The organism is Paenibacillus marinisediminis, from assembly GCF_054343325.1.
Map to the genome: position 1 here is coordinate 346,028 of NZ_JBTGUH010000002.1, position 57,671 is coordinate 403,698.

The 57,671-nt window shown below is 44.9% G+C and carries 46 protein-coding genes (2 of these 46 running past the window's edge); 9 read left to right on the forward strand and 37 right to left on the reverse strand.

Annotation, left to right across the window (positions count from 1 at the left end):
• The 8 genes from ACXX53_RS07340 to ACXX53_RS07375 all read right to left on the reverse strand — a co-directional run.
• Positions 1-90: the start of a Ger(x)C family spore germination protein gene (locus ACXX53_RS07340; protein WP_458567976.1), read on the reverse strand. The gene continues 1,026 nt to the left of window position 1, outside the view; only the first 90 of its 1,116 coding nucleotides appear in the window; the start codon lies at positions 88-90; its stop codon lies off the left edge, out of view.
• Positions 87-1,190 (reverse strand): GerAB/ArcD/ProY family transporter, encoded by a 1,104-nt coding sequence (locus tag ACXX53_RS07345; protein ID WP_458567977.1) that lies wholly within the window; start codon positions 1,188-1,190, stop codon positions 87-89. The genes ACXX53_RS07340 and ACXX53_RS07345 overlap by 4 nt, the downstream gene beginning before the upstream one ends.
• Entirely contained in the window at positions 1,183-2,715 is a 1,533-nt protein-coding gene (locus tag ACXX53_RS07350; RefSeq protein WP_458567978.1) for a spore germination protein, read from the reverse strand. The genes ACXX53_RS07345 and ACXX53_RS07350 overlap by 8 nt, the downstream gene beginning before the upstream one ends.
• Positions 2,716-2,842: 127 nt before the next feature.
• Complete coding sequence (locus tag ACXX53_RS07355) at positions 2,843-3,004, reverse strand: Spo0E family sporulation regulatory protein-aspartic acid phosphatase (RefSeq protein WP_458567979.1); 162 nt, start codon at positions 3,002-3,004, stop codon at positions 2,843-2,845.
• Positions 3,005-3,042: 38 nt separating this feature from the next.
• Entirely contained in the window at positions 3,043-4,743 is a 1,701-nt protein-coding gene (locus ACXX53_RS07360) for a methyl-accepting chemotaxis protein (protein WP_458567980.1), read from the reverse strand.
• Between the two features lie 183 nt (positions 4,744-4,926).
• Positions 4,927-5,628 carry a response regulator transcription factor gene (locus ACXX53_RS07365; RefSeq protein WP_458567981.1) on the reverse strand — a complete coding sequence of 234 codons (702 nt, stop codon included), beginning with the start codon at positions 5,626-5,628 and terminating at the stop codon, positions 4,927-4,929.
• A gap of 2 nt (positions 5,629-5,630) precedes the next feature.
• Entirely contained in the window at positions 5,631-8,837 is a 3,207-nt protein-coding gene (locus ACXX53_RS07370; RefSeq protein ID WP_458568365.1) for an ATP-binding protein, read from the reverse strand.
• Between the two features lie 345 nt (positions 8,838-9,182).
• Positions 9,183-10,850: a ribonuclease J gene (locus ACXX53_RS07375; RefSeq protein ID WP_458567982.1), complete on the reverse strand. Its 1,668-nt coding sequence runs from the start codon at positions 10,848-10,850 to the stop codon at positions 9,183-9,185.
• A 176-nt stretch (positions 10,851-11,026) separates the two neighbouring features.
• Between ACXX53_RS07375 and ACXX53_RS07380 the strand changes: the two genes are divergently transcribed.
• Positions 11,027-11,362: a hypothetical protein gene (locus ACXX53_RS07380; RefSeq protein ID WP_458567983.1), complete on the forward strand. Its 336-nt coding sequence runs from the start codon at positions 11,027-11,029 to the stop codon at positions 11,360-11,362.
• 74 nt (positions 11,363-11,436) lie between these two features.
• On the opposite strand, the gene ACXX53_RS07385 is transcribed toward ACXX53_RS07380, so the two are convergent.
• The 3 genes from ACXX53_RS07385 to ric all read right to left on the reverse strand — a co-directional run bounded on the left by ACXX53_RS07385 (position 11,437) and on the right by ric (position 14,744).
• Positions 11,437-12,834, reverse strand: a complete 1,398-nt coding sequence (locus tag ACXX53_RS07385) for a protoporphyrinogen oxidase (RefSeq protein ID WP_458567984.1) — start codon at positions 12,832-12,834, stop codon at positions 11,437-11,439.
• 121 nt (positions 12,835-12,955) lie between these two features.
• Positions 12,956-13,972: a GTP 3',8-cyclase MoaA gene (moaA, locus tag ACXX53_RS07390; protein ID WP_458567985.1), complete on the reverse strand. Its 1,017-nt coding sequence runs from the start codon at positions 13,970-13,972 to the stop codon at positions 12,956-12,958.
• Positions 13,973-14,039: 67 nt separating this feature from the next.
• Positions 14,040-14,744, reverse strand: coding sequence for an iron-sulfur cluster repair di-iron protein (ric, locus tag ACXX53_RS07395; protein WP_458567986.1), 705 nt, complete (start codon positions 14,742-14,744; stop codon positions 14,040-14,042).
• Positions 14,745-14,996: 252 nt separating this feature from the next.
• Between ric and modA the strand changes: the two genes are divergently transcribed.
• Complete coding sequence (modA, locus tag ACXX53_RS07400; protein WP_458567987.1) at positions 14,997-15,791, forward strand: molybdate ABC transporter substrate-binding protein; 795 nt, start codon at positions 14,997-14,999, stop codon at positions 15,789-15,791.
• The gene (gene modB / locus ACXX53_RS07405) at positions 15,788-16,462 is read left to right on the forward strand and encodes a molybdate ABC transporter permease subunit (RefSeq protein ID WP_458567988.1); all 675 of its coding nucleotides are present in this window, start codon (positions 15,788-15,790) and stop codon (positions 16,460-16,462) included. Before modA ends, modB begins: the two co-directional genes overlap by 4 nt.
• 124 nt (positions 16,463-16,586) lie before the next feature.
• On the opposite strand, the gene ACXX53_RS07410 is transcribed toward modB, so the two are convergent.
• The 7 genes from ACXX53_RS07410 to ACXX53_RS07440 all read right to left on the reverse strand — a co-directional run bounded on the left by ACXX53_RS07410 (position 16,587) and on the right by ACXX53_RS07440 (position 24,268).
• Entirely contained in the window at positions 16,587-17,768 is a 1,182-nt protein-coding gene (locus tag ACXX53_RS07410; RefSeq protein WP_458567989.1) for an alanyl-tRNA editing protein, read from the reverse strand.
• A 98-nt stretch (positions 17,769-17,866) separates the two neighbouring features.
• On the reverse strand, positions 17,867-18,424 hold the full coding sequence (locus tag ACXX53_RS07415; RefSeq protein WP_458567990.1) for a DUF1697 domain-containing protein: 558 nt from the start codon (positions 18,422-18,424) through the stop codon (positions 17,867-17,869).
• A 158-nt stretch (positions 18,425-18,582) separates the two neighbouring features.
• Positions 18,583-20,139, reverse strand: coding sequence for an ABC-F family ATP-binding cassette domain-containing protein (locus ACXX53_RS07420; RefSeq protein ID WP_458567991.1), 1,557 nt, complete (start codon positions 20,137-20,139; stop codon positions 18,583-18,585).
• Between the two features lie 308 nt (positions 20,140-20,447).
• Entirely contained in the window at positions 20,448-21,293 is an 846-nt protein-coding gene (locus ACXX53_RS07425; protein ID WP_458567992.1) for a hypothetical protein, read from the reverse strand.
• Between the two features lie 1,072 nt (positions 21,294-22,365).
• Positions 22,366-22,881 carry a cell division protein ZapB gene (locus tag ACXX53_RS07430; RefSeq protein ID WP_458567993.1) on the reverse strand — a complete coding sequence of 172 codons (516 nt, stop codon included), beginning with the start codon at positions 22,879-22,881 and terminating at the stop codon, positions 22,366-22,368.
• Positions 22,882-23,082: 201 nt separating this feature from the next.
• Positions 23,083-23,646 (reverse strand): hypothetical protein, encoded by a 564-nt coding sequence (locus ACXX53_RS07435; protein WP_458567994.1) that lies wholly within the window; start codon positions 23,644-23,646, stop codon positions 23,083-23,085.
• Positions 23,647-23,878: 232 nt separating this feature from the next.
• Positions 23,879-24,268: a hypothetical protein gene (locus tag ACXX53_RS07440; RefSeq protein WP_458567995.1), complete on the reverse strand. Its 390-nt coding sequence runs from the start codon at positions 24,266-24,268 to the stop codon at positions 23,879-23,881.
• 462 nt (positions 24,269-24,730) lie between these two features.
• On the opposite strand from ACXX53_RS07440, the gene ACXX53_RS07445 reads away from it, so the two are divergent.
• Positions 24,731-25,393 (forward strand): MOSC domain-containing protein, encoded by a 663-nt coding sequence (locus tag ACXX53_RS07445; RefSeq protein ID WP_458567996.1) that lies wholly within the window; start codon positions 24,731-24,733, stop codon positions 25,391-25,393.
• 123 nt (positions 25,394-25,516) lie between these two features.
• Here ACXX53_RS07445 and ACXX53_RS07450 read toward each other — a convergent pair whose 3' ends face one another.
• The 7 genes from ACXX53_RS07450 to ACXX53_RS07480 form a co-directional block, all read right to left on the reverse strand.
• Complete coding sequence (locus ACXX53_RS07450; RefSeq protein ID WP_458567997.1) at positions 25,517-27,064, reverse strand: cellulase family glycosylhydrolase; 1,548 nt, start codon at positions 27,062-27,064, stop codon at positions 25,517-25,519.
• Positions 27,065-27,088: 24 nt separating this feature from the next.
• Positions 27,089-28,309 carry a VWA domain-containing protein gene (locus tag ACXX53_RS07455; protein WP_458567998.1) on the reverse strand — a complete coding sequence of 407 codons (1,221 nt, stop codon included), beginning with the start codon at positions 28,307-28,309 and terminating at the stop codon, positions 27,089-27,091.
• The gene (locus ACXX53_RS07460) at positions 28,306-30,636 is read right to left on the reverse strand and encodes a DUF5682 family protein (RefSeq protein ID WP_458567999.1); all 2,331 of its coding nucleotides are present in this window, start codon (positions 30,634-30,636) and stop codon (positions 28,306-28,308) included. The genes ACXX53_RS07455 and ACXX53_RS07460 overlap by 4 nt, the downstream gene beginning before the upstream one ends.
• Positions 30,636-31,736: an AAA family ATPase gene (locus ACXX53_RS07465; RefSeq protein ID WP_458568000.1), complete on the reverse strand. Its 1,101-nt coding sequence runs from the start codon at positions 31,734-31,736 to the stop codon at positions 30,636-30,638. The genes ACXX53_RS07460 and ACXX53_RS07465 overlap by 1 nt, the downstream gene beginning before the upstream one ends.
• A 27-nt stretch (positions 31,737-31,763) precedes the next feature.
• Positions 31,764-33,617, reverse strand: a complete 1,854-nt coding sequence (locus tag ACXX53_RS07470) for a HEAT repeat domain-containing protein (RefSeq protein ID WP_458568001.1) — start codon at positions 33,615-33,617, stop codon at positions 31,764-31,766.
• Positions 33,618-33,657: 40 nt separating this feature from the next.
• Positions 33,658-35,097, reverse strand: a complete 1,440-nt coding sequence (locus ACXX53_RS07475; RefSeq protein WP_458568002.1) for an SWIM zinc finger family protein — start codon at positions 35,095-35,097, stop codon at positions 33,658-33,660.
• 387 nt (positions 35,098-35,484) lie between these two features.
• Positions 35,485-35,772 (reverse strand): hypothetical protein, encoded by a 288-nt coding sequence (locus ACXX53_RS07480; RefSeq protein WP_458568003.1) that lies wholly within the window; start codon positions 35,770-35,772, stop codon positions 35,485-35,487.
• A gap of 177 nt (positions 35,773-35,949) precedes the next feature.
• Between ACXX53_RS07480 and ACXX53_RS07485 the strand changes: the two genes are divergently transcribed.
• A complete protein-coding gene (locus tag ACXX53_RS07485; protein WP_458568004.1) occupies positions 35,950-36,108 on the forward strand; it encodes a hypothetical protein in 159 nt (52 codons plus the stop codon).
• 309 nt (positions 36,109-36,417) lie between these two features.
• Here ACXX53_RS07485 and ACXX53_RS07490 read toward each other — a convergent pair whose 3' ends face one another.
• The gene (locus ACXX53_RS07490; protein WP_458568005.1) at positions 36,418-37,563 is read right to left on the reverse strand and encodes a metallophosphoesterase; all 1,146 of its coding nucleotides are present in this window, start codon (positions 37,561-37,563) and stop codon (positions 36,418-36,420) included.
• Positions 37,564-37,827: 264 nt separating this feature from the next.
• Here ACXX53_RS07490 and ACXX53_RS07495 point away from each other — a divergent pair, with 264 nt between their 5' ends.
• A complete protein-coding gene (locus ACXX53_RS07495) occupies positions 37,828-38,436 on the forward strand; it encodes a hypothetical protein (RefSeq protein ID WP_458568006.1) in 609 nt (202 codons plus the stop codon).
• 51 nt (positions 38,437-38,487) lie between these two features.
• On the opposite strand, the gene ACXX53_RS07500 is transcribed toward ACXX53_RS07495, so the two are convergent.
• The 7 genes from ACXX53_RS07500 to ACXX53_RS07530 form a co-directional block, all read right to left on the reverse strand.
• Positions 38,488-40,164, reverse strand: a complete 1,677-nt coding sequence (locus tag ACXX53_RS07500; protein WP_458568007.1) for a DUF4855 domain-containing protein — start codon at positions 40,162-40,164, stop codon at positions 38,488-38,490.
• A 68-nt stretch (positions 40,165-40,232) separates the two neighbouring features.
• Complete coding sequence (locus ACXX53_RS07505) at positions 40,233-41,591, reverse strand: hypothetical protein (RefSeq protein ID WP_458568008.1); 1,359 nt, start codon at positions 41,589-41,591, stop codon at positions 40,233-40,235.
• Positions 41,592-41,688: 97 nt separating this feature from the next.
• Positions 41,689-42,702: a zinc-dependent alcohol dehydrogenase gene (locus tag ACXX53_RS07510; RefSeq protein WP_458568009.1), complete on the reverse strand. Its 1,014-nt coding sequence runs from the start codon at positions 42,700-42,702 to the stop codon at positions 41,689-41,691.
• Between the two features lie 15 nt (positions 42,703-42,717).
• Positions 42,718-43,803 carry a hypothetical protein gene (locus ACXX53_RS07515; protein ID WP_458568010.1) on the reverse strand — a complete coding sequence of 362 codons (1,086 nt, stop codon included), beginning with the start codon at positions 43,801-43,803 and terminating at the stop codon, positions 42,718-42,720.
• 32 nt (positions 43,804-43,835) lie between these two features.
• The gene (locus ACXX53_RS07520; protein WP_458568011.1) at positions 43,836-44,711 is read right to left on the reverse strand and encodes a carbohydrate ABC transporter permease; all 876 of its coding nucleotides are present in this window, start codon (positions 44,709-44,711) and stop codon (positions 43,836-43,838) included.
• The gene (locus ACXX53_RS07525; RefSeq protein ID WP_458568012.1) at positions 44,711-45,640 is read right to left on the reverse strand and encodes a carbohydrate ABC transporter permease; all 930 of its coding nucleotides are present in this window, start codon (positions 45,638-45,640) and stop codon (positions 44,711-44,713) included. Before ACXX53_RS07525 ends, ACXX53_RS07520 begins: the two co-directional genes overlap by 1 nt.
• A 71-nt stretch (positions 45,641-45,711) precedes the next feature.
• Entirely contained in the window at positions 45,712-47,091 is a 1,380-nt protein-coding gene (locus ACXX53_RS07530; protein WP_458568013.1) for an ABC transporter substrate-binding protein, read from the reverse strand.
• A 509-nt stretch (positions 47,092-47,600) separates the two neighbouring features.
• Here ACXX53_RS07530 and ACXX53_RS07535 point away from each other — a divergent pair.
• Entirely contained in the window at positions 47,601-48,362 is a 762-nt protein-coding gene (locus tag ACXX53_RS07535; protein ID WP_458568014.1) for an acetylglutamate kinase, read from the forward strand.
• An 89-nt stretch (positions 48,363-48,451) separates the two neighbouring features.
• Here ACXX53_RS07535 and ACXX53_RS07540 read toward each other — a convergent pair whose 3' ends face one another.
• The 3 genes from ACXX53_RS07540 to ACXX53_RS07550 all read right to left on the reverse strand — a co-directional run bounded on the left by ACXX53_RS07540 (position 48,452) and on the right by ACXX53_RS07550 (position 53,670).
• Positions 48,452-50,140, reverse strand: a complete 1,689-nt coding sequence (locus ACXX53_RS07540; protein WP_458568015.1) for an ABC transporter substrate-binding protein — start codon at positions 50,138-50,140, stop codon at positions 48,452-48,454.
• A gap of 85 nt (positions 50,141-50,225) precedes the next feature.
• Positions 50,226-51,854: a response regulator transcription factor gene (locus ACXX53_RS07545; protein ID WP_458568016.1), complete on the reverse strand. Its 1,629-nt coding sequence runs from the start codon at positions 51,852-51,854 to the stop codon at positions 50,226-50,228.
• Complete coding sequence (locus ACXX53_RS07550) at positions 51,835-53,670, reverse strand: sensor histidine kinase (protein WP_458568017.1); 1,836 nt, start codon at positions 53,668-53,670, stop codon at positions 51,835-51,837. Before ACXX53_RS07550 ends, ACXX53_RS07545 begins: the two co-directional genes overlap by 20 nt.
• 236 nt (positions 53,671-53,906) lie before the next feature.
• Here ACXX53_RS07550 and ACXX53_RS07555 point away from each other — a divergent pair, with 236 nt between their 5' ends.
• Together ACXX53_RS07555 and ACXX53_RS07560 are read left to right on the forward strand one after the other, a co-directional pair.
• Positions 53,907-54,764 (forward strand): ABC transporter permease, encoded by an 858-nt coding sequence (locus ACXX53_RS07555; RefSeq protein ID WP_458568366.1) that lies wholly within the window; start codon positions 53,907-53,909, stop codon positions 54,762-54,764.
• A 15-nt stretch (positions 54,765-54,779) separates the two neighbouring features.
• Complete coding sequence (locus ACXX53_RS07560; RefSeq protein WP_458568018.1) at positions 54,780-55,652, forward strand: carbohydrate ABC transporter permease; 873 nt, start codon at positions 54,780-54,782, stop codon at positions 55,650-55,652.
• Between the two features lie 758 nt (positions 55,653-56,410).
• Here the strand turns inward: ACXX53_RS07560 and ACXX53_RS07565 are convergent.
• Positions 56,411-57,671 carry the 3' portion of an MFS transporter gene (locus ACXX53_RS07565; RefSeq protein ID WP_458568019.1) on the reverse strand. The gene runs 44 nt beyond the window's last position, so 1,261 of the gene's 1,305 nt are visible here — the last part of the coding sequence; its start codon lies off the right edge, out of view; it ends in the stop codon at positions 56,411-56,413.

A 57,671-nucleotide genomic window follows, 5' to 3' on the forward strand; every position in this document is an offset into this window, starting at 1 on the left:
TCTGGCGTCTTTTAGCAGTTGCTGATCCCAGCAACCCGATACTAGCGCTGCAGCCAAGCAAACCGTAATGATAATCAAGCTCGTTCTCATCCCGCACTCCCCCTAGCTTCCTTTACATTGAATAGGATGGAAATCATGAATAGAACGAAGGGAATTCCAAATACAAACACATAATTAGCGATCGACAATATTTTTTTGATACCATCAATCAAGAGCGGATCCTGACAGAACAAGACAATGACAAACACAAGAGCCACCGTATATGGAACTGCTCTTCGATGAGTGCCCTGTGCCTTAAAAAGATTCGCAAGTCCTCTGGAAGCCATAAACATATAACCCATCATTGAAGTAGATGCAATGAACATCCATAAGGAGAGAAAATAGAGATCCGGACGCTCGAACACACTGAAAGTTAACGCCTTAACCATGTAAAGCAAGGGTTCAGGGAGCTGACCGATCTCCGAAGGACTAAATACGATAAGACTGGTAAAGACCGCAAAAGTATACAACAGTGCGGTGAAGGTATTCGCGAGGCTGGCTGCTTTTAATTTATCAGTTCTTGCCCCTTCAACAAAGGGATAACAGATCAGCAGAATCTCATACCCCGATACTGAGTTCATGGCTGTGTGCGCACCCTCCGCAATCTTCCATAAGCCAGCCTGTCCCACAGGCAATACGTATAGAAAGTTCACACGGGTGTACGCGTACGATATTATAAGGATCACCGGGATGTAGCAGAAGAAGGCAAGAACACAAAAACGGGCAATTGTACGCAGGCTCTCCCGAACCAGATATAGACTTACCCCTAACATCATGCCCATGACGATCCATCTGGGTGTATCTACTAGTACCCACTCATGTATGGTCATACTGAATTGCAATATGATATAGCTGGATACCAACATAAAGTAACCCACATAAATAAATTGAATGCATTTGCCTAAAAAAGTCCCCAACAGAGCAGGTAAATAATCATATAGCGTTAACGAAGGAAACCTTCTGCCTAACCCCCACATCACGACAATGAACAATTGAGCCAATATACCCGCCAGCAGCACAGATAACCACGCATCCCCCTTAGCTGCGTTATGCACATTGTTCGCAAGTCCTAACAGCCCGACACCAATTTGGGTCTGAATAATCAAAAACACGAGCTGTCCCGGCGTAATGTAATCCTTGGAATTATCCATCGTTCTGCTGCTCCTCGCCTGAAGATTGCTGCTGGTCTAGTTGTTGTGGAGCTGGGTCATTTGAACGCTGGTTCAACAGCCATTGAGGCATTCGGACGATCGTATCCTTCCAATCCTTTAATCGTAACGGAGCTACAGGGGCAAAATAAGGCGTTCCAAACGATTCTAATTTACATAAATGGATCAAGATGATCATTAAGCTGAACACAATTCCAAAAAAACCGAATAACGATGCAGCTAACATGACAGGAAAACGGAGGATTCGAACTGAAGCACTCATCTCATGAGAAGGTACCACGAAAGAAGCTATCGCCGTTAAGGCAACAACAATGATCATGGCGTTCGATACTAGACCTGCTTTAACAACCGCATCTCCTATGACAAGACCGCCGACGATTCCGATTGTTTGTCCAACTGGCCCGGGAAGGCGTATGCCCGCTTCTCGAAGCAATTCAATCGCCAGCTCCATAAACAGCGCTTCAAGGATCGGTGGGTACGGAATGAATTCAACACTGTTTTTAATGGGCAGCAGCAGATCCTGTGGGATGACCTCAAAATGAAAAGACACCACCGCAATATAATAAGCTGGAAGACCGATAGCGATGGCAAAGCTGAATAGCCGGATTAATCGGATAAACGACCCTTGCAGTGAACGAAAGTTATAATCGTCTAGCGATTGATAAAAGGCAAAAAAGGTCACTGGCATGATTAAAGCAGTAGGACTGCCTTCTGCTAACAGCGCAACTCTGCCCTCCAGCAAATTGCCGATGACTCGATCTGGTCTCTCCGTATGCAGCATCTGTGGAAAGGGAGAAAAGGAAGTGTCTTCAATATATTCTTCGATAAATTCGGTAGATGTGATATTATCTGCATCAATATTTTGTATTCTGCGGTCAACTTCCTTTATGAGCTTGGGATTGGCTAGATTCTGCAAATAGACAATTACCGCTTCAGATTTCGTTTCATGACCAAGCTTATAACGTTTTACAACCAAATTGCGATTCTCGATATGCTTGCGAATGAGTTGGAGATTAATGCTCATGTTTTCCACAAAACCTTCGTGAGAACCCACGACAATTTTCTCATTGCTCGGTTCTGAGATGTTTCGAACATGGCTCGATTTCACCTCAATAACAAAGCATTCTTCCATACCTTCAATACATAGCACGACATATCCTTTAACTATTTGATCAATTACTTTTTCAAGTTCGCTATACTTGTTCGCACGTATCGCAATCAGAATTTCATCTAAACCATCGTTTTTGCTTTCCATGATGGGATTCAATATTTCCTCACGGATCTTAGTCTGTCCGCACATGGAGTACATATAGAGAATCTCGCTTGTATGACCTGGAATCGACACAGCTAGATGAACTAGATCGTCTGTATGAAATAGCGCTTCTTGCAAATATTGAATATTCTCCTGCATGTTTGGAGATACCGGTTGAGGTTTCAATGTGGACTGTTTCGACTTGGATATGCTCTTTCGCTTGTTATTATTAAATGCATTATTAAATAACCCCATATCCATACCTCCGTTTCCTAATCCGATTGCTACATTGTAGATTTTCCCTAGAACAAGAAAAATATCCCTCAGTGTAGGCGGAGGTGAGATACACATATGACACAAAAAAAGGCTACCTATGGCAGCCTTACACTTCATTTTTTAAATGTTCATATGTATTCAGTAGCTCATCTAATTCTTGAGAAATAATTAATACCAGCTTGGATGATAAACCTAGAATGCTGCTCAGTAACAACAACTGACTTCTCTTTTGTTCAATCTCCTGTTTCAATTGAGCCAAACTTTCCACTGATATCCCCCCATATGATGAATAGGATGAACTTATTGTTAAATCTTAAATTGCTTGATTCTATCTTGCAATTCGTCCGCCATACGGGATAGCGAAGAAGAGGACGACGATATTTCTTCCATCGAGGCAAGCTGCTCTTCCGCTGCGACCGAAATACTCTGCGCACCGGTTGCTGAGTTCAGCGCGGCCTGATTAATATGTTCTACGGAAAGAAGCATCTGCTCCGTCCCTGAAGCTATATCTTGAACTTCGGACGTAACTTCTTGTATTTGACCAGCAACCATATTCACAGACTGTTGGATTAGTTCGAACGATTGTCCGGCTGTAGTGACCATTTTAATGCCATTAAATACTTCATTTGCAGTCCGTTCCATCGAGTGAACTGCTTTTCCCGTTTCTAATTGTATGGTAGAAATAAGTTCCGATACTTTCTTAGCTGAACCTGCTGATTGCTCAGCCAGCTTGCGAACCTCACTAGCAACTACGGCAAATCCCTTGCCATGTTCTGCAGCCCGCGAAGCTTCAATAGCCGCATTTAAAGCTAACAGATTAGTTTGCGATGCAATCCCTGTAATGGCTTCTATTATTGCACCTATCTCGTCGGATCGACGGTTCAATCCCTGAATGATCTGACCCAATTCGTCAATGGCTCCATGAATTGAATTCATCTGTTGTACGACCAATTCAATAGCTTGATTACCTTCTAGTGACTTATTCGATGTCTGAATGGCCGTTTCAGACACAATTTGCGCATTCTGGGCAATATGCTGTACACCTTTCCCCATATATTTCAACGTTGCCACCGTTTCTTCAACCGCTTGCACCTGCAATTCCGCTCCACTCGCCAATTTTTGAACGTTGGAAGCAATATGCTCACTAGCAGTGCTAGTCTGTTGAGCATTTGCTGATAGTTCAAGCGAGATCGCCGCTACTTGCTGTGATGTATCTGCAAACTGACCGAACAAACCTTTTAATATAGTCATCATACTATTCAACGAGTTAGTTAATTGCCCGAGTTCATCTCTGGAGTGATAGTTCACTTGACCTGTAAAATCTCCACGCTCCGCGTCTTTCATTACTTTCTGTACGGATTGGATCGGCTTTACGATCAGACGAGTGATCCATATCCCTACTCCGATACATATCACAATTAGCACGACAGAAATAATGATCGTGAGTAGAATGCTTTGTTGGGCATCTTCGGTATTGGCTTGGTTTAGTGCTTCTGCACTATCCATAAGCTGCTTCTCTAGCTGAACACTTAACGGTTGTATGACATTGTAAGCTTTCATCACTTCCGATTTGAAGTAAGCGGAAGCCTCTTCTTTATCCTGCTCTGCCAATACGATAGTGTGCTTCAAAGATTCAAGATACGCCGGATAGCCCGCCTTAATATCATTCACGAGCTTCATCTCTTCCTCCGACATCCCTGACATCTGAAACGAATCCAGATACTTCATATTCTCGACGGATAGTTCTTCAAATTTCTCCTTATACTTCTTTACATCTTGAGCCACGTTGACCTGCATGATTTGGAATACAATGGTCTCCATGGCTCGGTTGTTTGCACGATACTTCAAGAAGTTAGCTTGAGGTACCATTCGATCTTTGTATATAACATCCGCATCCTTGGCCATAGAGTTCATGGAGAAATATACAATGCTCGTTAACGTTACCATTCCAATAATAAAAATTCCAATTAACAGGAATAACTTAGTTGATACCTTTAAATTACGCACATGCACTAACCTCTTTTCTACTTTAAAGTCAAATAGCTATTTAAATAGTAGAACAGGGTTATTAAAACAAGTCTAAATTAAGTGTTTGTTATTTATGTTTTTTCGTTATATTTCATTCATTCTTTCAATTTCGATCCATAGACAGAAAAAAAACCTTCTCAGGGAAGGTTACGAATGATCAAACTAATTCAAGGTAAATTTATATCCTATTCCCCAGACTGTTTTAATATATTTCGGGTTTTTAGGATCTTCTTCAATTTTAGACCTTAACTTCATCACGTGTACATCGATTGAACGCTCATTGACCAACGTATTTATACCACGCAAATGAATAATCAATTCCTCACGGCTAAACACACGCTCTGGATGATTGTAGAACAATTTCATAATCTCAAATTCGGTACAGGTTGTTTCCACACGTCGATTATTAACATTTATCGTTCGATACTCTTGTTCAATGATGATGCTATTTCTTTCTAGTCTGGATCCAACATCGTCATTGTTCGATTCTCGTTGAATAGGCCCATGATAAGCCCTTCGTATATTAGCGATCATTCTCGCCGAGAGCTCCTTCATACTGAACGGTTTGCATAGATAATCATCCGCGCCATCTATCAACGCATCTACCCGATTCATCACTTCTGTATTCATCGATATCATAATGATAGGCACTAATGAATCTTTGCGTATTTCCCTGCATACTTCTGTACCATTAAGATCCGGCAGAATGTAATCAATAATGACGACATCCGGTTTAAATTCTCTTACGAGGCTAAGACCCAGAGTTCCAGTATCTGCTCTCCTTATGAAGTAGCCTTCTTCAGCCAAATACATTTTGATCATTTCACCAACGATTGCGTCATCTTCAATTAGTAGTACTCTCATTGCTAAACCCTCTCGCCATCATTTCCATAGATGTTGTTGCTATCGTATCCGTTATTCACATAGTGTTGCAGCGAAACAATTATGATTTGCAATTCTCTGTCCAATAGTTCCATGCCAGCATCCATATCTCCACCTTGCTCTAGTACCGTTTCGAGCTTGATTGCTGCATCCAGCAGTCCAACTGCAGAGATATTTGCAGCTGCACCTTTAAGGGTATGGAGCATTTTACGGAAGCATATGAGATCGTTGCGTGACAACGAATCCTTCATTCGGGATGCAAAATGACTGTAATCGCGCAAGAATACATGAAACATATGAATCATAATGTGATACTTTCCATTAATTCTTCGAAGAGTGGCTTGTACATCTATTCCGGTTATCGGACCCTTTACAGGTTCTCGATGTTCGCTCACAGTGAACAACCTGTGGTCATTAGCAGCATCCTGCCGATTAATCAACGATATCAGTTGATTGATATCCAACGGCTTCGTTAATACACCATCGATACCAATGCTATGATACATCTCATGATCTTCACATACCATATTGGCCGTTAAGGCGAAGATCTGCAATTGATCAAAACGATGATCTTCTCGAATGATCTTCGTTGTCTCTACTCCATCCAACTCTGGCATCTGAATGTCCATTAAGAGCAAATCCCATCTACCCTGATTCAGTAAATGAAGAACTTCAATGCCATGATTCGCAACGGTTACTTGAAAACCATAAGATCTCAACATTTCGGTTATTACAAGCTGACAAATCTCGTTATCTTCAGCAAGCAGTATATTCATGTGGCGATCACGCAGGGCATTGACTTGTGTTCTCTGAAGCATCGCAGGCTGTTTGACTTCATTCCACACCAAGGACCTCATCGTACGCATCAGACCGATCCGACTAATGGGCATCAGAATAACGGCATCCGGCTGTAAATCATCTGGAAGTTTTCTGATTTCTTCATGAACCTTAGCAGTCAGAATCGCAACATGATGAACTAAAGCAGAAGTCCGTCGCTTTAACAGCAGCCAATCATCGAGACTATACTTGTCATCCGTACTTATATCTGTCAATATCACTTCAACATTCATACTAGATAAATCGAGATACTTGTCATGTTCACATGCGGTCACTCGAAAATTCATAGATTCCAACATAGAACATATTCCGCTTCTCACTGCCTCATTACTCTCGATTACGAGTATGTTCATTTGTGAATAATCGATTCGATCCTCCCAACTCATCTGGTCATGAAGTGATACTTGATCGAATGGAAGTATAAATGAAAACTTGCTTCCATGCCCCGGCCGACTGCTTACATGAATAGTTCCTCCCATCATCTCAACGAAGTATTTACAGATCGATAAGCCTAATCCCGTTCCACTGTATTTATTCTTTGAATCATATCCCACTTGAGTGAATGGTTCGAACAGTTGACTCATTTGTTCGCTTGTAATTCCGATTCCCGTATCTTCCACTGAAAATTCAATATGAAACAGATCATCCTCAACACTTACCAATTCCACTTTGACATAGATATGTCCACAATCCGTAAATTTAATGGCATTATTAATTATATTGATGAGAATTTGACCGATTCGCATAGAATCGCCATAGAGTGTCTCCGGAATATCTGCGGATGTGTCGATGATAAATTTGAGCTGTTTATCTCCTACGAGCACGGTTAGGATATCAGATAATTCCTGCATCAGATGGTGTATGTTAAATTGAGCTTTCTGAAGTTCAATTTTGCCCGCTTCAATCTTTGAGATATCAAGAACATCATTTATGATCCCAAGCAATACATGGGAAGAGGAGAGAATCTTGTCCAAATAATCTTTCTGTACAGGTGACATCTCCTGCCTCATCAACAACGCCGTTAAACCAATAATTGCACTTAACGGTGTACGAATCTCATGACTCATGCGAGCGACGAACACACTCTTGGCTTCATTAGCCTCAACAGCTGCTCTACTCTTCTTTAGATTCTTAATATCATGTGCAGTGCACATAACTCCGACGACGATTTGATTCATGTCATAAAATGGTGACAGTGTGACGTAAAAGTCGAATTCTTGGTTATCACACTTGATATTGTATTCAAAGCTCTCCATTGTCCTGCCAGAAACAACTTGGTCAAAATGATACTGCCACGTCTCAATATGTTTCCCAGGAGTAAATAGTGTAGTTATGTGCTCTCCTATTAGGTATTCCGACCGCTTAGAAGTGACCTCTAATACTTTCTTATTTACAGCCGTAATATGCCCTTCTACATCCATTCGAATGATAAAATCTTGCGAGCTATCAACGAGAGTGCGATATAGTTCTTCGCTTTCTACGAGCTGCCTCTCTGATAATTTGCGTTCGGTAATGTCTGTCACTGTACCAATGACGGAACTAACCCTATTTTCGCTGAATATAGGCTTTAAGGTTGCCAATAGAGTATGCTCCGCAAAGTTTAATTCAAACGATACATACTCACCACGCCAAGCCTTCTCTTTTTGAGATTGCATGAAATCATTCAACTCACTCGAAAATACGGTTAATTCATCAATGGACTTTCCAACGATATCTTCATATGAAATCCCGATCTCGTTTAACAGTGTGCCGCCAGCAATTTTATATACGATCTTTCCTTGTTCTTTCGTTAATTTGTATATAAATCCGGGTTGAAGATGAAGAATTTCTAGTAAATCGCTCTGTAGAACATCTAATTTCTGCTTTAGCTGTTGAGACTTACTCATATAATACAGCTTCGCCGCTATGAATAGGCCAGATGCCTGATAAACGATAATAAACTGCAGTGCAACAGTTCCTAATGGAAAATAATCTAGAAATAAATAAGATAATAAAAAAACGAGGTTAGAGCAAGTAACGGATACTACCCACTGCATCCAGTAGTGTTTAATAAAACGAACAGAAATAATACTTATAATAAGGTTGAGTGATATAACGACTGTTACCGATATCATTGTTTCGATAGATGACTCGAAGGCTAATCGAAATAAAAGATTCATTACCGTCGTTATCACTGCAGATATCGGTCCCCCAACGTAGGAAGAGATCAGAATGGTAATCTCGCTCAAATCCGCTATTCCATGATAATTGTAAGGGTGGCCACAGGAAAATAAAATGACGCCTACAAATCCTTGATAGAGCCCTACCTTCCATGTGTATCGTGTACTATCTTTCAAATTCGCATTGACTTCCATCAAATAATGCTCGAAGAAAAATGTAAAAAACGTCAGCAAACCAAAGCTAAGAATTAAATCTCTAGGGATGATTGTTCCTCACCTGCAGTAAGTAAATTGGATTTGGTCTATATAAATATACAACAAGTTCTATATTTAGTTTTACTGGTAATAACTATGGTATTTTCTCATCATAGTTTATATCCTTAATATAATTCTAAGATGTTATAAAACATGTTCACGTCGTATTAATTTTGTGTTAGTAAATTTAATACTAGATTCATATTTCGAACACAAATAAAAAGGACAGCCCTTTTGGACCATCCAATGTAAGTTAACCTATTCTCCACTATCCTTCACCCCTGCTTACACTTCGATGATGATAGGAAGTATAATCGGCCGCCTTTGTGTTCGATTGTATAAAAATTGACCTAAAGTATCTTTTAGCGTCCTCTTCATCACGTTCCATTGATTAATTCGATCCTCCAGCATCTTCTCAACGGTCGCGGCCACGAGCTGGTTTATATCTTCGATAAGCTCTTCAGAGTCACGTACATATACGAACCCTCTTGATATGGTATCTGGCTCAGACAATAGCTTACCTTCTGCCTTGCTTATCGTAATCACCACAATGATGATACCGTCAGCGGACAATTGACGCCGATCGCGAAGCACGATATTGCCGATATCTCCAATTCCTAGACCATCTACAAGGATTTGTCCCGCGGTAATGCGCCCTTCTTGACGAACAACCCCATTGGCAGACTCCACCACATCGCCATTCGTAAGGATAAAGATATTGTCACTATTTACCCCAACTGCTTCCGCAAGTATACGATGTTGATGAAGCATGCGGAATTCTCCATGAATCGGTACGAAGTACTGTGGTTTCATCAGGGTAAGCATTAATTTTAACTCTTCTTGACTGCCGTGACCTGATACATGAAATTCATTGTGTGAACCATATACAACCTGAGCGCCAAGAGCGTACAAATTATCAATGATACGAGCAACATTCCGTTCATTTCCTGGGATAGGATTGGCGGCTATTATAACCATATCCCCTGCGTCTATTTTCATATGTCTATGTGCGGAATTAGATAACCGGGCCAGCGCTGCCATCGGTTCGCCTTGACTGCCCGTACAAAGAATTGCAATATGATCCGGCGAAAGATTAGCTGCCGTCTCCGCATCGACAAGCATATCGGGAGGTATCGTTATATATCCTAGCTCCTGCGCAACGGATACAACATTGACCATACTTCGACCTAACAAGAACAGTTTGCGGTTATGACGATGAGCAGCGTCAACAACTTGCTGAAGCCGGTTAACGTTGGAAGCAAATGTGGAAACGAATACTCTTCGCTCCGCTTGATTAAATGCCTCATCAATATGAGCTCCAACGATACTTTCTGAAGGTGTAAAGCCTGGGCGTTCAGCATTCGTGCTTTCAGATAGGAGAAATAGAACACCCTTCTTGCCGATATCCGCCATTCTGTGAAGATCAGGATATTGCTTGTTGGCAGGTGTCAAATCAAATTTAAAATCGCCCGTATGCACGACTGTTCCCTCTGGCGTGTCAAATACGACGCCAAGGCAGTCCGGAATACTATGATTCGTAGGAAAGAAGGAGCAAGTAATAGCCCCCAGTTCAATGGTTGAATCAGCATCGATTCGCTGCATCTTCGTTTCGTGAAGAATCCCATGTTCTCTTAACTTGATCTCAATCAGGCCTAACGTCAAGCGTGAAGCATAGATAGGAATTTGTAGCTGCTTCAATATGTAAGGGATACCGCCGATATGATCTTCATGTCCATGCGTAACCACTAATCCTCGGACCTTATCTTGGTTAGTTAATAAATAGCTTATATCAGGAATAATAAGGTCAATTCCAAGCAGACTTTCATCCGGAAATTTCGAGCCGCAGTCGATAACGACAATATCATCTTCGTACCGTAAAACGTACATATTTTTACCAATCTCGTTGACTCCGCCTAATGCAGCTATCAATAGTCGTTTATCAGTATGCTCCATGGTGTACCTCCATCAATATCCTTAACTATGACCAGGTATATTCTTTTCTTTATACCGTCTCCAAAATGCAATAAGGATATTCAGGTTGCTCAGATGATTTGTATAATTTACTCGCACTATAAGCACTTTATTAAGGATTCAATATATCCATTACAACATCTTTAGGAGGAATCAACATGCATCAACAAAATACCCACCAGATTCGCAATACAATTCAACAATTAATTCACCAAACCGAAATGGCTAGCAGTAATTACCAGCGTCTACTTCAGCAAGAGCAGCAAAATGCTCAAATGTTAGAACAATTGGCACAGCGTGAACGCCAAGCCGCTCAAATGATTCAAACTGCTCTTCAAGGACATCAAACTGCGGTTCAACAAATGCAGTCCGTTATTCAAGCATGCAATCAATTAGAGCACGTTGGCGATTTTTTACGATCCTATAACTTCAACCAAGGTTATGCATCACAAATACAACCTCAAACTGATTTTTCAGGGTACATGAATCGTTAATATAGTTTGTCAATCTGCTTATAGACAAAAAATCCCGCCATCTACACAATGGCGGGATTTTTTATATCGTACTATTAGTCATTAGGTTCGAGCCGTTTTGCAATACGCTCCGCGGTTTGCTCGCCGTTCGCAATACAGTCTGCGATCCCGACGCCATAATACGAGCATCCAGCTAAGAAGACGCCTGGATAATACAGCTCCATCTTTCTCTCCAGAGATCGCACTATACCAGGATGCTTCAGATGATAATTCGGCATGCTGTCATGCCACTTGGTAATCTCGCAAGTCACAGGATCTCCTGTAATGCCGAGGCTTAGCTTGGCATCCCACAACGCGACTTCCTTCAACTGATCTTCCGGGAGCTCAATTAAAGCTGAGTAGTGCGGATTGGAGCTCTTATAGAACAGTCTGATCAGCAGTCGCTGGTTTTTGGAGGTATGTGCCCATTTCCGGCTTGTCCAAGTGCAGGCATTGCATGTCAACTCACTGTCCTTGCCTACGATGAATCCGGTTCCTTCCATCGGCAGTGCCTGATCAGGGATATCGAATCCCACATACACGCTGATCATCGATCGATTGTTCAACTCGTCGAAGTCCTTATCCAGCTCCTCTGAATTAAGCATGGACTGCGCTGCCGAATGCAAAGTGCTTAACACGACCATATTTGCTTCTATCTCGCGACTATCACTCAGCCTCACGCAGTATTTATCCTGATCTTTCTCGATGGAAACGACTTTGATTCCCTTCCATATCTCTACATCAGTTAAACGTTCCTCCAATGTGTCGATCAGTGCATTGACTCCATGCTCAAAGGAGATGAATTTCTTGCTTCCGTTTCCTAAGAACTTCTCTTTGTTCTCTGATAATCCTCGAATGATGCTTCCGTACTGGTTCTTATATTCTAATAGATACGGGAAGGTAGAAGCGATCGTCAGATCGTTAAGTTCCCCTGAATAAACTCCGGATATGACAGGCGCTATCTGTTTCTGAACAAGCTCTTGACCTAGAAAATGCTCCAAGAATAAGCCGAGAGAGTCCTGCAATGTGAAGGATTCATTCGTCGTGCTGAGATCCTTTAATGCCTCTGCCTTTCCTGCATCCGAGACAATGTCGCTCGACAATAACGACTCTATGCTAGTCGGAATTCCGAACACCGCATCTTCCGGAATCTTCTTTAATTGTCCATCTGTATAAATGTAAGAGATGCCAGTCGCATTATATACGATCTTCTCTGTCAGCTTCAATTCTTCAAGGAATGGCACCATATTCGCTTTGCGCGCAACGATGGAATCTGCACCTGTCTCGATAATGAAGTCTTTCTGTCGAACTGTTCGAATCTTACCGCCTAATGTTTCACTTGCTTCAACAAGCACTAATCTTGCGTCTATCGATTTCCCCTTCAGGGCCTTCTGCAAATAATACATGGTCGACAGACCGGTTATCCCGCCGCCAATAACTACAATCGTGTTCACTGTGACTGCCCCCAACATGGTAATGTGATGACGCTCATTTACAGGGCTATTATACCACATGTACTCATGCGAACTAGAATGTCCTGCCTGCTGAATGTGAACAACCATTTAACATTAATAATTACCCTCCAATGTACGACATATTTATTTTTTGGAGGTGGAGTGTTCTTTGCTCTGTTCGCTCATCCGAGTAACGATCAGAACGATGTTCCCATACGCTGCGGACCGCCTCCAGAAGCTCGGTGTCAGTCGCGCCGCTGCGCAGCATGTGACGGAGGTCGAACCCTTTAGAAGCAAATAAACACGTATAGAGTTTGCCATCTGAGGATAGGCGTGCACGAGTGCATGAGGAGCAGAACGATTCAGAAACAGAAGTAATAAAGCCTACCTCTGATTCGCTCCCTGCATAGCGATAGCGCTTAGCTACTTCGCCGTAATAGTGCTGATCCAGCGGTTCTAACTCGTATTGAGAACGCAGAATATCATAGATCTCACGTTTGCTAACGACCTTGTCATAGCTCCAGCCGTTATCATTGCCAACATCCATGAATTCGATAAAGCGTACCATTATTCCACGTTCCTTAAAATAAGCTGCCAGCGGTACTATTTCCTGTTCATTTACATCCTTCTTGATGACGGTATTTACCTTAATCTTGAATCCGATAGATTGCGCCAAGTCAATATTAGCCAGTATGACATCAGGAGTTATGCCGCGGCCATTCATCCTCGCGAACAGTTTCGGATCTAGCGCATCCAGACTAATATTCAATCTGCGCAAGCCCGCATCATACAGTTCTTGAGCCTGCTGCTTCAACAGCAGCCCGTTTGTCGTTAATCCGATATCCTCGATTCCTTCTATGTTCATAAGCATACTAACTAACTGAGACAGATCGCGGCGCATTAACGGTTCTCCGCCGGTTAAACGAAGCTTCTTAACTCCAAGTGATGCAAACAATTGGGCCATGCGACTTATTTCAGCAAATGTGAGCAGCTCTGCTTTCGGCAGAAAACGATAGTCATCTCCGAATATTTCCTTCGGCATGCAGTACGTACACCGAAAGTTGCATTTATCTGTTACCGATATGCGCAGATCGTGAATCGGCCGTTGCAATTGATCGAGCATAGGTTGAATTTCCATCGTTCCCCATCCTTCCTGCAACTGCATCATACCGTATCCGACCACGAGCGGGCAACTAATTCGCAAATCAGTTCGTTAGAATCGATCTTACCTGTTCGAACAATACATGATTCTCGAGATGAATATGCTCAAACGTATCCTGTTCGAGCAGAGACAGCCGTTGATAAACGAGTCGGTACGTACCGCAGGCGTCAGCAGGCGGTTCATAATCATGGGTAATGTCGCGAAGCTCCTTCAGCAGATTGCCGGCACCGTCATGGTCATCTTCTAAGCCAAGCAGATACGGCATCAACTGCTCTCTAGTTGCTTGCTCTGGATGGTTTACATATTGAAGCAGCAGCGGAAATACAACCTGATCTTCTTCCTCCGTATGCTCCAGCAATTCCTGCTTCAGAGCTGTAAACAGCTCCTGAACTCTCAGCAGATGTGGATGATACTCCCCATGAACACGAGCTACTTTAGTGATATAAGGGGTTAACTGCGGCAGCTCTTCACGAAGAAATGCATGATGCTTCTGCTGAATATATCGAATAAGCTCTGCTTCATCTTGTGATTGCGGACGGCTTGATTCATATTCCGCTTGCTGGCGTCCAATCTTCTCTACTTCCTCCAGCACCTGCTTAGGATCTAGCTTCCGTTCAATCGCAGCGAGCTCTAGACTCTCTTTCCCGCCGCAGCAATAATCTATTCTTAATTGACGAAACAAGTCCGCTGCTCGCGGGATGATCGTTACGATGTCTGCCACTGATGTTTGCAATGTAATCTTGCTCATGAATATTCCTCCAATAGATTGAATTTTAAATATGCTATAATCTTATGATTTGCATCACGCTTAACTTGTGATTCCACTCACATGATAAGAGGTCGTTTTGTGAACTTCTTTTAGGATTGAATGATTATATGTTCTATTGGCAGCATGAAAAATGTTAAGATAAGGAATGTCTGTGCTATCGAGGTACGAGAAAGGAGAATTGATATGAACACACATGCCAAACGACATTCTATAGTTCTTCTGTTAATAATAATGCTTACACTGCTGGTTACAGCATGCGGTTCAAAGCAAAGTCTAGGTAATGAGATATCAGCGGTTAACTCTTCTACGGCAGCTGAACAAGAGCAAGTAGAACTGCTAGTTTCAGCTGCTGCAAGCTTGAAGGACGTATTGCAGGAGATAAAGGGAGTCTACGAAACAAACAACCGAGATATAAAACTTAACTTTAATTACGGCGGTTCGGGTGCGCTGCAGCAGCAGATAGAACAGGGGGCTCCTGTAGACCTCTTTATCTCCGCAGCCTCAAGTCATATGCAAGCACTTGTAGATAAAGGTCTTGTAGATGCAGCACAGCAGAGCAACTTACTCGCTAATGAGTTAGTAGTAGTCAAACCCGCTGGCTCCTCTGTAAACATTAGTAATCTGTCAGATCTAACTTTGGACCAAGTACATAAGATCGCGATTGGCATTCCGGAGAGCGTTCCTGCGGGCTCATATGCGAAGGAGGCATTATCGACAGACAAGCTATGGGACAGCTTGCAGTCGAAGATGGTTCAAGCTAAGGACGTTCGACAAGTGCTTCAATATGTCGAAACGGGGAATGTCGAAGCGGGATTCGTATATAAGACAGATGCATTAGCCTCTGACAAAGTGGAAATAGCGCTAACAGTCGATGCATCAGCGTACTCCCCTATTGTTTATCCGGTTGGAATCGTAAAAGCTACTAAACATCCCAAGGAAGTGGAGAAACTGTACAGCTTTCTGCGATCAGAAGAAGCGATGAACATTTTCATAAAGTACGGGTTCTCTGCTGTACCGAATACATGAAAATAGGCGTTATCGACTGGCAGCAATTCTGGTCTCCAATCCGACTTTCTGTGCAGGTAGCGCTATTATCCAGTGTTCTTGCTATTCTGCTCGGGGTTGCTGCGGCTTGGTGGATGTCCAAACGGCAATTTAAGGGGAAAGTATGGATCGAAACACTGTTTATGCTGCCGATCGTTCTGCCTCCGACGGTCATCGGATTCCTGCTGCTCGTCATATTGGGCCGAAACAGTGCTTTTGGGCGATTCCTGGATTGGTTGTTGGGAGCACCACTCATCTTCACTTGGTGGAGTGCTGTTATCGCCGCGGTCGTTGTCGCTTTCCCATTAGTGTATCAAACGATGAAGACCGGGTTCGGAGCGATCGACCAAGATCTACTTGCCGCGGGTCGTGCTATTGGAGCTAATGAACGGCAGCTATTCTATTATGTTGTGCTGCCATTAACATGGCGATCGTTCATGACGGCGTATATACTCGGCTTCACCCGCTCCCTTGGGGAATTCGGTGCGACTTTGATGGTTGCCGGCAACATTCCAGGCAAGACACAGACTCTCCCAACCGCCATCTATGTCGCGGTCGATTCCGGCAATACCACGATGGCATGGGCGTGGGCGTTGACGATCATCTTGATTTCTTTCCTCATGCTGCTGTTAACAGGACGAAGTACGCGATGAACATGAACATACATTAAAGGCGAATTTCACATGCCTCGTGAAATTCGCCTTATTTCTTACTTCCTATGTAACGGATGCTGTTATGATTATTTTTTAATTTCAAACAATTAATCTCGTTAATGACTTACTGAAATTGCTCTTGCAACGTACGGACAGCAAATTCATAAAATGCGAAGGCATCCTCTTCATTGGCAAATGCAGCCTGAGCAAGTATATCGCTGCCGCCGCCCTTTCCGTTGTAATGAACTTGGTTAGCTTTCATGAATGCACCACAAGAAAAGCCGGAAATATTGCGCTGAGATAAGAGCACTTTATTCTCCATAGTAGTCAATAGCAACACTGGAGCATCGCATTGAGAGTTTATTTTCCCAGCTAGATTCTGAAGATCTTTCAGTGACTTATCTTGGAATACAGTTGCAATGAGTGCCCCGTCTTTATTAGCTATCAGCTCACGCGCGGCGTAGTCATCATATTTGTCTTTCAGAGCTGCTATCTCTTCTTGGAGCTGCTTATGCTCTTTCTCCCACTTATCCATTCGATCAAGGATATCTTCTTTGCTCGATTTGAACTTAACCGATAGCGCTCCTACAATTGTTTGATGTTCACAAAATTCCCCCAAGGCACGATTTCCGCATTTAAAATAAATACGCATGTTTCCCTTATGCTTCTCCGACTTGAGCAGCTTGATCATGCCGATCGCCCCCGTTGAAGAGACATGCGTTCCACCGCAAGCGTTATGTTCGATGTTCTTGATCTCTACAATTCGGATATTGTCTGTCAAGCTCGTCTGTTTGACCAGTTCTAACTGATTAACCTCTTGTTCCGTCACCATATAACTGATGATGCTGTGGTTCTGATATATTTGTTGGTTAACTTCATGCTCTATCGCTTCCAGTTGACTAGAGGTAAGCTCAGACGCTTCCACATCTATCGTGCAGTAATCCATTCCGAGATGAAAGCTAAGCGTCTTCGCCTGATACATGTCAAGGCATACCGCTGATAGCAGATGCTGTCCGCTATGCTGCTGCATATGGTCGAATCTGCGCGTCCAATCAATTCTGCAGATTACTTTTCTCTCTTCGGGCAGGCTTTCAAGCTTATGTAAGATGAGCTCAGATTCAGTGATGACATCGATTACTGGAACTCCTTGAATATATCCTTTATCACAAGGCTGTCCGCCTCCATGAGGATAGAATGCGGTCTCTTTCAAGATGACATATATGCCGTCTTCTCTGACCACGGTTTCTATGATCTCCGTTTCCCATTCGGTCAAATATGCTGAATCATAATATAGTCTTTTCGTCATACTTGTTTCCCTCACTTTTCTCTGCTCTAGATGCGATAATCTTGGAAGCAGTTCTTATTGCATCGTATCTCATAATGATCTCTCCGATGGCCGTTTTACTATTCCATATCATTTGCCAGAGCGATCAGCTTGTTAATCGTCTTAAAATTACGTGTTGTCGCGGGCACATCCAGCTTGTTCAGATTGTTAGCCAACTTGGAGTTGCGTATGCTGCTACGAAATAAGAGATACACATCACGACCCACGATACGATATTCATCGTTCTCATTATTGCTGTTCTTCAGCCGATCCATGCTTTCTGGCGAAGGCTTATCAAGCAAGAATGCCGCATACAAGCTCTCGCCATCGCATGAGGCAGCTGATTCTTCAATTTCCTTCTCTGAAAATGGACAGCTATCTGCCACCCTCTTAATTTCCTCTGCCGTTCTGATCACAACTGATATCGAGAATCCGAATACTCGCTCAATCTCATGTTCCATGAGCTTACGTATAGATTCTTCATCTTGATCCGACTTGAAGAGTACGTTGCCGCTCTGAATATAGGTTCGTATTTGGCTCAAGCCTATCGCTTCACACATCTGCTTCAATTCCGACATCTTGATCATATTTTTACCGCCTACATTAATGCCGCGCAGCAATGCGATATATGTTGTCATCACCTTTACCACCCTTATAATTGATCTAATTGTCATACCAAGCTCGCCAATATCTATGTCATAAATATAAAGCATCTTGATTCTCCATGCAAAAAGAGACTAGCCCATTAAGCTGCGTATAGCGCCTAAGGGATAGTCTCTTTAACTTGAATTGAATGTTACAGAACTTTAGTTGTCCAATCCTCACAGTTCCAAATGTCCGTAACAACGTCACGATAGAACTCTGGTTCGTGGGAGATGAGCAGAATGCTGCCTTTAAATGCTTTCAAGGCGCGCTTAAGCTCATCCTTCGCGTCTACGTCCAAGTGGTTCGTCGGTTCGTCCAATACGAGCAGATTCGTTTCACGGTTGATCAGCTTGCAGAGACGCACCTTAGCCTTCTCACCGCCGCTCAATACCGCGATCTTGCTCTCAATATGCTTTGTCGTCAGACCGCACTTCGCAAGCGCCGCGCGCACCTCGAATTGCGTGAAGTGAGGGAACGTCTCCCATATCTCTTCGATACATGTCTTATAGTTTCCGTCCTTCATTTCCTGTTCAAAGTAACCGATATCTAGGTTATACCCGAGCTCTACTGAACCCGACAATGAAGGGATTTCGCCCAGAATGCTGCGCAGCAACGTCGTCTTACCAATACCATTTGCCCCGACAAGCGCAATCTTCTGTCCGCGCTCCATCAGCAGATCGAGCGGACGAGACAACGGGTGGTCGTAGCCAATAACCAATTGCTTCGCTTCAAATACTAGCTTGCCGGACGCCTTCGAATCCTTAAAGTTAAACTGCGGCTTCGGCTTCTCCTTCGCAAGCTCGATCACTTCCATCTTATCGAGCTTCTTCTGTCTCGACATCGCCATATTGCGAGTCGCAACGCTCGCCTTATTGCGCTGCACGAAGTCTTTCAGATCGGCAATTTCTTGCTGCTGACGCTTATAGGCGGATTCAAGCTGCTGCTTCTTCATTTCATATACTTGTTGGAATTGATCATAATCGCCGACATAGCGGGACAGCAATTGATTTTCCATATGATAAATGAGGTTGATGACACTGTTCAAGAACGGAATATCGTGAGAGATCAAGATAAATGCATTCTCATATTCCTGCAGATAGCGCTTGAGCCATTCGATATGCTGTTCGTCCAAATAGTTCGTCGGCTCGTCAAGCAGCAGAATGTCTGGCTTCTCCAGCAGAAGCTTAGCTAACAGGATCTTCGTACGCTGACCGCCGCTCAAATCGTGAACGTCACGATCTAGGCCGATATCGGTAATCCCGAGACCGCGCGCCGTTTCCTGCACCTTAGCGTCGATCATATAGAAGTCTTGGTTCGTCAGCGTATCCTGAATCGTCCCGACTTCCTCTAGAAGCTTCTCCAACTCCTCAGGTGAGACATCCCCCATTTTTGCGTACATGTCGTTCATCTCTTGCTCTAGATCAAACAAATATTGAAATGCGCTTCTCAACACATCCTGAATCGTCATTCCCTTAGTGAGTACTGCATGCTGATCCAAGTATCCAACACGTACCCGCTTCGACCATTCCACCTTGCCTTCATCGGGCTGCAGCTTACCTGTAATAATATTCATAAAAGTGGACTTACCTTCGCCATTCGCACCGATTAATCCAATATGCTCGCCCTTTAAGAGGCGAAAGGATACATCCTTGAATATGGCACGATCTCCGAAGCCGTGGCTAAGATTTTCTACATTTAATATGCTCATTCATGACACCTTTTTCTATAGACTTGTAATCGCTCTATTATATACGGAAAATGACGAAGAATTCAATCCATAGTCGTCTTTTTGGATCTAGATACTGGTCTCTGTAGTTAAAGTTAATCTCTCTTCGATATGCTTCATATTTCATACAACTTGATAATTGATACTTGTTCCTATCAAGCGACAATATATAAGTGAACTCACTGATTGCCTCCAGAACAGGTATGGTTGAACGGAATCCAGCAGTCAAGGAATCAGGTGTGTTGGGGTAAGTTATGTGATAGTTTTAGCTTGTGTAACGCTTACGATGACTACATATATGGCCGAATGTCTTTTATTCGGACCGAGGAATACTTCCTTATAAAAATATCTAATGCAGGGGCTTCAAATTCAAGTAAAACATAAGGCTCTCGTCCATACATTTGTTCAACAGGAAAACTGTCCGCATAATTTATAACAATCTTTTGATTGGAAGCCTGGATGTTCAATAGCTCAATAGATGCCTCCGGTTCTGCAACAAGTAAAATATAAGTTTTGTCCTCATTCATGTTTGCATTGCCAGAAATAAATACTTCTTCAGCTCCATGCTTGTTATCCAGATAGGTCCGCGCCCATTCTTTTACTTTTGGGTCTGCTTTATCTAAAGTAATGGTGCTATATTTGATGGGTTGGTCACCCGTCTCGATGTCGGAATCACTAACCGTTCCATAATGTGTAGCCGTCCAAATTCCGCCGTAGTTATGTCTTTTGACAAAATCAACACGGTATATTGTACCTTCTGTACTTCCGACGACTACGCTTCTTGGATTATACGTGTCAGGTAATGAGAACATAAAAGTAACGTCAATCAGGAGCTTTTCTTCTGCAAAATCTCGAACAGCCTTCTCCCAGTTTTTCCGCCAATCTTCCTTTTTCATATTGTCAAGCTGATCCTCCGAATAATCGACACCCGTATAGTGGCTAATTTGACGGGCCAGTTCGGACAACTGGTCGTAATTTACAAAGTCTGTTGATGCAACTTGCTTGTTCGAAATTTCGCCTGATTGACCCTGGGCCGCTGGTTCTTCTTTTGCCAAAGACGATGGAGGGGAACTGGAATTTGAAGTACAACCCACAAGTAAGCTAATCGCCAACAACATTATGATAAATACTCTCATACCAACAAATACCTCCTTACATTAGCCCCTCCTTTTAGACGAAAATACTACCAATTGGTTGCGCCGACCAGCTTGGCGATGTCTCCATACGACGGACGTATCTATACATATTTCGTTAGGTTTGTCGCTTTCCAACTTCTCAGGTGCTCTCACCATTCTGAGGATATGGGATAGTACTCAAAGGCTTCGCCAGACCACTACCCTTCTACCACCGTTTCGCTATTATCCCAACTTCTCAGGTGCCCTCACCATTCTGAGGCTAAGGGATATTACTCATAGGCTTCACCAAACCAATACCTCTACTACCACTATTTCGCTGTTATCCCAACTTCTCAGGTGCTCAACCCATTCTGAGGAATGGGTATAGTACTCGAAGGCTTCGCCAAACCAATACCTCTACTATTGCCATTTCGCTATTATCCCAACTTCTCAGGTGCTCACACCATTCTGAGGATATGGGATAGTACTCAAAGGCTTCCCTAAACCAATACCTCTACTACCGCTATTTCACTATTATCCCAACCTCTCAGGTGCTCAACCCATTCTGAAGAATGGGGATATTACTCAAAGGCTTCTCCAGACCACTACCTCTACTATTGCCATTTCGCTATTATCCCAACCTCTCAGGTGCTCACACCATTCTGAGGAATGGGGATAGTACTCGAAGGCTTCGCTACAACACTACCTCTATTACCGCCATTTCGCTATTATCCAAACTTCTCAGGTGCTTACTCCATTCTGAGGATATGGGATAGTACTCAAAGGCTTCGCCACATCATTACCCCTTCTACCATCATTTCACTATTATCCCAATTTCTCAGGAACTCACACATTCTGAGGATATGGGATAGTACTCAAAGGCTCACCAATACTGAGTCTACGAAAAAATGATCAACAACCACGACACATACTCAGCAAAATAAAAAAACACCGCATGCCCTCATCTCAAGGACACACGGCGCATCATCCATTCTGCTATAATCCCGCTAATACTTGATGCCAGATCCCGCGCTTACTGAACAGCAGTTCGCGGATATACTTCCAGCTACCAGTATCCTCGATCGTAAACACACTAATGACCTGATGCTATATATTCGAAATTCATGTCTTTATCATATTTAAAGTAAACGAGTAAGGCACCTTCATTAGGGTCATGGCTAATAAGATATCCGATATCTGTACCCGCTTCGGTAGTAACAATACTGGCTATATACATAGGCGCATCAAATATTTTAGTAGGAAAAGACATGTTATTATCTAGCTTAGTAAATAATATTTCATCTCTGTTTTCAATTAACTCAAATTCAGCGTTATATTCTTCTTTTAGCTTATCAAAATCCCCATTTGCTATGTAACGCATAATTCTTTTTGATGCGAGATCAGCTAATTGTACGTTAGTTCTTGTTGTTTCTAATTGTTTATTCTCTTCTTCTAATTCAGTATTCTTAAGGGCCAGTTCGTTAATATGTTTTTTCAGTTCTTGGTTTTCTTTCTCCAGTTTTTCAATTTGCTTGGTGTATTCAGTAGTGTTTTCGGAACAACCTGTTAAGAGAAATAAAAAAATTAGCAATCCAAGTGCACGTTTCAAGTAAACACTCCCCCTAAAAAATAAAGTCAATATCAGGTTCAACAACAGACTCTAATGCAAATTTATGTTTACCATTCATAAAATCTAGACCCAATTACGTTACTAATTCAAAATTCAATGAATCAGGATATTACAAGCGTAAGCGATATAATGGTGATTGGTAGACGGATCGTGCTTATGATGATAACAAAGATAGAATGATTATTTTGTTGTTTCCCGCCTAATAACTGTAATATTATTATTTTGGGCTAAGACGGTTACTTTCGGTGATGATAGAAGCGACTGATGATCTTTTAGGTACTCTGAAGTCAACAATTCAATCTGTTCAATTAAAACAATCCACTTAGCATCCTTTTTAATAATAGGAATAGCATAAGCAGGTACTTCCCCAATATCTTTAATAGTTTGACTAACTGTTGCATGATACTCATTCGCCGAAATTTGGATATAGTCATGGATCTCGTAGTTAGTAAGAATCTCATACATATCAGGTTCTGAAAACGCACCTTTCATAACCTTGGCCCTTTCATCATTGTTTCTATATCTTAAATCCTCTGATAGGCTCATATACGTGTCATAATCACTGAAATTTTGGAGTGCATTAAAAAATGATACTGCAACCTTTTTCACTTCTTCGAGTTCAGTTGGCGGAACTGTAGAGGACTTATTATTTTCACTGGGCGAACTGGAGCATGCGGCTAAGAATAAAGATATAATCAAACATATGACTACAATTTTTGACATCTGAACATTTCCATTTCCCATTTTATTACTCCTTTACAATATACTAACTACAAATATATGACGCTAATATATGTAATTAGTTGCAGTAGTAGTGTTCGGGAAAATAAATACCCGATTAGTCTTTGATTGTTTTCATACTTGTGTTCAAGCGATCAACGATTAATTTACAAACCTATACGTCAGACAGAGCTAATTCACATGGACAGTTCCAAATAACTGCAATAATGCTTAGATCAGGTCATAAGGCCTCTTTTTAATAATGTTTAACCTGAAATGTGATGCTTTCTTTTAACCCATTATCCTCGATCACTTCAATTTTGATATGATCATGAAGTAATTCATCTTTTTTATATGGCATACAATAAGACCAGCCATCTTTCTTATTTGTGTCTACAAACAATAACTCCCGCAATGGCCATGTATTTGTCCCTGTTGGTATTTTCCAATAATTAATTTTATCAGCTCTCTCTGCCTTTACATGGATACATAATTCTCCACCTTGGCCTGAAGGTAAGGTTACCCAGTTATCTATAATGGGATAAGGAGTCGTTTCTACTGAAACTTCGTAGCTAGGTAGAATATTTATTGGAACTTGGGGATAATGACTACAAAAAGAACTAATCGCCATTGTAGCTAAAATCATTACTTTAAACAAGGTTACACCAGTCCCTTTTTATGTTTAGGTTAAGTGTATCCATGATTTCCCTATCTATTCAGTAACAAAATTCTGACCTACTGTTAATTATTCCACTGCGTAGCTGCTACACTCCTTCTCCCCGAAATCTATCATTCTGTAGCTTTATTATTACGACTTTAATAATCTCTTATCTCTCCTGAGCAATTATAAACTGCTATACTAATATCTTAAAAAGTATTGGGAATCGCGTCATGTTACTTAGGGATGATTACAGATCAAGACTATTACGCGGTTAAATGAATGAGATGCACATGAATAAATTGATTTTTGATGATTAACGACAATAATTCGATAATCCGCCGTTTCAAGTGGAGTCTTTGTTGTTGCTGCCATTGTACAATAGTATAATAATAGAATTTAAATATAATCAGATGAAATGCCATCCTACTTAGAAAGCGAGAATATCGTATGAGAGAACATCAAGCTGCAATCATCCATTTTTCAATTGGCTTGCCTAAATCGATGGAGTACGGCAATGACAAACAACTTTTGACTGGAATATGCAAAGAATCAGTTGAAGAGGCTTACTTAACGAAGGATGGCTTTCGCGGAGACGGAGTTGCTGATTTGCGATATCACGGCGGCCCGGATCGCGCAGTATGCATCTATCCCAATGAGCACTATGCCCTATGGGATCAGGAATTCGGGCAGCCATTGCCCGCTGCAGCGTTCGGAGAGAATATGACCTTGTCGAATATGCTGGAGAAGGATGTATATATAGGCGACATATATAGGTTCGGTGAAGCTGTTGTACAGATAACACAAGGCCGTGTTCCGTGCAGTACGATCACGAAGCGATTGGGTAAACCTACACTTTTAAAGAGAATGACTGAAACAGGGTACACAGGATATCTATGCCGAGTGTTGGAGGAAGGTATCGTTCGAAAGGATTCCAAGATTGAGCTTATACAGCCTCACCCCCAACAAATATCTATCTTATACTGTAATCAGCTCTATTATCAGAGGCATAACGATATTGAAGGGCTGCGCAAGGTGCTGACGGTTTCTGAACTGGCAGATGAATGGAAACTCATGTTGAATAAACGTTTAGAACAGGCTTTGGAAAAGTAAGACTTAGGTGATGCTAGCATCATAATAATAGAAGGACGGCTTTTCCCTGTTATCACAAGGCATAAGTCAATTCTATTCACTGTAACAGGGAAAAACCACGAAAACTCCTCCATTATACTTCTCTCACTCGTCCGTATGAAGTTCACTGCCGATGCGACTAATACGAATCCATCTATCAACCGCTTCAGCAGCCGATCCGGCAGGCGGAACGATCACATAGCCTGCTGCACAGCCATTAATCCTTTCCATTGTGTACAAGGCTCCCTCCGGCGTTAATGTGATAACGCCACTTTCAATTAGCTCGATGTTCGGCACGTAGATAACCGTTGGAGCATCTGTCTCTAAGCGGGAATCTTCAGCCCAACTCATCGTGAAGGAGCCGGTATCCGAACAGTGGCGGTACTGCTTCAATTGGCCTGTTACCGCCATCGGGTAAGCCCGACAGATAGCAGGAAAGTATGAATAGCGATCCATATGCCGATTCTCGTAGCTCCAATACGTATCACCGCATAGCAGCTGCTCGAATATATCCTTAACGTCACATGCGGTGTCCTTCGCTCCTGCTGAGCCATAATATGCTCCCCATTCTCCAATCATCATCGGCATATTCAGCCTTTTGCGCGTCAACTCGTGCCGCTTGAATATCAGCTTCAACCGTGCGGGATTCGCTTCATCCGAGTGAGGCGTATCGGTGACAAGATCGTAGCCGTGCGGAGCATATACTTGGTACATATCCAGCTCCCCGTCCACGCCGACCGCGGGTTCAATGCCGCTTAGCACGCCGAGATTGCTGAAATAGTTCGTTTCTAGAAACACCGCTGTGTCTGGATCAACTTGGCGGATCGCTTGCGTTACTTTGCTGAAGAATGCCGACAGCATCTCGCGTTCAAAGCGGCTGTAGTCCTCCGTTACGACATCAATAATGGATGCGTAGCGGTCGGGATCACTCATGAACTGCAGTACATCCATTCGTTTGACTGGATCGAAGAAATCCGCAATCATGCTCTCGATGTCGGGATTGGGAATACCTCTAGCTGCAGCAGCCAATTCCGCATACTTCATATACATGAGCGGTTGAATTCTCGTCACTTCAGAACCAATGAACGGCTCGTTCATCAGATCGTAGCCAATGACCGCTGGATGCCCTGCAAATCGCTTCGCAACATGCCGCCAAGCGGCAGCATAATGATCTTGCAGTCCAATGCCATCCGGAGCTGGGGCATTGCTCCAGAAATGATCGAATGCTCGATGAACCGCAGGACTGATCAAGTAGGAATCACTCCACACCTCGCCCGTTAAGTGCGGCTCGTCATCGGTTATCATCGCCCATCGTGGCGCTCCGTCGCTGTATTCCCCCCCATACAGATCCTGATGCATATCGAGGAACACCCATATGCCGTGCTTCTCCGCAGCATGAATGAGCTTCTCTACTCCATCCAGATAGGCTTCGTCATACTTGCCTGGTTCAGGCTCGATACCGTCCCAGATGATGCCTAACCGAACAACGTTGAAGCCCCATTGTCTTAGAAGTTCGAAATCGTCATCGTCCCAAGCGCCTAGGTAGTTGCAGGTTTTTTCTTTGTTCACCATATTGATGCCATGCAGAATGACTTGGCGCCCCTCTTGATCTACCCATTGATCATCCCGCACTCTTATTGGATATAATGACATGCCGCTTCCCCTTCCTGCTATCAATTACTTGGTCCCCACCTTCTTCGCCAATTCGGTCAGATCATGCCCCTTTAATGCACCTTCCACCAGCTGCGGAAGCAGTGCAGGTGTACAAGCAAAGCATGGAGTACCGTCTCGGGACAAGGTCTTTGCCATCTGCTCATCATAGAAGGGCTTGCCTTCATCCGAGAGCGCAAGCAAACACATCGTCCTCACTCCAGCTTCCCTCAGCTCGCGCATTCTGCGTATTAATCCAGCTCGATTGCCGCCTTCGTATAAGTCTGAGACGATGATGAACAGCGTCTTATTCGGATTATCGATAAACTGCTCACAATAGGCCACAGACTTATGAATATCCGTTCCGCCGCCAAGCTGGATGCCGAACAGCATATCGACAGGATCATTAGAGCATTGCTCCGTTAGATCAACAACCTCTGTGTCAAAGACGACTACCCGTGTTGATAAAGAAGGCATACTCGCGAAGATCGAGCCCACGATTGATGCCCATATGATCGAATCCGCCATCGATCCGCTCTGATCGATATCTACGATAACTGTCCATTCTTTGCTTCGTCTAGCTCGATCAAAATAATAGAACTTCTCCGGAATAAGCTGGCGTCGGTCGGAATCATAATGCTTCAAATTCCGTTGAATCGTTCGTTTCCAGTCGATTCCGCTTAACGATGGCAGCGGAGTATGCTGTTTGCGGTTCAGAGCGCCAGTCACAGAACGGCGCAGATCATCTTCAATCCGCTTCGTCAAATCATCCACAACCGCCTGAACTAGCTGCCGTGCTGTATCTTTCGTCTTCTCAGGAATCTTGCCTTTCAAAGACAGTAAGGTACCAACAAGCTGAATATCAGGCTTCACCGTTGCCAGAACTTCGGGCTCAAAGAGCAGCTGCTTCCAGCCCTTCCGTTCCATGGCGTCATGCTGAATGACCGACACGACATCCTCTGGAAAGAAACGGCGGACATCGCCCAGCCATTTGACCAGTCGATGAGAGGAGCCCCCACGTCCTGCTCCTCTTTGCCCGGATGAACCATTGCTGCTATTGCTGCTATCAGACACTTCTCCCGTTTCATCATAGATAGCTGCAAGCGCTTGATCCATAATGAGCTCTTCTTCCGTCAACTGAAGCTGCTTCTCCCCGCTATATCCCGCTAATTGCTCATCAGCAGACTGTCCGAGTATAAGTCGCCAGCGAGTTACTATATGAGTATCAACAGCTGCCCCCTGTGTCATATATCGTCAAAGTCAAAATCGTTCAAGTCCTCAATCATCTTGACTTCGTCCTCCTTCAGCTCGCTCGTTAATATTTCCGCTGCTTGCTCTGTATTCATACCCCATAATTCGCCAAGTATTTCTGCGACCATCACCTTCTCCTTCGAACTAAAGGTGCTGAATGCACGCCGTAGAAATACGAGCGCGCGCACAAACTGATCATCCTCCAGTGAAGTGATATATTCATTCAGCTGCTCCCATAGGCTCATTCTGGACAGGAGCGCGTATCTGTTGCGAGTTGATACGCCCTCGAACCAGCCAGCTCCAAGATCCGCTGAAATACCTGGCGACAAGCGGCGGGAGACCTCTTCCGCGCATTGCTGTGCTGTTATTGCATTGCGTTCCAACAATATGGCGCAAGCGACGCCAGATAAACGTGGATTGCGGTCATCACGTTCCGAGAGCCGCAGCAGCTCTTGAATCCATAGCGCTTCGTCCACTTGCTCATGGTGTTCATTGGCTGCCTGGTTCAACATATTCATAGCGGCGATCATGTCCGTTGCAGCTTCATCGTTGCACTGACTTGCCTCCAGCAAAAATAGACATGCTCGCAGAAACAGCTGTTCCATCAATGGCAAGAGCGGTGATGTATCCATTCGCCGAATGTCGCCGAAGCGGATTAGGTTCGATAGTTCCTTAACCGCTGAGGCGATCTGCACCACATCGCGGCTGTCTGCGGCAAGCCGCTGCAATGTACTGCGTCCAGCTTCCATCTGATGCATCATTCCGCATTCATAGGCGGTGCGCACTAGCTGTGACGCTTCAGCAATCGTACCGCAGCGTTCAAGCTTCTGCTGCAGCACATAAGCGGCTGCAATCTCAATCGTCTCTCCGAGAAGATTCGATTCCACGACCTGGATCTCCACTTCAGGCGACCATTTCACGATCCAGTGTTCAGCCCATGTCGCATGATCCTGCTGAGTCGGACGCAGGATGGCATAAGCAACCCCCAACAGCCTTAACCGATGGAATAGGAAGGATCGGTTAAGATCCAAGAACGCCGCTTCCTCTGACGATACTCTTCGATTCTCACGCAGATCTAGCGCGAGATCGTTCGCGACGACAGTCTTGTACTTCTCCAGCTTCAGCCGCTTAAATTGTCTGTTCAGATCGTCCTGAATCGGCGTCTGGCTGACTCCTTCCGCAAGCTCTCCGATCGCTGTGCCGATATCTGCTCGAGCAAGGGCTTCAGCGACAACGGCCAATTCTCCTCGACCGAGCAGCGTTTGGGCCGCATCGCGCAGATCCCGCAGCGTCGGCGCGCTTCCGCCGTGCAGCGATGCTAACGATTCAGCCAGTCTAACGGCTTCGATAACTTCCGCTGTTGAGCGATAAGTGCCGCTCTCCCGCAGAGTGCTGGCGACGACGGCCATATAATGATGTGGCAAATCCGCCAGCGCATCGCGAAGCATATGTTGCCACATCATCTCATAATAATGGGGAGCGTTATTGCCCGCTCCATATCCTGAGAGCGAAGACAGCTTATAGTTCGAGTATGGCATGAGCGTCAACTTCGTGCCCAAAGATGGCAGAGATTCCACTTCTCGATCGGTCATGACATTCTCGAGATCAGCGAGTGCGGCAGCATGATAAGCGCCGCATACAACAACGATCTGATGAGGCTGATGACCTGCGGCAATCATATCTGCGATCTGTCTTCTCATATAAGCCTCACGCACCGCATTATGGGCATATTCAGTGACCTGTTCATGCCGCTCTTTCTCTTCGGTCAACTCCCGCATCTGAGCAGTATAAGCTAAGATCGCTTCACGGTAAGCGCCCGCGCTCATGTTATGCTCGAAGCTTCGCTCCCAGTACATGTCATAATCGTATTCGCCCGCAATGTCTGCGATCGTATCATAGATTGATGGCGCGAGTTGAACTTCTTCACCAACACGACTCTCTTCAATTGTCTTCTTAGCCTCTTCGTCACTGGCGCTTATTCTGAGATTCTGCAGCGCAATCGTTACGGAAGACGGCAGATCGATGAATGCGACCTTCGCTCCATGCTGCTTCGCCCATTGCATCGCTTGATATTCAGGCGAATATACGGCGAGCGGCCATAAAGCAGTGCGAACCGGCAGCTCCTCAGTGAAAGCGAGTATGGCGAGCGGCGGCTTAGAAGTTCTATTCGCAATGTCAGGTATGACAGATGTCGCATCCGAAGGACCTTCGATCAGCACTGCCGTCGGCTTAACTTCTTGAAGAAAGCTTAATAAGTGCATAGCTCCGCCTGGTGATAAATGCCTAACCCCAAATATTTGCACACCAGCTCCAGCAGCAGCCATTACTGGTTCAACTCCTTACAAGCGCTGTACAAGCCTCGCCATTCTGCACCGCGCTTCTTCATCACATTGTCAAGATATTCTCGCCATACGAGTTGATCCTTATCATCGTCCTTCACGATAGCACCTTGCAATCCTGCGGCCAGATCCTCATCCGTCAATGTGCCATTGCCGAAGCTGGCAGCAAGCGCCATGCTGTTCGTCAGAAGCGAGATCGCCTCCGCTGTTGAGATGACGCCTGCTGGCGTCTTCACCTTTTCCTTCTTATCCAGCGTCATGCCGCTCCGCAGCTCGCGGAAGATCGTGACGACCTTGAGCAACGCTTCATCGGCAGGCGCAGCTGCTTGAAGATTGTATGAGGAAGCGATCTCGCTGACACGCTTCTTCACAATCTTCACTTCCGTATCCAGATCCGCTGGAGATGGAAGCACGATAATATTAAACCGCCGCTTTAAGGCAGTCGACATCTCGTTGACCCCGCGGTCTCTCGTATTTGCCGTAGCAATAATGGAGAAGCCTTTGCGGGCGTTCCATTCCTTCCCGAGCTCAGGAACGCTGATCGTCTTCTCTGATAAGATCGAGATCAATGCATCCTGTACTTCGGAAGCGCAGCGGGAGATCTCCTCGAAGCGCGCGATGCCTCCCTCCTCCATGGCCCGCATAATCGGGCTCTTCACGAGTGCTTCAGGTGAGGGCCCTTGCGCCAATAACATGGCATAATTCCATGAATAACGAACATGTTCTTCACTAGTTCCCGCAGTGCCTTGGACGACTAGACCTGAATGACCATATATGGCAGCAGTCAGATTCTCTGACAGCCATGACTTCGCTGTTCCTGGCTCACCGATCAAGAGCAGCGCGCGATCTGTTACTAGAGTAGCAATCGCCATTTCGATTAGACGTTTGTTACCTATATATTTGGGAGTGATGTCCGTTTTGCCTGCTCTTCCCCCTGTAATAAAAGTCAGTACCGCTTGAGGAGACATCTGCCACCCTGCAGGTACATGGCCTGTATCCGCTCGGCGGAGTGCTTCTATCTCATGCTGATACAATAATTCAGCTGACTGACGCATAATATCTTGCATTTGCTCATTTTCCAACATCCACTACACCTCTCCTTATCTACTTCATTACTTCTGCATCATGCGAATCACATAGTGAAGCTGATCTTCAGCTTCATCTGAGAACTTCGGTAGTACCGCGCGAATTCGATCAGCATAAGAAGCTGAAAGACCGCACAGCTCTTGCATTGTATACGGTTCGATCAAAGTGCATTTCGAATTGCGCTCATCTTCTAGCGCGTTCATCAACAGCTCTTGACGATCATTAGTGGATACGCCTGCTCGCTCCAAGCCCATCAATAGAACGTTGAAGAAGCGATTACGGAACTCAGGATTGTTTTGGATCTTACGCAGCAGGTATCGTTCTGCTTCTTGATGCCCAGGTCTTGCAAATACGCTGACCAACTCATATTGATCATGCTGGATAAAAAGATCAAGCCAACGCGGATCCCACTGCATCTCAATAATATGAGGAGGGATCATTTCAACCACATAAGTATAGATAGATTGATCTGCAGATGAGCCCCATGGTTTAGGGAATTGCTTATATCTTCGGAAACTTACAATATCTAAGATCGTGCTAAGCAGCCGCTCAGATTCTTTGGTCGATTTACGGTTCACTGCATGTGCTTGACCTTGCAGTATTTCCCCATATTGTTCAAATACTCGCGCAGGAGATAAATGAGCATAGGCGTCCTTGAACACGTCATGCAAGTACTGATTGCTATTTCTGTAATAGATGATGTTGCGTTCCACCGTGCTTCGAACCAGTTCCCTCGCTTCCTCAGAGCCTTCATTCACCAGATAGTTCATCGCTTTATCGATCAGATGGCTCCACCCAAGCTTATTCATATAGAACGAATATTGCTGAAGCACCGAAATAAACAGCTTCTTGAGCTCTGGAGTGGTCTTATCATACAAGGTTTGCAAACACAGTCTAACCTGATCCCATATCTCATCCAGCTTCGCCTTATTATCCTGCATATCCTCAGCTGACTTCAGCTCAGCAGCCAAAGCTTCAACCAGCTGCTTCGTAAGCTCACCAGATTGACATTTTCGCAGTGCAGGAACGACAAGCTCTTTATCTTTACTTGAAAAAGCTTCATACAATCGCAGAACCGCATTGGTCCACCCGCTCTCGGCAAGTGCTTGATAAGCCGCTTCGCGGATCGATTTGCGCTTATCCTTGCTCCATCTGAGCAGTTCGGCTTCGTACTGTTCATGACCAGCAAGCTGTTGAATAGCTGTCACGCGAACTTCATCAGAACCCGACTCTGCCGCTTGATAGATCAGCTCCAGAACCTCGCTGCCGCCTACGGCTGCAATAACATTCAGTTTTCTTGCTTCTTTCCTACCGCCGGAAGGATCGAGATCTTTCGTGATTAACGGAAGGATCTGTGGTCCGTAGGAGGGAAGGATATCCCTCATAACCATATCCGCAATTTCTGAATAAGGATCATTCAGCGCTTCAATCGCGAGCTGTACCAGACGCAGATCCTGAAACATCCCAGCCTCGAATGCCTCCTTGACAATCTCATAGCGTCCGCTGCCACTAGTCGTCAACGCTTCTTGTACCGCATTCAGCTTGCGATAGGATAGATTCGTTGATAATGATAGGGGGCGGCTGCACACTTCACGCAGCTCACCTTCTGGCTTCGTCACCCCTTGTGTATGCAGTACGGAGCTCAGTAGCATATTGAGATCCTGCAGCTGCTGGACGGTCGATAATGCCTCTGTCGGATTCGGCTCTATAACAGCCGCAATTCCTTCCCCTAATCGTTTAAATATCGAAGCGCGCTCCCCAAGCTGCTGAAATTGCGGCAATAAACGCTTTAATCGATAATCTTCAGCGGCCAGGTCGCTACCCGCTATATAGAGACGCTTAACTTCTTGATGAAGCTCTAGCAATAATGCTGTACTCATAACGCCAGCTACCTCCTTAGAGAATGTGATTCATCGAAAACTAATAAAGAAGTCGGATGATTTCTGAACCTTTTAGTATCGTCAGTGGCTGTGCTACCAGTCGTCCAGTATCAAGCTGATGCTCAAACATAACGAGCATCGCAGCATCAGTTAGTAGATCTGAAGAGATGCTGGACAGCAAGGACAACGCATCGTGATCGGTGATGACGGTATATCCGAGCGCCAGCTGCTGACCCGATTCGTCAACCATTACATAATCGCCATGTTCGGTTTGATTCACTTCTGCAGCATGCAGCAGAAGAACCGGATTCTTATCTGCAAGCAGGTTCTTCACTTGATTCTTAACCAGCTTAATTGCTTCTGTATAGGAACGTTGCGCGCATGCTGCGATCTGGTTGAGATCCTCCTGCGTTATCGGTCGAGTTGTCATTTCATCGAATCGCACTCTTCGGTTAAGATCACCTGGATAACGATATAAAGAAGGGATAACCGCAGCTTCAAAGAAGCTGTCATCCTCACGAATAAACTTAGCCGCTTTATACGGTCGATACTGAATCGTTCGGTGTATGTCGCCAGTGGATTTCTCAATCCAATAGCCTACATCTACATACTCTTGTCTTGCTTCATCGTTATAGCTGAAGAATGACAGCTGAATCAATTCCGCGTTCTCCGTCATTAGCCCAAGCTCCTTCAGCTCGGTTAATTGCCATGCATGTCCCAGCCATTCTTCGATCGTACTTTCATGATCTAGCGCCATAGCAGGAGTCTCCAGCTTCGCTGCTAGATGCGCACGTCCCTTCTTAATTAACGCGTGCATACGCGATAGCTGCTCCACAGCTAGGGTGTACAATTCCTCCTGACTGCTTGTTGAAGAAAGCAGAACCACTAATCTTCTTAATTCAACTTGCGCTCCTGTTAAATAATAATTCCCGAGTTGCTTGACTTGGGCCTCCATATCCTTAAGAGCTTTTTTATCGATCGTACCAAGTCCGGTTCGAATGACCGATTGCAGCAGCTTCTCCAGCACATCTAGGCCTTCTAATTGAGCTGTAATCTTCTTCTTGAGTGCAGCTGTATTCGTCTTCTTAGGCTTCGAATCTGTGCCTGCTTCTGCTTGCTGAGCTTTGCGCTCTTCACGCTTCTCTGCTTTCTCCCGTTTCGCAGCAAGATCCTCGGGAATAGCTGCGGTATTGAATGCTCCTTTATTGACATAGGCGTAGAGCAACCCTAGAACATGCTTGCAAGGAAGCTGCCGACTTGGACAAGTGCAGCGCATAACAGGCTTCTCCTGCACAACAAAATCAGCGGAAGGATAATAATTCGAGCTCCCGCTGCCGCTGCATTCTCCAAAAAGTACAACATCATCTTCAGACTTATGTAGATGTAGGAACTTTCCCTTTTTCACGAGGCCTTGGCCATTCTTAATGGCTGCACTGTTTGGCGCTAACGAGTCAACGAACATTTCTGTTATTTCAATCAAACCGATTTACCTCCTGCATGTATTAGTTGATATGAACCTATATTTGACTGCTTCCCCTCTATTCTTATCTGCATCATCAGCACATTATTACAATCACCTTCTACTGCTAATTAGCCTAATTAAAAAACTTGGAGCCACTCTATTAAATCGATAGATCTGCCCTATCTTAGCATTAATCCCAGTTTATCACATTTCATTCGTGAAATAAGCACCTGTTCACATAAGTGTAGAATTACATATCACTCCTTATGTTAACCGGTTCCACTAGAGTTTCTATTCTATTGAACAAATTAATAATTGATCTGCATTAAATAAAACTACGGATATCCCAACACATAGACAAAGCCCGCGATAAAGGCGCGGGCTTTGTTACATCTTCCAAGTGCTTCAGCTATTCGAATTTAATCCTTTATACTCTTTGATAAAGAGCGAGGGATCGGCCTTCAAAGAATAAGTAAATACACCCTGTTTGGTGTGCAGATACAGTATGCCTTCATCCGCCCCCAGCTTTCGGTAAGATATATCGAATATGTTCTGAATATCAAATTCCCGGTGTTGTGTCACCAGTTTATCTTGATATAAGTACATGGTACGTTCATACACAACCGTCTTCTGTTCAACGCTGGACATTACCCTTTCGACTTTATAATAGGGCTGCTCAGCTATCCACTTCATGAGATCTCTCCTTTATCGCTATACTCTTCAACATTATATCAGAAATCACTCCGAGACCCGAATGTCACCGACGTCCATCATCGTGATCTCCGAAGTTGTTTATTCGCGAGATAGAGTATTATGGCGCTCTTATGCAAACAATAGCCATGTGAAAAAACGCATATGGAGGCGCAAAACATGGATACACAAGACTTTCAACCCGCAGCATTGGACGAGTCGATGATCATGAAGCTGAAGACTTTTGAAGAGTCGATATCCGATGAAGCCGGAAGCAAGATCGTCGTCATTGCTTACCAATCCAAGGATGAGTCCGCGGACAGAAAAACTAACGAGTAAATAAAATCAAGGAGCTGTCCCAAAAGTCATTCTTCTAATCTCTTTTGGGACAACCCTTCTTTGATTCTTCACCAACAGAAACCGCTAACCTAGTCGATGAGACTGGATCAGCGGTTTTTTGTCCGATAGTACAGACGGTGATAGTAAGGCTGTATGACCCGCGCTTGAGCGGACACAGATGACGCTATTTGCTTCAAAACTAGCACTAAACCGCTTATTTGGGTCAAATAACGGCGCTACGGTCCGCTAGTATGTCGAAGTTCTTTATTGTACATACGTCTCAAGATAATATTTAAGAATGTCTAACTATTATTTGAAGCTAATATTCAACTCCACAATTTCAGAACGGCTGCCCAGTCGAATAGGCGGTCCCCATGTGCCATATCCAGAAGAAACAACAGCGTGCATCTTCTTTTTCAGCATATAACCCCAATCCAATTCAAACATTCGTCTCGTCACAAAATGATTAGGCACGAACTGTCCTCTATGGGTATGTCCGCACAGCAATAGGTCTACTCCCGCCTCGGCAGCAAGCCCAAAGTCGTTTGGCTGATGATCCATCGCGATAATAGGGCTCGACTGATCAAGTCCCTCCGTCAAGGCTGCGATGCTCTTGCGACCTCTCGCATCCATCCTCTCCGCAGTGCGATCCTTCCGTCCGATCACATAATAGGAATCTGCTATTTCTACAACTTCATCCTGCAATACGCGAATACCAATCTCGTTCATAACTGCTGAATACTGCTTAATCGATCTCCCGTAGTACTCATGATTGCCGAGTACTGCATACACTCCGTGCTTCGCCTTCAGCCCTTTCAGCGTATCCTGCATCCGATTGCGCAAGAACGGTTCGATGCTGTCATCAAGCACATCTCCAGGCAGAAGAACGAGATCCGGCTCCATTTCATTAATGCGGTTAACTAATCGTTTCAAATGACGGTTGCCCACGATGTTGCCCAGATGAATATCGGATGCGACCGCGACACGGAGCTTCGATAACTTAGGCACTTCCTTCTCGATCACGATCGAATGTCGTCTAACCGCAGTGCTCCACGCATTACGCGATCCCCACAATAGAACTGCTATGAGAATAATTACTACGATGCCCCCCGCGAAAGATACATAACCCGCTGTAGATTTACCTGTCAGTTTCAGTATCCAATAGGCCACATCAACGATCGGCAACAGAATGAGAGCGAACTCCAATACCGCCAAGTAGTATGAACCTATCACTTTAAACAATCTAGCAGCAGGGCGCACATGTCTAGGCCATGGTACAACACCAATTGCATATGCGAAGGCAATTAACATGAACATGAACCAGTAGATCAAAGGTTCTGTATTCGGAAACCACTCCTTAATCAAATACCAGCCATGTATACCAATATACAGTTGTGCGGCGACCAAAGCTGCGATCATCAACAGCCCAGAAATAATTGTCCGAACACCCTTCATGCCATCGAGCTCCCATCTGTTTTATTTCACACAAAAGAATTTACCATGATTCTGGATTCGCATCAAATGATAAAAAACGAGGAATAGTCTCACCTGTATGCTGAATCGATTCCTTATAATCATTCCACTGAGATTCCCTGATAGGGATAGCCGTTGAATTGCTTGTTAACAATATTTAAGATGCTTAATCGTTAGATTTGACCGAGCTCAATGGCTTAGGATAAGATTTAATCACACAAGTTCAGTCAGGAGAAAGGAACTGCTATGCAACAAGATATCTCGAGAAATCATAGGTTTAATGATGTTTTTGAAATGTTTCTATATGTGATATGTGGATTATCAATTATTTATTTTGGTGTAACTGGAGCTTACGGCAAATGTTTTCAAGCGGGTCTCATCATTATTGTCCTGCTGATCTTCAGGGGCTTAATCGTGTGGACCAAGAGTGAACTTCCTCCCGCACTGCGATTCTCGGTGCTGATCTTTATCGCGCTCACGATGATGATCGCCAACCTATTTGGAATGTATGCGTTCATCCCTCATCTAGATAAGATCGAACACCTGCTGTCTGGAGTTATTCTCTTCTTCACAGGACAGTTCATCTTGAACAAGATGGCTAAGCGTAAAGGATTGAGCAGCCTGCCTTCCAACATCGTGATCGGGTTCTCCTTCTTCTTCTCTGTTGCTATGGCTGGAGTTTGGGAAATTTATGAGTTTACTGTCGACCATTTATTCGGACTCAATTCGCAAAATGGCAGTTTGACGGACACGATGCTCGATATTATCTGCGGAACAACTGGGGCAATTGGCGCAGTCTTGTACCTGTTCTCCAGAGCGAGCAGAGATCCTCATTCCGTAGAAGATATCACTTAAGATGAAATAAAGCCGAAGGGCTATCCCTTCGGCTTCTCGCATGAACCATCATTATGGACGGTACTTCCCCGTTAAATATTTATAGGTGTTGTCATATACCGCACGAGCATCCGGATCCGTCGACTCCGCTGCCTTCTTCAACGTTTTGACCTGTTGATAGAAGGCCTTGAAAGATTTCATATAGCCGTGCTCAACACCTTTATTCAGATAAGCGTAATACTTATTGCGCAGATTCGGGTCCGTCAGTACAGCATCGTTCATTTCAATCTCTACTCCCATGCCGTGTTCGTACGCCGCTTGTGCTATCGAATCCAAACGGTCGATTGTCGTATTGTGGAACATATAGTTCGGCTGCATAAGCGCAGTATCGAAGCCATTCTCCTTCCAATCACTCCAGCCGCGAGCGAAATAGTAAGGGATCCATTGAAATCTAAGATCTTGACTGTGTACGTATTCCGAAGTCCATTGCAGCAGTTCATCCTCATTCACACTCGTTTGACGTGATACAAACTCGCTGTACCAGTAGAACGAAGCAAGCTTCAAATTGCTATAATTAGCTTCATCCCAGCGGTGGTTCACTTCATCAATATACCATTTAATGACCTTCTGGCGATTGATCAAGGCTTGCTCTTCGCCGATTTCCTTAATGTTCATATTCTCATTGATGCCATCACCATCAACATCTCCGAAATTGCTCTGATCCACTCGAGGATACGGAATCGTTATCGATACTTTGGCTTCATAATTGTTCCTCTTAAGATCAGCTTTCGCCTCGCCTACCGCTTGGTTTAACGCACCTAACTCATAGTCGCTGCGGAACAAGCGGTCAAGATGCTTAATCCAATCCTCTTTATTCGTTGGCTTTCCCGTGTTGGCAGCAAAGTTCGCGCCGTTTAATAGCGGACCATACGGCAGAAATAAGAAGCCGTCAAACATATAATCCTTGCGTTTCATATCCTGATCTACGTATGAAACGTATGGCTTTAGATCCTCTTTCGTATATGAAATCCAATCTTTAGGCTCATATTGCCATTCCCCTGTGTACAGAAGCACTTGGTTATCAATCCTGCCGCTCTCTTTAGAGCCCATCTTCGGATATCCGTCATCCTTCTTCGACTTGTCTTGGGTATGATGCAGCTTGCGACCAGAATCGCCATGTGTACCCATCACTTCAAGCTCATCCATAAACAGCCACGACGAAACCGGAATGTCCAGTTTCACGTAACGAGCTGATCTGTCAATGTTCGTGATGCCGATCTTTTGAGTAAGAGGGCCGTTATCAGTCGTTGGTTTAGTACTTCTGCCGTCCTCCAACTGCTGCCACTTCTTCCCGTCAGCTGAGAGTGAGAAGCCTACAGACTCTGGAAAGAAGATGCCGTTCTTATTGTCCTGCAGCACATTGAGATAAATTTCCTGAATGGTGGCAACCTCACCCAAATCAAGCGTAACGATACGGCTTCCCTGCCACAATCTCCCGATAAACGCTTTGTTGGAAAATACCGTGCCTCCGTACTCACCATCTGTCAATTGCTTGTCTGTGTCATCCGCGTGTGTGCTTTCTGTCTTTCCAAACAGTGTATCTACCGGATAAGGCGTTTCGATTGTATAGTTCTTGTTTAAAGCGAGATTAACAAGCTGTAGATCCTGTTCCGCCTTCGCAGATGCCGTGAAGCTGATTGAAGCTGTGAGCGCCGCCACAAGCAGCAGCGCCAATGACCGTTTCAACATCGATTATCATCCCTTCAGATTGCCTTGATTTATTTCCATAGCGTTCGCAGCTATGAACAATCATGCTATCATCGCACCAACTTGCTAAGGAAGCTTATCCGATATCTTAACCTAGGCCTTCCTCTGGAAGCGCCCTTCTCTTCACCAATGATCTCTACTAGCCCAGCGTCCGTCCAAGCCAGCAAGAAACGATGAACAGTGCGTACGGTTACACCTAACGTTTCAGACAGCTCCTGAGCATAATAATCCAGTTGTCCAGAGCGCACAGTATGCGCCATTAATTTGCTCAGATACAAGGAGGTCATACCCGCTGCTTCAGCTCGCTTTATTAGTTCGGTATCCACCAGCGACAGATTGAACTCATTGGGTATAGACATTTCCAGTGGTCCAACTATGCTTGCATCTTCTCGCACGATAAAGCAAGTCTCACCTCCGCTATCTAGCGCAAGGCGCAGCGAATGTCTAGCATGATTCCCTGCATCCCCTGCCGTATACCCGAATCCGATGCCGATGCTGATCTTGTGACCATTAACCTTTTGATGCTGAGCCTTATTTGATAACGGAATATACTTGTATCCGCCAGTTTCACGTTCAAAAATCCCTCTAGAGGTAACCAACATATACTCTCGTTCATTCAACTGCTGAATATGTCCTTCCAGACTCTTAGCAAAATTCAAAATAATATGCTGAATGTCTGCCTTAGATCGTTTATCCTCTAATTCCGTATGTAAATCTGGTATTTGCTTCATACTTTCAGAAATATGAATGTAGCCGATTACGATCTGTGCTTCTTTATTTCTTCTCCATTCAGTAGAGAGGAGCGCCCGCTCCAGTGTCACGATAATATCCTGCTCCGATGGCTGTATCCATTCGCATGGGACTCCTTCTTTACGGAGGTGCACGGCTACACTTCGCACAGATGTTAGTGCTCCGTGTGAATGTCCAGAGCGGTAGACTGCAAGATGGTATTGAACCAACTCGAACACAGTAGGATACGGATCGCCTTCATAGACAGGCCATTCCGTATTCGCAATTCCAAGCTCCTTCAAGGCAGACTTCAGTACACTTTTGCTCAATGTGTCCACCGAATAACATCTATCACCGCTCAATCGATCCAAACGGAGCAAGCTGCGATAGAGCACAGAGCTGGAGAGCGGAACGAACAATAAGGGCAGCGGCAGTGTTTGATGTGCGATCGCTAGTTGATAAGGTACTGGTCCGGTAAACACAATCACCTCTACCTTCCCTACAAGACTTAATGCAAGCTTGTCTGCATCCTCTTCCTTGCGATACCCTTTCATGAGAGGCTCGAATGATGGAAAGGCACTAAGACAGTGCGCCATCGTTGGGAGTTGAAGCTCTGGACCGACAATTCCAATTCGTATTCTTGATGAGTCCGAAGCGCGAGCATCGTTTGACATCAACATACTTTTCCTCCATTAAATAGAATAATATGACATATTTCAATCATATTCTATTCCATTTCAGGAGGGAAACATGAAGAAGAATGGGCAATCGCCTTATTCAATATCGAATCAGCACTCCAAGCGCATGGCTCACGTCCTCCTTCAGCGCTCTGTATGCTGCTGGTGCATCATTGATATCATATTCATCCGTTATGAGCGGTTCGATCCGAAGCCGACCTTTCTCTACTTGGCGAACATACTCAGCCATGTTACGGCCTTCGGTCCAACGAACATATGACCTTGGATAATCGATGCCCTGATCTTCATATTGCTCATCATATCTGCCTGGTCCCGCAGCTCTGGCAATGAAGAAATCCGCTTCCTTCTGAAAGAACAGCTCGCGTGAGAACTCTATTGGAACGTTGCCTACTAGAGCAAACTTCCCTCGGAACGCAAGCTTCTGCATGCATGCTTCTATGATCTTGGAGCTTGTGGAATGAGCCACCAGTGCAATGCTGTCGAAACCATGTCCTCCAGTAAACTGTCGTATTCGTTCTTCAACTTGTTCGTCGCTAGCCAAGCAAGCGTCGATACCCAGATCGGCAGCCAGTTTGATTCGAGCTGGATTCATATCCGTAGCGAACACTTGATAGTTGGCCTGCTGACATACCTGCGCGATGAGCTGCCCAAGCAAGCCGAGCCCAACTACCCAGACTGTCTCGCCAAATTGCATGGAGAGACGGCGAACACTATGAATAGAGACAGAACCGAGGCCTACAAGCGCCGCTTCCCGCATAGCTTCACGAGTAGACAGCTTTACACATAGCTGCCTCGGCACGGATAATTGCTCGGCGTGGTAGACATAAGGACCGCCATAGCAGGCAACCAGATCGCCAGGCTTCAGATCCGTTACCTTACTTCCTGTCTCTATGACCTCACCCGACGCGCTGTATCCCAGCTTAAAGCCATCCGGTACATTTGAGTGATGGATGAGATTAAGCTCTGTTCCAGGACTGATGCAAGAATATTTTATTTTCACAAGCACACGAAGAGGATGATGATCAGCCAAAAATGGAGCATCTGTTTCCTCTAATACTGCTTGATGCTGTTTAACGACAATTTGCTTCATCATGTACACGCTCCTTATCTAAGCATGAGTATCAGCGGTCTCGTATTGCCAGTCATCTAGGAGCAGATAGGAGACAACTGCAGCGAATCCGGAAGCTTTGCGGAATGTCGTCGAAACCGGTGTTCGATCAGGATCATCATTTTTCACGATCGGGTTGAACAATGAAATCCCTTGTTCCTGAATCATTGAAGCCACTTCACGAAAACGGTTTTTGCCTCTTTCCTGAATATCTGGGTCTGCGGAGTCACGCGATAAGCACATGTGCAGCTCCCAACCGTTATCCCAATCTCTTGCCCACCACGGCGCTTCTGTCTCATCGTTTGGCGGATTGCGTATCGCTGTCAGTATTGTGTCCAGCGCCTCATCTGAGACACGGCTCCACTCCTCTCTCAGTTCTTTCGACAACAATGGCAGCGCAGTATGGGCAAATGCGATGATCGTAGCCTGATACATAACGCTGTTCCCCATAACGACTGTGCCATCCCAATTCTCAATATAAGGCCACCAGCCCGGGGTGTTTTTACCGAATCGGTTTATGAGATGCTTAAACACCTGATTGACCTTCTCTAGATACTCGGGATTGCCCGATAATTGGTACGCTCTCGCGAACGCATGAGCCGCATACATATCGCCATTCAGCACATCAAAGTTTTCGCCCGGACGCTTTAGGATGACAGCTGGATTCTGCTTGGCAACCTGTGTCAGCAAGTATTCAACCGAGTGAATTAAGCTTTCCTTTGCATCCTCGCAGCCCGTTATCTTGTAAACATGATATAAGCTGTTCGCCACTGCCCCGATCTCCGCGATATCGACCGTAACAGGATCGCCCTTTTTCACGTAGAACGGCTGGCCAAACGCTCCGCTTGAGAGTTGACGGCGTCTAACTTCCTTCATCAACTGGTGAGCGATCTCGAAGCCGTCTCCTCCATGCAGCAACCCGTCTGCGGAATAGATGCAAGCCGTTAACCCCGTCGTGCCGCAGCTTGCCCGGTCGCCTAACTCTTCATCAACAATGTAGAGCGAGCCCGTTTCAGGGTCATTTCTTAATAAGTTGTCAAAGTAAGGTCTCATTTCACGAATAACTGAAGAAACTAGCTGCTTCATCACGATCATCTCCTTCAACCTGTAAATAGCTATTATTTTGTACCTGTCAAAGTAATGCCCTGAATAAACACTCGTTGCACGAAGAAATAGAGAATGACGATCGGGATCGTAAACAGTGCTGCCGCAGCCATCAGCATCCCCCATTCAATCTGATACTCGCCGATAAATGCTTTAAGCCCTACAGACAATGTCCATTTAGCAGGGTCATTTAAGTATATGAGCGGCATCTGGTAGTCCTTCCATGAGAACAGAAATACGAGCAGCCCCACAGTAAAGAGCGCTGGCCTCGACAAAGGCAGTATCATCTGCCAATAAATGCGAAACTCAGAAGCACCATCGATCTTAGCAGATTCCGTAATTTCATGCGGTATTCCCATAAAAAATTGACGAAGTAAAAAAATATAATAGGCGGCTCCGAAAAAGGCTGGCAGTATGAGTGGCCAAAACGTATTGACCAGATTCAGCTTGTTGTAGAGCACATAAAGCGGCACCATCGTAGATTGTGACGGCAGCATGATCGTCCCCATCATTATCATGAACAGTACATTGCGGCCTTTGAATGGTACTCGAGCTAATCCATAAGCTGCTAAAGGAGCGGCAAACAGTTCACCCAATACGCACATCAACGCGATGAAAAGTGTATTTAAGGTGTATTGAAGAAACGGTATCGCGTTGACCGCGTTAGAGTAGTTCGACCAGTACACTTGGTCAGGCCACCATACAAATGGTACTGCAAATATATCGTCGATGGATTTCACGGAGGTTAACAGTAAATAGAAGAACGGCCCTAGGAAGCTGATTCCTGCTATACAGAGTATGAGGTGCTTAAGTATGGATGCCGTAATTTGTTTAGCTGACCGTCTTTTTTTGGCGAATGTGATCTTGGTTGTAAGCACTGCTTCAGACATCACTTTTCACCTCCGTAGTAAACCCATCGTGCTGAAGTCTTAAATATAATTAACGATAGCGACATCACGACGGCAAACAGAATCCAGGCCATCGCAGACGCATAGCCCATGTTGAGGAATGAGAAGGCCTGCTGGTACAGATAGATCGAGTAGAACAAGAGTGAGTTCTCCGGCCCGCCGGTTGATTGTGACGCTTCAGCAAACACCATGCCTTCTGTGAAGTATTGAAATGAAGCGATTAATAAGATAATGAGTTGAAATAGTGTCATCGGTGAGATTGCCGGCAGCGTAATGCTCCAGAACTGCCGCAGTTTGCTGGCACCGTCGATCTCAGCAGCCTCGTAAAAGACTTTCGGCACCTCTTGAAGTGCAGCTAAGTACATAACTGTTATTGTGCCTGTTCCCCAGAAGCCCATCATAATGATAGAAGGTTTCGTCCAATCCGGCGAGATGAGCCAATTCGGTCCGGTAATACCAATATACGATAGGAACATATTGACAAGTCCGTACTGTGAATTCAAGATCCACATCCATAGCAAAGAGCCGGCAACCGCTGGAACTAATGTCGGCAGAAAATAAATGGTACGATAGATGCTTTGACCCTTCACCTTGGCGTTCAGTAATAAAGCCATCAACAGCGCAAACGCCATATGAGGAATAACGCCAAGCACCGTTATATATAGCGTGTTATACATAGACAGGTAAAACTTATCGTCTTGAAACAAATTCTTATAGTTCTCGAACCCTACCCACTTGGGTGGCGAGAACAAATTGTATTCCGTCATGCTGTAGTACAGAGAAGCAAGAATTGGATACAGTTGAAATACAAGGAATCCGATAATCCATGGACCCGTGAACAATAAACCGATGAGCAGCGTTTTACGTTCTCGTTTGCGTACGCCGACAGCATTGCTATTGGTGTCCTTCATCATTCCGCCCCCTTTCTTGATGTAAACAAGTGGATCGTACGAACCGATCCACTCGTTTGCTTTGAAGCTTATTACTTCTTATCTACGAGAAGCTGAATCTTCGCCGCTACCTTATCCATGGCCTCTTGCGGAGTTTGCGTGCCTTTCAACGCCTTCTCTGTTTCTTCGGATAGCGATTGCAAATATTCATTAATGTACGCACTGTTCGGGAAGCCTTTCAGATTCTCACTCTTAGCTGCTTCAAAGTACGGCCACATCAATTTGTTGTCTTCAACCTTCAGGCGAGCGTCGTCAAGAGCTGGCTTCAGCGTTGGAATAACCTTTGCTTCGAGCGCGAATTGCACCTGAGCATCAGCTGACATCATATACTTGACGAATTCCCATGCGGCATCCGCTTGCTTAGCCTTCGCTGGAATAAAGATCGCGCGAGGCGAAACCATGCCGGAGCCTTTTAATTCAGGATTGGCTTCTGGATATGGGAACGGCGCTGAACCTATTGTACCGTTTTCCTTGCGCTCTTCTTTAAAGTGATACTCCCAGCCGATGAACATTGCTAGCTGACCTGTTAAGAGCGGGTCTTGTGGAGTACCGCGCTTCCCCATTCCCGACTTGAATTTGTCGATTTGATCACGACCGAACTCATCGTAGAACGAACGCTGGTAAGCAATTGATTTCACATTAGCTTCAGCATTCGGCGTGACTTTGCCAGTGCTCTCATCAAACCAAGAGCCGCCGAAGATAGCTGGCCAGAACACATTATCAATCCAAGGGTAGTCTGGGATGAAGCCGATCTGTGTAATAGTGCCGCTATCATCCTTCTTCGTGAGCTTCTTGGCATATTCAAACATCTGCTCCAACGTTTCTGGAGGTGCAGTAATCCCTGCTTCTTCGAACAACTTCTTGTTGTACAACAGTGTATTAGCCATACTCATCGTGAACGGCATACCGTAATACTTGTTGTTAATCTGCATACGTTCCATAGCCGCAGGAATCATAGTAGTCACGTCAAACTTGTCTTTCGCGATATAATCGGACAGATCAAGCGCCGCACCTGCAGTCGCCCACGGTCCAATATTGTTCCAATACGTCATAACAACATCAGGCGACGCTCCGCCTGAAATAGCTGTCAGCTGCTTCGTTGGATCTTGATTGCCAAGAATCTTTACTTCTATTTTATCTTGGCTCTTATTAAAGCTCTCAACCACATGGTTGATCGGACCCGCATCGGCATCTGTGTATGTATGCCAGAAGTTGATTACTACCTTTTCTTTTGGCTCTTCCTTCTTCTCTGGTGTTGTCGTGCTGCCAGTCGTGCCTGAATTGCTTGAAGTATCAGACTTCGCTTCACTGCCATTGGTGCTGGAACTAGAGCCCGAACAGCCTGCAAGAATTGAGAACAGCATGATAGCAGAGACTAACAGCACGAACGATTTTTTAGTTACATTTTTCAATCGAGACGCCTCCTTTAATGGAATACTCTTTCTACTCTACTGAACGAAATAGATGTGTTAGTGCTGCAGCATACTGAAGAGCTTTCACCTCCTCCAACGAATCATCGACTTATGCTTCTATCACATAAACTTCCATTAAATGTTTTATTTGAGCTACTGAAAGCGTTTGCGTATTAGTGAAGGTCTGATATAGAAGTCTTATTCCAATAGACGTTTGCTATGCTGGTTCTAGTGGTCAGATGTGTTATTTAGAAAGGAGAGATGGAGAGTAATCTGAGGCGAAAAGCGGATCGCACTTGCATACCTCGATTTCGAATGATAGGACTAATCTTTGTCTATTCTAATTCAAGTATTGGAATTTATCTCTATTTTTACTATTTATAGACGAATTATTCTCCGATAGGTATCAAGCGATTTCAACTGCTAATTACTTGCATATAAACATTCATAATCACAATAGGCGATCTCCCCATATAATGATGTACATTGTTATAAAGGAGAGAAGCATTATGTATACTCAACCGTTTACCGGTACATTCTATGCTCCTTATCAGGTCGAACAATACCAACCTTACTCACAGCACTACAATCCATATGTAAATGCCCCACATCCAGGATGGGATACCGCCTACAATCGTGAGGATGTGCACTACTGTGCGCACTCTGCTTACCCGGTTGTACTTCATGAGGAATCTTTCACCTTGCCCCGCAACTCAGGCTCAGTATCCATGACAAAATCGCAGTGCGACTTCAGAGCTTATATGCGTTTATTGTGGAATCAGCATGTGGAATGGACACGAATGGTCATTATGAGCATCGTATTTGGATTGCCTGATCTGGAAGCTTCGATCGCACGACTACTGCAGAACGCTACGGATTCCGGCAATTCATTAAAGCCTTACTATGGGGAGCAAGCAGCGGCACAATATGCTAAATTAATGAATGATCACTTAGTCCTTGCAGCCGATCTTGTTAAAGCGGCGAAAGCCGGAGATATGCAAAAAGCGGCGGAAATAGAGAAGAAATGGTATGCGAACGCTGACGAGATCGTCCAGTTCTTAGGCAGTATAATGCCGTACTTAGATCAAGAGCAATTCAAAAAGATGTTCTATAATCATCTTGCCTTGACGAAGTCAGAAGCTGTTTCCATGCTGAAAAAGGATTATAAAACAAGTATAAAACTGTACGATCAGATTGAGATGGAAGCACTGATGATGGCGGAAATGCTGTCTGATGCGATCATTAAGCAGTTTCCGCAAATGTTTCAATAGCTGGCTTATACGCAAAATGGGGCAACCGCATTCGTCATCATCATGACTAGCGGAAGCCCCATTTGCATGTTCATTTCAAGAATAATGGATTATTTAGATACGGATTTGAACCAATCGTTGACTTCCTTCGTAACTTCGTCTCCACCATTCGATTTCCAGCTTGCTACGAATTGGTCAAACGCATCAACTGGAAGTTTACCGTATATGATCTTATTGAATGTTTCCATTTCGGACTGACGAAGAAGGTTCCACTTCGCGATCATCGTCGGCGTTGCTGCTCCCGTAAAGTAGTTCTGCTTGCGGATATCCATTTGCGACATAACCACTTTTGCGGCGTACCAGTTTTCAGGCTTGCGGAATTCAGACAATTGCTTCTCATAAGGAGTTTCTGGTTTCTGACCGTCAGCAAGCTTAACCAATGTCTTCATATAAAGATCCGGAATACGCGCAGGACCCGTCAAATAATTGAATTTGTCAAAGAAATCCGGAATCTTGTCTTTATCACTCGTAGGCTGGCCATCGACGATATCCCAGTCATAGCCTTTAGCAAATCCGTGCTCAAATGGGCTTCCCACTTGAGGGTTCGCCAAGTTTTCCAACATATAGTTATAATAGAGAATGAGCGCTTCTGGATGCTTCGCATCCTTGTTGATCATATAGCTTCGGTTGACACCGGAATTCTGCCACTTCGTACCCATCAATCCGTCAGGACCAGCAGGCACAGGATATGCTTTATACTTGGCGCCTGGCACGTTCTTCAATAAGTCTGGAGCAGGCCAGTCTGGAACCCAGTTCGCTCCAGGCAGAATACCCGCTTCGCCTCTCGTCCAGATCTCAGCGGACTTGCCTTCATCCCATAGTGCGGAATCAGTATGAATATAGCCTTTATCCATCCATTCTTTCAGCTTCGCAAGCGCTTGCTTTGATCCAGGATGAACGGAACCATATTCAAGATTGCCATTGGCATCCTTGTTCCATTGCTCTTGGATAGTGCCGTATGCGCCGAACAGCCAATCCAGCCCGCCCATCCAAGTGTTGGTATTGCCTTTCAAGGAGATGGCAAGTGGATACACTTTATCCGGAGCCAAGCCATCTGGATTCTCATTCTTGAACTTATCCATGATCACTTCTAAGTCTGCTATCGTTTTCGGAGCTTGCAGATTCAACTTCTCCATCCAATCTTCACGAAGCCATAGGATGGTGTCGTCATTATCGGTATATTCCATGATAGGTAGATTGTATCTCTTGCCGTCCCGTGTAAATGGATACCATAGTTCCGGATTCTTCTCCGTATGGCCTTTCCATATATCATTGGCATACTTGTCAAACAGCTCGTCAATTGCGATAAACTGACCGGAATCGATCAATTGGTTGGTCAGCACGGCATCGGTGGGCACAAATACAAAGTCAGGCAGCTTCTCGCCAGAAGTAATTGCAAGCTGAAGCTTCTGTCTGTACTGCTCGTCGCCTGCAGGATACCACGTATCTTTATGTTTCATACCCAGTGTTTCCAGCATCCAGCGATCATGAACGTTGTTCTCGTTCGTATCGCCTTTGACATGCTTGGTAGGCATTAACACAGAGCTGAACTCGATGGGCGGATCGTACTTGCCTCTCGAGAAGACCGTATCAATCGCATTGGAATCAACAACTTCTGGTGTGCTCGGCTTCGCGTTATCTTCAGGCTTGGCAGTATCTCCGGACTTACCGCTGCAAGCTGTGATAAAGACGAGTGTCATGACGAGAAGCAGGAGCAATGACTTTTTGAATTTTCCCATGAACACTTCCCCCTACAGAGTGTGATGTTTACACAGGTAACTTTATCAACTAATGGGAATGTCATCTATATGACAATATTAGTTTTCATATTACTCTGTTATGGTGTTCATTTCCTTCACGATATTCCTGCGGCGTTATGCCAAATTGTCGTTTAAACACCTTAATGAAGTAAGCTGGGTCGAGATATCCGATGTCTAAGCTGATCTCATACACTTTCTTCTCCGTCGTCTTCAACATATGGCAAGCGCGCTCCATCCGAAGCCTGTATACGTATTCGCTGATGCCCTCGCCAGTTTCGATCTTATAGATCTTCGACAAATGTGTAGGATGGAGGTTGACATGGTCTGCCAAAGTGCGCAGTGATACATCCCGATGCAGATTATCCTCCGCGTAGGCTTGAATCTTCTTCACATACTGAGAGCGGATGTCCTTCACTTCATTCGAGGTTCCCTCTCTCAGCTTAGTTAGAGCGCTAATCGCCCACTTGCGCAGCTTGCTAATGGAGGAGAATGCTTCTCCGCTCAGCATCTGTTCCATATTAGGCCCTAGCAATTTGGCTAATGTATAGCCGTTTCGATGAGCAAGATTGGTATAAGAGGATGCGATGACGTATCCCGCTTCCATACAATGCTCCAAGGAATCATGCCATTTCATATCCAGTTCCGCGCATACGGCGATAAGCTTCTCTTCCGCTGCCTCCCATCGTCCTGCTTCCAGCAGATTCATCAGTAACGGCGGCATATAGAGCTCGTCCAACGATCCATTGGCATCATGGTGCTTCTTATCACCTACCTTGATGATGAATTCCTTTTCATCACCTACAATCTGCAGGAAATACGCAATGGCTTGACGGTACTGATCCGATAATTGCTCGGACAACGGAAAGCTCTCTGTCGTTACGATCGAGAGCGAGCCCTTCAGAAACTGCTTCACTTTGTACTGAAGTTGCAATGCAAGCTTCTCCAACAGCGCCTCTTGTCCTATATCAGCATGCTCCCGCTTCATCTGCAGCGCAAATACAAGATAGCCATGTTCCTCTCTAACGCCCCATACCTCCATGAACTCCCCCATAATTTCTTGAGCCATATTGATAATGGCATATTCCAACAACTGCTGTCCGTTTTGTTTATACGGCTCGAATTCACCCTCCATACGAACGAGCATTAATGCGCAATCTCCGTCATGAAATGGCAGCCCGTACGTCATTAGCTTACGATTCCATTCGTCTTTCGATATCCAATGACCATGTAGCGCGTCCAGTAGAAGCTGACCGCGCAGCAGCGGCAGATTTTCTCTTATCGTATATTGGGTACGTTCCAGCGAGCTGACGCTTTCCCATTCAACATTTAACTGCTCGATCGCCGTCCTAACCGCATCGAACAATTCATTATCCATCGGCGGCTTTAATAGATAATCCACCGCTTGATGGTGAAGCGCCTTCTTCGCGTATTCAAAGTCCGAATGACCGGATAGGATGATAAACTTGATTCTACGATCCCGCAGCCGAATGTGTTCGATCAGCTCAATTCCCGTCATCTCGGGCATCAGAATATCCGAGATGACAATATCAATCGGATAAGTTTCAATGATTCGCAGCGCTTCCTGCGCGGAATAGGCTTTATGTACAAGGTCAATGCCTAGAGTGTGCCAAGGCTTATGCATGGATAAGTTATCTACCCAATGTGGTTCATCATCAACGATAATTAACTGCAATTGTCTTACCTCCTGGTGTGGTTGTGTGCTGACTCTGCTGCTCCTCAGCGGCTATCTCCCAGACAATCTCTGTACGAAATCCTCCACAGGCTGATTTCTTGAATGTCAAATTGGAATTCTCTCCAAATTGGTGCATCAACCGTTGATTCGTATTCCATAATCCGCAGCCCATCTCTTCCTGCAGCGACTCATGCATCTTGTGATTCAATGCATCCAGCATGTCCGGCTCTAAGCCAGGACCGTCGTCATCGACATAGATTCGACAGAAGCCGCTTGACATCTCGCCACTAATCCGAATTTCCCCTGCGGTATAAGATTTCCCTACGCCATGAATGACAGCATTCTCTACGATCGGCTGCAGCAGCAAGCGAGGTACACGCTGAACCAGCATTTCTTCCGGTATATCGATATGATAATGAATCCGCCCATTGCGAAGCTTCTGTATATCGAGATAGTTAACGAGCAGCTGAACTTCATCCTTCAGGACGGCCGACTGCTGTTCCATCCGAGTCGTGTATCGATAGTAAGCGCTGAGATTATAAGCCATTGAGACGACCGCTTCTTCATCCTTCATCTGAGCCATATTGATAATATAGCCGAGACAGTTATACAGAAAATGCGGATTAATCTGCGCCTGCAGCTGCTTTAAAGTCGCCTCGCGAGCTCTTAGCTTCTCAGTAAGCACGTTCTCTATTAAGTCCTGAATCTGACGAGACATATCATTAAAGCGCCTAAACAAAAACGTAAATTCGTTATTGTCGTTAGAACTGATCCGAACAGAATAATCTCCCCGCTGAACTCGCTTCAATCCATGGATCAGCTTCTGGATCGGACGCTGGACGTTGCGGTACAACAGAAAAGACACAGATAAACCCACTGCAAATAATAGCCCCAGCGAAACATAGAACAGATTGCGGCTAAATTCAATCGGCCCTAATACTCGGTCTAACGGCACTACATCAACCAAATGCCAATTCAGATATGGAGACTTGTTCGACATTACCAGATAATCCTTGCCATTCAATTGAGCGATCTGCTGTGTCGTATTTTCAAGAGTTTTGGTATCCAAGTATTGCTGAACTTCATTCATCAGCACATTGTCCGCGGTACGGTTCGTAATTAAGCTTTCTCCTTTATGATAAAAAAAAGGATCCCCCTGTCCCCCAGCTTTATAAGTATCCAGCATGTTTTGAATGTTTTCGTGTCCGAAGCGAGCGGAGACGACGAGGTTACTCCCAGTCAGCGTACCTTGCTGTCCAGTTGAGTCGCTATAGAACCAATAGAAATCTTTCTTCTGATCAGCAGCGATGCTGGTGCCGTCACCGTATGTCCATTTTCCGCTCATATTCTGTTTTAAATATTCCTCATCATATGCCCTAGCGTCGTTTGCGTTAGAGACCATCTCTTTATTCTGCTGAGAATACACCGTGTATTTTGCAGGCCATATGCTTGTGATCCCTGACTGCAGCCTCATCTTCTCTTGAATGACATATCTAGTCTGCATGCGGTCATAGCGATCTTCCCATAGCGCTAAGCCATTGAATTTCTGTACGTTCGGATCTCGTGAAAATGTAATGGTAAAGTCCATCATTTGGTTAATGCGAGAATCGATCTGATTTGATAGAAAAGCCAACTGTCTAGCATTCGACATCTGAAGCTCTTTACTGACTACGTTGAAGGCTACATCGTTGGAATAGGAGTACATAATAATTATCGGAACAAATAATAGTAAGATTAAACAGTTCATTTTCGCTGACAAACTAAACTTCGCGCTTGCTTTTCTACGCACCAATCCAATCCCATTACTTAACCCCATTAATTGTCCCCCCAGATGATGTTCTCTACAAAACCATATCAATCCTAACAATGTCATATAGTCCCGAGGCAAGTGTGCTTGATACTATATATAACAAAGATTCCAGCTATGCACAAACCATTTTTGGAGGACGGGAGAGCATTATGAGAGTAGAACCCTTACAGCAAGCAGCTCGCACCAACAAGCCGAAGTCAAGAAAGTCAACCGGCATAAAGCAGCCTTGGACCTTGCATTTTATGGTGCTGCCAGCGGTTATCATGGTCTTTATCTTTTCGTATATTCCGATGACAGGCATCATCATAGCGTTTCAGGAATATAAGGCCAATCTAGGAGTAACGGGCTCTCCGTGGGTTGGACTGAAGCATTTTCGTTATATGTTTGAAAATGAATACTTTATGCAAATTACGATGAATACGCTGTTCTTTGCATGTTCGAAGATCGTGTTGAATTTAATCATCCCGTTTGTATTCGCCTTATTATTAAATGAAGTCCGCCATATGGGATTTAAGCGTTCCGTTCAGACATTCGTCTATCTGCCGCACTTTCTATCATGGGTTATTCTCGCGGGAATATTGATCGATATGCTTTCTTCGACAGGATTAATTAATCAATTTGTCGTCACTCTGTTCGGCACTAAACCTATTCCGTTTTTAATGGATGGCGATTGGTTCCGATTTACGGTCATATTCAGTGATGTGTGGAAGGAGTTCGGCTTCAATGCAATCATTTTTTTAGCGGCATTAACAAATGTTAACCCCGCTCTGTACGAAGCAGCTGAAGTAGACGGCGCAAGTCGATGGAAGCAAACGACACACATTACAATTCCTACTGTTTTGCCTATCGTTATCGTGGTTGCTACTTTAGCGCTAGGCAATGTATTGAACGCGAACTTCGATCAGATCTTTAACTTGTACAACCCACTAATCTATCAGCAGGCGGATATTATCGATACGTTCGTCTACCGCCAAGGTTTGCTAGGCGGTCAGTTCAGCTTCTCTACTGCTGTCAGCTTATTTAAATCGATGATCAGTCTTATCTTAATCATTGTATCCTATCGGCTAGCCTACAAATTTGCAGGATACCGGATCTTCTAGAAAGGGGGACAACTTGTGTATCATAAAACACTGCCCTATCGAATATTTAGCATCGCCAATTATGTGTTCTTATCCATACTTTCGATACTTTGCGTATTGCCGCTATATCACCTGCTGATGGTCTCATTGAGCGATACAGCTCCTGCAAATGCCGGACTTGTCACCTTTTGGCCGATGGGATTAAACTTTGAAGCATACGTGAAAACGTTTAGCAACGAGCATTTTCTTACGTCCTTGTGGGTATCCGTGCAGCGAACGGTATTGGGAACAACGCTCGCCTTGATCGTGAACACCGTCGCAGCTTACGCTCTATCCAAAGAAACTCGCGTCTTTCGTGGGCGCAATATCTACTTATGGTACTTTGTCGTGACAATGCTGTTCAGCGGCGGCCTGATTCCAAGCTATATTCTCATCTTGAAGCTCGGGTTGATGAATACGCTATTGGCCCTTATCCTGCCAGGCTTAGTATCCGTCTATAACATCATCCTGCTTCTCAACTTCTTCCGCGGCATTCCGAAAGAGCTCGAAGAAGCGGCGCTCATCGACGGGGCGGGACACTTCCGCACGTTTATCAATATATACTTGCCCGTGTCATTGCCGGCCATTGCGACGATATCTCTGTTCGTTATGGTCACTCATTGGAACTCCTACTTCGACGGCATCATCTACATTCGCGACACCGACAAGATGCCGCTTGCAAGCTTTATGCAAACGATCATCGTGAAGCAGGATATGACGCAGATGGACCCTGAATTGGTCGCTAACTTGTCGCAGCGTACGATTCGCGCCTCACAGATCTTTATCGGCGCGCTTCCGATTCTGCTCGTCTACCCTTTCCTGCAGCGCTTCTTCGTGAAGGGGATTGTCATTGGCGCAGTTAAAGAGTAATTAAAAAGTCCTCTCCCAACGATCAAGATCGTGTGGGAGAGGACTTTTTTGATTCGCGTTCGACGCGCCGCGCAGCGGACCGTACAGCCCTTATTTCCGCAAAAACGAGGGGTTTTGCGCGTTTTGCGGACACAGGGAACCTTATTCGCCTGAAAACATACCATTTTCGGCGAATATTGTGCAAATAGCGGAACCACGGTCCGCTAAGCCATCGAAATTGCCCGCTTTTGCTCAAATAGCGGCCTGTGTGTCCGCAACCACTATCTTCTGTTTACTTAGCCGCTTTCGCCTTCAACGCGACGCTATACGGACCGTACAGCCCTTATTTCCGCAAAAACGAGGGGTTTCGCGTGTTTCGCGGACACAGGGGACCTTATTTGCTTGAAAACATGCCATTTTCAGCGAATATTGTGCAAATAGCGGAACCACGGTCCGCTAAGCCATCGAAATAGCCCGCTTTTGCTCAAATAGCGGCCTGTGTGTCCGCAACCACTATCTTCTGTTTACTTAGCCGCTTTCGCCTTCAACGCGACGCTATACGGACCGTACAGCCCTTATTTCCGCAAAAACGAGGGGTTTCGCGTGTTTCGCGGACACAGGAGACCTTATTCACCTGAAAACATGCCATTTTCGGCGAATATTGTGCAAATAGCGGAACCACGGTCCGCTAAGCCAGCAAAACAGCCCACTTTTGCTCAAATAGCGGCCTGTGTGTCCGCAACCACTAACCAGCGAACAAACATATACGCCCCCTGCCACTATTGTGCATCCCTGCGTGACCACACTAAAACAGGTATGAGCAGCAGCGCAAGAAATCCGCCGCCAAGCGAAAGGGCTGCATAGCTCGTCTGTGCCGCCACCATCCCAGAGAGCATGCCTCCAGAAGCCCCGGCCAACGCGATCAATACATCTACACTCCCCTGTGTCTTAGCGCGCGTGGACGGCGGAGTAGCATCAACAATAAGCGCTGTTCCGCTTATCAATCCAAAGTTCCATCCCAGTCCAAGCAGAGCGAGCGCGGTGATGAGCATAGGCAAGGAATCGCCGGCGACAGCAGAAACGACGCCAGCAGCTAATAGAGTTACACCAGATGCCACCGCCATTGCTGTACGCCCGATCTTATCAACGAGCATTCCCGTCACAAGCGATGGAAGATACATGGCCCCGACATGAATGCCGATTACCATTCCGACCGCTCCTAGTCCATGACCATAATGTCTCATATGTACAGGTGTCATTGTCATAATAGAGGTCATCACGATCTGGCTTAATACCATAATCGTAGCACCTACAATGGTTCCACGTTTATTAACAGCAAGCGAAGGTGTGCTGGGGTTCGATGTACTTAACTCACTCGGACCCATGCTCTGCTCTTTCGCCAACTCTTTCGCAACAATGAGAGGATCTGGGCGCAGAAATACAAATAATACGGTTCCTGCGAGGATGTAAGCAGCGCATGCCAGCAGGAAAGGTCCAGCTAATGCAGGTACGCCAATAGACAGAGCAAACTGCCCCATTACTCCTACTAAGTTCGGACCTGCAACTGCACCGAATGTAGTGGATACCATGGCAATGCTGACCGCAGTCGCTCTCTGCTTCGAATTCGCTAAGTCGGTACCTGCATAACGTGCTTGCAAGTTAGTAGCAGAACCTGCGCCATAGATTAACAGTGAGGTAAACAACAATACAATATTATCGGCTAGAGCGGATATTATGATTCCGATTGCACCGATCCAGCCAGCGAAGAATCCTGCTGCAAGTCCTAGACGGCGACCATGGCGCTGAGAGAATCGCCCTACCAACAGCGCGGTCAATGCTGAACCCAGCGTCAGCAGAGCGATTGGAACTCCCGCATATCGATCGGTGCCCAACATATCCTGTGCAAGAAGCGCACCTACCGTAATTCCTGCAGCTAGTCCCGCTCCGCCGAATATTTGAGATATAACAACTATAAACAGGGTGCGCTTATACAACCGCTGTTGTGTTTCAGTGGAATACTTAACCCTATTAAATCCATTA

Excerpts from the sequence above, each read along its gene's own strand:
- ACXX53_RS07345 (WP_458567977.1), bottom strand. The coding sequence starts at position 1,190 with ATGGATAATTCCAAGGATTACATTACGCCGGGACAGCTCGTGTTTTTG.
- ACXX53_RS07350 (WP_458567978.1), bottom strand. The coding sequence starts at position 2,715 with ATGGGGTTATTTAATAATGCATTTAATAATAACAAGCGAAAGAGCATA.
- ACXX53_RS07365 (WP_458567981.1), bottom strand. The coding sequence starts at position 5,628 with ATGAGAGTACTACTAATTGAAGATGACGCAATCGTTGGTGAAATGATC.
- ACXX53_RS07370 (WP_458568365.1), bottom strand. The coding sequence starts at position 8,837 with ATGGAAGTCAATGCGAATTTGAAAGATAGTACACGATACACATGGAAG.
- ACXX53_RS07375 (WP_458567982.1), bottom strand. The coding sequence starts at position 10,850 with ATGGAGCATACTGATAAACGACTATTGATAGCTGCATTAGGCGGAGTC.
- ACXX53_RS07380 (WP_458567983.1), top strand. The coding sequence starts at position 11,027 with ATGCATCAACAAAATACCCACCAGATTCGCAATACAATTCAACAATTA.
- moaA (WP_458567985.1), bottom strand. The coding sequence starts at position 13,972 with ATGGAAATTCAACCTATGCTCGATCAATTGCAACGGCCGATTCACGAT.
- ric (WP_458567986.1), bottom strand. The coding sequence starts at position 14,744 with ATGAGCAAGATTACATTGCAAACATCAGTGGCAGACATCGTAACGATC.
- modA (WP_458567987.1), top strand. The coding sequence starts at position 14,997 with ATGCTTACACTGCTGGTTACAGCATGCGGTTCAAAGCAAAGTCTAGGT.
- modB (WP_458567988.1), top strand. The coding sequence starts at position 15,788 with ATGAAAATAGGCGTTATCGACTGGCAGCAATTCTGGTCTCCAATCCGA.
- ACXX53_RS07410 (WP_458567989.1), bottom strand. The coding sequence starts at position 17,768 with ATGACGAAAAGACTATATTATGATTCAGCATATTTGACCGAATGGGAA.
- ACXX53_RS07415 (WP_458567990.1), bottom strand. The coding sequence starts at position 18,424 with ATGACAACATATATCGCATTGCTGCGCGGCATTAATGTAGGCGGTAAA.
- ACXX53_RS07420 (WP_458567991.1), bottom strand. The coding sequence starts at position 20,139 with ATGAGCATATTAAATGTAGAAAATCTTAGCCACGGCTTCGGAGATCGT.
- ACXX53_RS07425 (WP_458567992.1), bottom strand. The coding sequence starts at position 21,293 with ATGAGAGTATTTATCATAATGTTGTTGGCGATTAGCTTACTTGTGGGT.
- ACXX53_RS07435 (WP_458567994.1), bottom strand. The coding sequence starts at position 23,646 with ATGGGAAATGGAAATGTTCAGATGTCAAAAATTGTAGTCATATGTTTG.
- ACXX53_RS07440 (WP_458567995.1), bottom strand. The coding sequence starts at position 24,268 with ATGATTTTAGCTACAATGGCGATTAGTTCTTTTTGTAGTCATTATCCC.
- ACXX53_RS07445 (WP_458567996.1), top strand. The coding sequence starts at position 24,731 with ATGAGAGAACATCAAGCTGCAATCATCCATTTTTCAATTGGCTTGCCT.
- ACXX53_RS07450 (WP_458567997.1), bottom strand. The coding sequence starts at position 27,064 with ATGTCATTATATCCAATAAGAGTGCGGGATGATCAATGGGTAGATCAA.
- ACXX53_RS07455 (WP_458567998.1), bottom strand. The coding sequence starts at position 28,309 with ATGACACAGGGGGCAGCTGTTGATACTCATATAGTAACTCGCTGGCGA.
- ACXX53_RS07460 (WP_458567999.1), bottom strand. The coding sequence starts at position 30,636 with ATGGCTGCTGCTGGAGCTGGTGTGCAAATATTTGGGGTTAGGCATTTA.
- ACXX53_RS07465 (WP_458568000.1), bottom strand. The coding sequence starts at position 31,736 with ATGTTGGAAAATGAGCAAATGCAAGATATTATGCGTCAGTCAGCTGAA.
- ACXX53_RS07470 (WP_458568001.1), bottom strand. The coding sequence starts at position 33,617 with ATGAGTACAGCATTATTGCTAGAGCTTCATCAAGAAGTTAAGCGTCTC.
- ACXX53_RS07480 (WP_458568003.1), bottom strand. The coding sequence starts at position 35,772 with ATGAAGTGGATAGCTGAGCAGCCCTATTATAAAGTCGAAAGGGTAATG.
- ACXX53_RS07485 (WP_458568004.1), top strand. The coding sequence starts at position 35,950 with ATGGATACACAAGACTTTCAACCCGCAGCATTGGACGAGTCGATGATC.
- ACXX53_RS07490 (WP_458568005.1), bottom strand. The coding sequence starts at position 37,563 with ATGAAGGGTGTTCGGACAATTATTTCTGGGCTGTTGATGATCGCAGCT.
- ACXX53_RS07495 (WP_458568006.1), top strand. The coding sequence starts at position 37,828 with ATGCAACAAGATATCTCGAGAAATCATAGGTTTAATGATGTTTTTGAA.
- ACXX53_RS07500 (WP_458568007.1), bottom strand. The coding sequence starts at position 40,164 with ATGTTGAAACGGTCATTGGCGCTGCTGCTTGTGGCGGCGCTCACAGCT.
- ACXX53_RS07505 (WP_458568008.1), bottom strand. The coding sequence starts at position 41,591 with ATGTTGATGTCAAACGATGCTCGCGCTTCGGACTCATCAAGAATACGA.
- ACXX53_RS07510 (WP_458568009.1), bottom strand. The coding sequence starts at position 42,702 with ATGATGAAGCAAATTGTCGTTAAACAGCATCAAGCAGTATTAGAGGAA.
- ACXX53_RS07515 (WP_458568010.1), bottom strand. The coding sequence starts at position 43,803 with ATGAAGCAGCTAGTTTCTTCAGTTATTCGTGAAATGAGACCTTACTTT.
- ACXX53_RS07520 (WP_458568011.1), bottom strand. The coding sequence starts at position 44,711 with ATGTCTGAAGCAGTGCTTACAACCAAGATCACATTCGCCAAAAAAAGA.
- ACXX53_RS07525 (WP_458568012.1), bottom strand. The coding sequence starts at position 45,640 with ATGAAGGACACCAATAGCAATGCTGTCGGCGTACGCAAACGAGAACGT.
- ACXX53_RS07535 (WP_458568014.1), top strand. The coding sequence starts at position 47,601 with ATGTATACTCAACCGTTTACCGGTACATTCTATGCTCCTTATCAGGTC.
- ACXX53_RS07540 (WP_458568015.1), bottom strand. The coding sequence starts at position 50,140 with ATGGGAAAATTCAAAAAGTCATTGCTCCTGCTTCTCGTCATGACACTC.
- ACXX53_RS07550 (WP_458568017.1), bottom strand. The coding sequence starts at position 53,670 with ATGGGGTTAAGTAATGGGATTGGATTGGTGCGTAGAAAAGCAAGCGCG.
- ACXX53_RS07555 (WP_458568366.1), top strand. The coding sequence starts at position 53,907 with ATGGTGCTGCCAGCGGTTATCATGGTCTTTATCTTTTCGTATATTCCG.